The organism is Xanthomonas sp. NCPPB 3959, from assembly GCF_056675575.1.
Genome location: NZ_JBWWVR010000005.1, coordinates 57,672 through 112,847, shown reverse-complemented (window position 1 = coordinate 112,847; position 55,176 = coordinate 57,672). Strand labels below are relative to the sequence as shown.

The 55,176-nt window shown below is 64.5% G+C and carries 57 protein-coding genes and 2 tRNA genes (2 of these 59 running past the window's edge); 31 read left to right on the top strand and 28 right to left on the bottom strand.

The features are described 5' to 3' along the window. From AC1KVG_RS07920 to sctU, 12 genes are all read right to left on the bottom strand, one after another. Positions 1-758, bottom strand: partial view of a pectate lyase gene (locus AC1KVG_RS07920; protein WP_481094112.1) — the 5' portion only. The gene continues 268 nt to the left of window position 1, outside the view; 758 of the gene's 1,026 nt are visible here — the first part of the coding sequence; it begins with the start codon at positions 756-758; the stop codon falls past the left edge of the window. Positions 759-1,028: 270 nt separating this feature from the next. Next, the gene (locus AC1KVG_RS07915) at positions 1,029-1,499 is read right to left on the bottom strand and encodes a CesT family type III secretion system chaperone (protein WP_115037430.1); all 471 of its coding nucleotides are present in this window, start codon (positions 1,497-1,499) and stop codon (positions 1,029-1,031) included. Positions 1,500-1,567: 68 nt separating this feature from the next. Continuing rightward, positions 1,568-1,834: a hypothetical protein gene (locus AC1KVG_RS07910; protein ID WP_102583247.1), complete on the bottom strand. Its 267-nt coding sequence runs from the start codon at positions 1,832-1,834 to the stop codon at positions 1,568-1,570. Positions 1,835-1,907: 73 nt separating this feature from the next. Continuing rightward, a complete protein-coding gene (hrpD6, locus tag AC1KVG_RS07905) occupies positions 1,908-2,150 on the bottom strand; it encodes an HrpD6 family protein (RefSeq protein ID WP_104646823.1) in 243 nt (80 codons plus the stop codon). Between the two features lie 22 nt (positions 2,151-2,172). Next, a complete protein-coding gene (gene hrpD5 / locus AC1KVG_RS07900) occupies positions 2,173-3,108 on the bottom strand; it encodes an HrpD5 family protein (protein ID WP_481094028.1) in 936 nt (311 codons plus the stop codon). Continuing rightward, positions 3,105-3,920 (bottom strand): 4-hydroxyphenylacetate catabolism regulator HpaA, encoded by an 816-nt coding sequence (locus AC1KVG_RS07895; RefSeq protein ID WP_481094027.1) that lies wholly within the window; start codon positions 3,918-3,920, stop codon positions 3,105-3,107. The genes hrpD5 and AC1KVG_RS07895 overlap by 4 nt, the downstream gene beginning before the upstream one ends. Further along, complete coding sequence (gene sctS, locus AC1KVG_RS07890; RefSeq protein WP_005994479.1) at positions 3,917-4,177, bottom strand: type III secretion system export apparatus subunit SctS; 261 nt, start codon at positions 4,175-4,177, stop codon at positions 3,917-3,919. The genes AC1KVG_RS07895 and sctS overlap by 4 nt, the downstream gene beginning before the upstream one ends. 4 nt (positions 4,178-4,181) lie before the next feature. Next, positions 4,182-4,826: a type III secretion system export apparatus subunit SctR gene (gene sctR, locus AC1KVG_RS07885; protein WP_006451038.1), complete on the bottom strand. Its 645-nt coding sequence runs from the start codon at positions 4,824-4,826 to the stop codon at positions 4,182-4,184. Further along, positions 4,813-5,766, bottom strand: coding sequence for a type III secretion system cytoplasmic ring protein SctQ (sctQ, locus tag AC1KVG_RS07880; RefSeq protein WP_481094111.1), 954 nt, complete (start codon positions 5,764-5,766; stop codon positions 4,813-4,815). Before sctQ ends, sctR begins: the two co-directional genes overlap by 14 nt. Before the next feature lie 93 nt (positions 5,767-5,859). Continuing rightward, on the bottom strand, positions 5,860-6,495 hold the full coding sequence (gene sctP, locus AC1KVG_RS07875; RefSeq protein ID WP_481094026.1) for a type III secretion system protein SctP: 636 nt from the start codon (positions 6,493-6,495) through the stop codon (positions 5,860-5,862). After that, positions 6,495-8,417 carry an FHIPEP family type III secretion protein gene (locus AC1KVG_RS07870; protein ID WP_481094025.1) on the bottom strand — a complete coding sequence of 641 codons (1,923 nt, stop codon included), beginning with the start codon at positions 8,415-8,417 and terminating at the stop codon, positions 6,495-6,497. The genes sctP and AC1KVG_RS07870 overlap by 1 nt, the downstream gene beginning before the upstream one ends. Positions 8,418-8,425: 8 nt before the next feature. Then, entirely contained in the window at positions 8,426-9,499 is a 1,074-nt protein-coding gene (gene sctU / locus AC1KVG_RS07865) for a type III secretion system export apparatus subunit SctU (RefSeq protein WP_176340740.1), read from the bottom strand. A 212-nt stretch (positions 9,500-9,711) separates the two neighbouring features. On the opposite strand from sctU, the gene AC1KVG_RS07860 reads away from it, so the two are divergent. From AC1KVG_RS07860 to sctC, 9 genes are all read left to right on the top strand, one after another. After that, on the top strand, positions 9,712-10,167 hold the full coding sequence (locus AC1KVG_RS07860) for an HrpB1 family type III secretion system apparatus protein (RefSeq protein ID WP_104625900.1): 456 nt from the start codon (positions 9,712-9,714) through the stop codon (positions 10,165-10,167). A gap of 31 nt (positions 10,168-10,198) precedes the next feature. Continuing rightward, complete coding sequence (locus AC1KVG_RS07855; protein ID WP_104625899.1) at positions 10,199-10,591, top strand: type III secretion protein HrpB2; 393 nt, start codon at positions 10,199-10,201, stop codon at positions 10,589-10,591. A 1-nt stretch (position 10,592) separates the two neighbouring features. After that, positions 10,593-11,357, top strand: a complete 765-nt coding sequence (sctJ, locus tag AC1KVG_RS07850; RefSeq protein ID WP_176340742.1) for a type III secretion system inner membrane ring lipoprotein SctJ — start codon at positions 10,593-10,595, stop codon at positions 11,355-11,357. Between the two features lie 9 nt (positions 11,358-11,366). Next, positions 11,367-11,996: a type III secretion protein HrpB4 gene (locus AC1KVG_RS07845; protein ID WP_481094024.1), complete on the top strand. Its 630-nt coding sequence runs from the start codon at positions 11,367-11,369 to the stop codon at positions 11,994-11,996. After that, a complete protein-coding gene (gene sctL / locus AC1KVG_RS07840) occupies positions 11,981-12,682 on the top strand; it encodes a type III secretion system stator protein SctL (protein ID WP_481094023.1) in 702 nt (233 codons plus the stop codon). Before AC1KVG_RS07845 ends, sctL begins: the two co-directional genes overlap by 16 nt. Then, a complete protein-coding gene (sctN, locus tag AC1KVG_RS07835; RefSeq protein ID WP_043909227.1) occupies positions 12,672-14,000 on the top strand; it encodes a type III secretion system ATPase SctN in 1,329 nt (442 codons plus the stop codon). The genes sctL and sctN overlap by 11 nt, the downstream gene beginning before the upstream one ends. Further along, entirely contained in the window at positions 13,993-14,502 is a 510-nt protein-coding gene (locus AC1KVG_RS07830) for a type III secretion protein HrpB7 (protein WP_481094022.1), read from the top strand. The genes sctN and AC1KVG_RS07830 overlap by 8 nt, the downstream gene beginning before the upstream one ends. Further along, a complete protein-coding gene (gene sctT / locus AC1KVG_RS07825) occupies positions 14,499-15,329 on the top strand; it encodes a type III secretion system export apparatus subunit SctT (RefSeq protein ID WP_481094021.1) in 831 nt (276 codons plus the stop codon). The genes AC1KVG_RS07830 and sctT overlap by 4 nt, the downstream gene beginning before the upstream one ends. Before the next feature lie 180 nt (positions 15,330-15,509). Further along, a complete protein-coding gene (gene sctC / locus AC1KVG_RS07820; RefSeq protein WP_481094020.1) occupies positions 15,510-17,330 on the top strand; it encodes a type III secretion system outer membrane ring subunit SctC in 1,821 nt (606 codons plus the stop codon). A gap of 78 nt (positions 17,331-17,408) precedes the next feature. Here the strand turns inward: sctC and xopA are convergent, their stop codons facing one another. Next, complete coding sequence (gene xopA, locus AC1KVG_RS07815) at positions 17,409-17,801, bottom strand: XopA/Hpa1 family type III secretion system protein (RefSeq protein ID WP_176340749.1); 393 nt, start codon at positions 17,799-17,801, stop codon at positions 17,409-17,411. 15 nt (positions 17,802-17,816) lie between these two features. Here xopA and AC1KVG_RS07810 point away from each other — a divergent pair, with 15 nt between their 5' ends. Beyond that, positions 17,817-18,044 (top strand): hypothetical protein, encoded by a 228-nt coding sequence (locus AC1KVG_RS07810; protein WP_481094019.1) that lies wholly within the window; start codon positions 17,817-17,819, stop codon positions 18,042-18,044. 223 nt (positions 18,045-18,267) lie between these two features. Beyond that, entirely contained in the window at positions 18,268-18,750 is a 483-nt protein-coding gene (locus AC1KVG_RS07805) for a lytic transglycosylase domain-containing protein (protein WP_225970192.1), read from the top strand. Positions 18,751-18,846: 96 nt separating this feature from the next. On the opposite strand, the gene AC1KVG_RS07800 is transcribed toward AC1KVG_RS07805, so the two are convergent. Next, positions 18,847-20,448 (bottom strand): hypothetical protein, encoded by a 1,602-nt coding sequence (locus tag AC1KVG_RS07800; protein WP_481094110.1) that lies wholly within the window; start codon positions 20,446-20,448, stop codon positions 18,847-18,849. Between the two features lie 627 nt (positions 20,449-21,075). Next, on the bottom strand, positions 21,076-22,656 hold the full coding sequence (locus AC1KVG_RS07795) for a thioredoxin family protein (protein ID WP_481094018.1): 1,581 nt from the start codon (positions 22,654-22,656) through the stop codon (positions 21,076-21,078). Between the two features lie 427 nt (positions 22,657-23,083). On the opposite strand from AC1KVG_RS07795, the gene AC1KVG_RS07790 reads away from it, so the two are divergent. From AC1KVG_RS07790 to AC1KVG_RS07765, 6 genes are all read left to right on the top strand, one after another. Further along, positions 23,084-24,877 (top strand): methyl-accepting chemotaxis protein, encoded by a 1,794-nt coding sequence (locus tag AC1KVG_RS07790; protein ID WP_481094017.1) that lies wholly within the window; start codon positions 23,084-23,086, stop codon positions 24,875-24,877. Between the two features lie 338 nt (positions 24,878-25,215). Then, positions 25,216-25,794, top strand: coding sequence for an anthranilate synthase component II (locus AC1KVG_RS07785; protein WP_074058404.1), 579 nt, complete (start codon positions 25,216-25,218; stop codon positions 25,792-25,794). Between the two features lie 169 nt (positions 25,795-25,963). Beyond that, a complete protein-coding gene (locus AC1KVG_RS07780) occupies positions 25,964-26,596 on the top strand; it encodes a flavin reductase family protein (protein WP_481094016.1) in 633 nt (210 codons plus the stop codon). Positions 26,597-26,712: 116 nt separating this feature from the next. Then, positions 26,713-27,750, top strand: coding sequence for an anthranilate phosphoribosyltransferase (gene trpD, locus AC1KVG_RS07775; protein WP_023902390.1), 1,038 nt, complete (start codon positions 26,713-26,715; stop codon positions 27,748-27,750). A gap of 181 nt (positions 27,751-27,931) precedes the next feature. Continuing rightward, positions 27,932-28,729 carry an indole-3-glycerol phosphate synthase TrpC gene (gene trpC, locus AC1KVG_RS07770; protein ID WP_176340756.1) on the top strand — a complete coding sequence of 266 codons (798 nt, stop codon included), beginning with the start codon at positions 27,932-27,934 and terminating at the stop codon, positions 28,727-28,729. Then, a complete protein-coding gene (locus AC1KVG_RS07765) occupies positions 28,722-29,438 on the top strand; it encodes a haloacid dehalogenase-like hydrolase (protein ID WP_104549709.1) in 717 nt (238 codons plus the stop codon). Before trpC ends, AC1KVG_RS07765 begins: the two co-directional genes overlap by 8 nt. A 120-nt stretch (positions 29,439-29,558) precedes the next feature. Here AC1KVG_RS07765 and crp read toward each other — a convergent pair whose 3' ends face one another. Further along, positions 29,559-30,251, bottom strand: coding sequence for a cAMP-activated global transcriptional regulator CRP (gene crp, locus AC1KVG_RS07760; protein ID WP_055828153.1), 693 nt, complete (start codon positions 30,249-30,251; stop codon positions 29,559-29,561). A 137-nt stretch (positions 30,252-30,388) separates the two neighbouring features. On the opposite strand from crp, the gene speD reads away from it, so the two are divergent. Together speD and AC1KVG_RS07750 are read left to right on the top strand one after the other, a co-directional pair. Then, positions 30,389-31,183 carry an adenosylmethionine decarboxylase gene (gene speD / locus AC1KVG_RS07755; RefSeq protein ID WP_006451012.1) on the top strand — a complete coding sequence of 265 codons (795 nt, stop codon included), beginning with the start codon at positions 30,389-30,391 and terminating at the stop codon, positions 31,181-31,183. Between the two features lie 163 nt (positions 31,184-31,346). Continuing rightward, positions 31,347-31,658, top strand: a complete 312-nt coding sequence (locus AC1KVG_RS07750) for a DMT family transporter (protein WP_023902394.1) — start codon at positions 31,347-31,349, stop codon at positions 31,656-31,658. A gap of 10 nt (positions 31,659-31,668) precedes the next feature. On the opposite strand, the gene coq7 is transcribed toward AC1KVG_RS07750, so the two are convergent. After that, positions 31,669-32,322: a 2-polyprenyl-3-methyl-6-methoxy-1,4-benzoquinone monooxygenase gene (gene coq7, locus AC1KVG_RS07745; protein ID WP_481094015.1), complete on the bottom strand. Its 654-nt coding sequence runs from the start codon at positions 32,320-32,322 to the stop codon at positions 31,669-31,671. Positions 32,323-32,503: 181 nt separating this feature from the next. Between coq7 and rplM the strand changes: the two genes are divergently transcribed. Both rplM and rpsI read left to right on the top strand, forming a co-directional pair. Then, positions 32,504-32,932, top strand: a complete 429-nt coding sequence (gene rplM / locus AC1KVG_RS07740; RefSeq protein WP_006451009.1) for a 50S ribosomal protein L13 — start codon at positions 32,504-32,506, stop codon at positions 32,930-32,932. A 2-nt stretch (positions 32,933-32,934) separates the two neighbouring features. Continuing rightward, positions 32,935-33,327 (top strand): 30S ribosomal protein S9, encoded by a 393-nt coding sequence (gene rpsI / locus AC1KVG_RS07735; RefSeq protein WP_006451008.1) that lies wholly within the window; start codon positions 32,935-32,937, stop codon positions 33,325-33,327. A 155-nt stretch (positions 33,328-33,482) separates the two neighbouring features. On the opposite strand, the gene AC1KVG_RS07730 is transcribed toward rpsI, so the two are convergent. Together AC1KVG_RS07730 and AC1KVG_RS07725 are read right to left on the bottom strand one after the other, a co-directional pair. Further along, positions 33,483-33,556: transfer RNA gene (locus AC1KVG_RS07730), tRNA-Gln, on the bottom strand. Between the two features lie 52 nt (positions 33,557-33,608). Next, positions 33,609-33,685 (bottom strand) — tRNA-Met (locus AC1KVG_RS07725). 118 nt (positions 33,686-33,803) lie between these two features. Between AC1KVG_RS07725 and AC1KVG_RS07720 the strand changes: the two genes are divergently transcribed. From AC1KVG_RS07720 to bfr, 3 genes are all read left to right on the top strand, one after another. After that, entirely contained in the window at positions 33,804-34,421 is a 618-nt protein-coding gene (locus AC1KVG_RS07720; RefSeq protein WP_006451007.1) for an RNA pyrophosphohydrolase, read from the top strand. A gap of 80 nt (positions 34,422-34,501) precedes the next feature. Next, entirely contained in the window at positions 34,502-34,711 is a 210-nt protein-coding gene (locus AC1KVG_RS07715; RefSeq protein ID WP_006451006.1) for a (2Fe-2S)-binding protein, read from the top strand. A 246-nt stretch (positions 34,712-34,957) separates the two neighbouring features. Then, the gene (gene bfr, locus AC1KVG_RS07710; protein ID WP_005990707.1) at positions 34,958-35,428 is read left to right on the top strand and encodes a bacterioferritin; all 471 of its coding nucleotides are present in this window, start codon (positions 34,958-34,960) and stop codon (positions 35,426-35,428) included. Positions 35,429-35,513: 85 nt separating this feature from the next. Here the strand turns inward: bfr and AC1KVG_RS07705 are convergent, their stop codons facing one another. Genes AC1KVG_RS07705 through AC1KVG_RS07695 form a run of 3 tightly spaced genes read right to left on the bottom strand, consistent with a single transcriptional unit; the run spans position 35,514 to position 40,427 of the window. Beyond that, positions 35,514-37,781 carry an ATP-binding protein gene (locus tag AC1KVG_RS07705; RefSeq protein ID WP_481094109.1) on the bottom strand — a complete coding sequence of 756 codons (2,268 nt, stop codon included), beginning with the start codon at positions 37,779-37,781 and terminating at the stop codon, positions 35,514-35,516. A 40-nt stretch (positions 37,782-37,821) separates the two neighbouring features. Further along, entirely contained in the window at positions 37,822-39,762 is a 1,941-nt protein-coding gene (locus AC1KVG_RS07700) for an EAL domain-containing protein (protein WP_481094014.1), read from the bottom strand. Positions 39,763-39,800: 38 nt separating this feature from the next. Next, a complete protein-coding gene (locus tag AC1KVG_RS07695) occupies positions 39,801-40,427 on the bottom strand; it encodes a DUF4126 domain-containing protein (RefSeq protein WP_043888886.1) in 627 nt (208 codons plus the stop codon). Positions 40,428-40,581: 154 nt separating this feature from the next. On the opposite strand from AC1KVG_RS07695, the gene AC1KVG_RS07690 reads away from it, so the two are divergent. From AC1KVG_RS07690 to AC1KVG_RS07665, 6 genes are all read left to right on the top strand, one after another. Next, positions 40,582-41,319 carry a DUF6776 family protein gene (locus AC1KVG_RS07690; RefSeq protein WP_168958086.1) on the top strand — a complete coding sequence of 246 codons (738 nt, stop codon included), beginning with the start codon at positions 40,582-40,584 and terminating at the stop codon, positions 41,317-41,319. Positions 41,320-41,323: 4 nt separating this feature from the next. After that, the gene (locus tag AC1KVG_RS07685; RefSeq protein WP_154844370.1) at positions 41,324-41,773 is read left to right on the top strand and encodes a bactofilin family protein; all 450 of its coding nucleotides are present in this window, start codon (positions 41,324-41,326) and stop codon (positions 41,771-41,773) included. 83 nt (positions 41,774-41,856) lie between these two features. Beyond that, a complete protein-coding gene (erpA, locus tag AC1KVG_RS07680; RefSeq protein ID WP_006451000.1) occupies positions 41,857-42,243 on the top strand; it encodes an iron-sulfur cluster insertion protein ErpA in 387 nt (128 codons plus the stop codon). Between the two features lie 466 nt (positions 42,244-42,709). Continuing rightward, positions 42,710-43,972: a lipase family protein gene (locus AC1KVG_RS07675; RefSeq protein WP_481094013.1), complete on the top strand. Its 1,263-nt coding sequence runs from the start codon at positions 42,710-42,712 to the stop codon at positions 43,970-43,972. A 325-nt stretch (positions 43,973-44,297) separates the two neighbouring features. Next, on the top strand, positions 44,298-45,188 hold the full coding sequence (gene nudC / locus AC1KVG_RS07670) for an NAD(+) diphosphatase (RefSeq protein WP_481094012.1): 891 nt from the start codon (positions 44,298-44,300) through the stop codon (positions 45,186-45,188). Between the two features lie 79 nt (positions 45,189-45,267). Next, complete coding sequence (locus AC1KVG_RS07665; RefSeq protein WP_006450997.1) at positions 45,268-46,161, top strand: membrane protein; 894 nt, start codon at positions 45,268-45,270, stop codon at positions 46,159-46,161. 42 nt (positions 46,162-46,203) lie between these two features. Here AC1KVG_RS07665 and AC1KVG_RS07660 read toward each other — a convergent pair whose 3' ends face one another. The 4 genes from AC1KVG_RS07660 to AC1KVG_RS07645 form a co-directional block, all read right to left on the bottom strand. Continuing rightward, positions 46,204-46,614: a DUF2752 domain-containing protein gene (locus AC1KVG_RS07660; protein ID WP_481094011.1), complete on the bottom strand. Its 411-nt coding sequence runs from the start codon at positions 46,612-46,614 to the stop codon at positions 46,204-46,206. After that, positions 46,614-46,958 (bottom strand): CD225/dispanin family protein, encoded by a 345-nt coding sequence (locus tag AC1KVG_RS07655; RefSeq protein WP_006450995.1) that lies wholly within the window; start codon positions 46,956-46,958, stop codon positions 46,614-46,616. The genes AC1KVG_RS07660 and AC1KVG_RS07655 overlap by 1 nt, the downstream gene beginning before the upstream one ends. 315 nt (positions 46,959-47,273) lie before the next feature. After that, positions 47,274-49,196, bottom strand: coding sequence for an MFS transporter (locus AC1KVG_RS07650; protein WP_481094010.1), 1,923 nt, complete (start codon positions 49,194-49,196; stop codon positions 47,274-47,276). 68 nt (positions 49,197-49,264) lie between these two features. Continuing rightward, entirely contained in the window at positions 49,265-50,167 is a 903-nt protein-coding gene (locus AC1KVG_RS07645; RefSeq protein ID WP_481094009.1) for a LysR family transcriptional regulator, read from the bottom strand. Between the two features lie 97 nt (positions 50,168-50,264). Between AC1KVG_RS07645 and AC1KVG_RS07640 the strand changes: the two genes are divergently transcribed. Beyond that, on the top strand, positions 50,265-51,455 hold the full coding sequence (locus AC1KVG_RS07640) for an MFS transporter (RefSeq protein WP_481094008.1): 1,191 nt from the start codon (positions 50,265-50,267) through the stop codon (positions 51,453-51,455). 133 nt (positions 51,456-51,588) lie between these two features. Here AC1KVG_RS07640 and yccS read toward each other — a convergent pair whose 3' ends face one another. After that, positions 51,589-53,802 carry a YccS family putative transporter gene (gene yccS, locus AC1KVG_RS07635; RefSeq protein WP_481094007.1) on the bottom strand — a complete coding sequence of 738 codons (2,214 nt, stop codon included), beginning with the start codon at positions 53,800-53,802 and terminating at the stop codon, positions 51,589-51,591. Between the two features lie 244 nt (positions 53,803-54,046). Next, on the bottom strand, positions 54,047-55,176 hold the 3' portion of the coding sequence (purD, locus tag AC1KVG_RS07630; RefSeq protein ID WP_481094006.1) for a phosphoribosylamine--glycine ligase. The gene runs 166 nt beyond the window's last position; only the last 1,130 of its 1,296 coding nucleotides appear in the window; its start codon lies beyond the right edge, outside the window — the gene reads right to left on this strand; it ends in the stop codon at positions 54,047-54,049.

Here is a 55,176-nt window from a genome sequence, read left to right as displayed (position 1 = left end):
GCGCCGTTGTCCTGCACAACCTTGTCTGCGGCGTTCTTGAACGTGCAATTGATGATTTCGACCTTCGGCCTGCCGCTGACCTCCGGGCTGCAACCGGCAATCCCCGCATCATGCTCACGGTTGCCCTGCCCATCGATGGTGACGGCATCCTCGCTGACATCCTCGTTGACGCAGTTGACCATCTTGCCGCTGGCCATGAAATGCACACCGTCGCCGCCGCCAGTCATGTGGACATTACAGAGACTGCCGCCGTCCTCGACGATGAACAGCGGCTGCTGGTGCTCGTCCTGATCGCCTTTGCCCAGGCAAGGGCCGCCGACGTATAGCTGGCCCTTGCCGTCGAACACCTCGCCCTTGTGCACCACGATGGGCTTGTTCTGGATGCCGGGTGGCGCGGTGACGACCTTGCCGGGAGGCAGTGGCGCTTGCGTGCCGGTCGGGCCTGGCGTGCCGTGAGCACCGTCGGTGGGCGTGGGTGTCGCCGAGTGACCCGGGTTGGTGGGCGATGCGCCGTTGCCGGTTCCCGTTCCCGTTCCGGATGTGTTGCTGCCGTTGCCACCGTTGTTGCCATTGCCATTGCCATTGCCGGCACCACTGCCGCTGCCGTGTTGCCCGCCGGGGTTGGTGGAACACGGCGGGTTCGATGGCGGCATAGACGGTGTCGGATTGGGGGTGGTCGTTGGTTGACCATCACTGGACGGCTGATCCTGTGGCTGCATCATGTCGCTGAGCAGGCGTTGCATGCAGTACGCCAGCATGCTCATGATCACCGCGGTGAGGGCTTGCTGCTCCGAAGGGGAGAATGAGGACGGCTGTAAGCTCGCAGTGGTATGTGAGGGAATGGCGAGATTCATTGGCGAGTGTCCTTGCAAGAGATGAATGGCGGACGAAATCCTGCGGTGGGGAAATAACCGCGCGGCAGCGTAGCGATGCGATACAGCGCAGCGGATGCGCAAGGCGCCGGCAGCGTGCTGCGCAGTCGTGCATGTCTGGCTAACACCATCGGCATGCAGGCAAAGCCGGGCACCTCACGCGCGTAGCCACAGATAGTTTCCCGTTGCGATTCCTTCGAACATTTCGTCGTGTGCAATGAAGATGTTGTTGTTCCAGTAACGGCCATGCTCGGCGTAATGGGCGAGCAGATCGCAGATCCAGGCGCCGTCGACGTCGTCGTCCAGCGGAACGCGCACGACCAGCACGATCACGCCGGCATCGTTCAATCCGAGTTGCGCCTGGTCCTGTGCATATACCGACAGGTTGGCTTCCAGCAGCAGCCGGAAGACCGTCAGGGTGCGTCCCGCAGGAGCAAGGCCGTAGGAGATGCGTAGGTAAAGCGCTTCTTCCTGCGCTTCCTCCTCGGACTGTGGCTCCGGCATGTGCAGATAGACCTCGAATCCGTCTATCTGGATCGTGCGGTGCTCGAGCAGCTCCTGCACATCCGGCAGGCCAAGCACATCGCACAGTTCCGCAGCCAGGGTTTCGAATCGTGCCGAAGCCATTGCCTAACCGCTGTCGGTTGCGCAGACCCGTCTGGGCGGGCCTGCGCAGGTGATGAACCATTTTTGTCTTAACGTGTCGCGTCTTTCATCGTCTCCCCGAACTTTCTGATTACATTGTTCAACGAGGCATTCAAGTTCAATGCATTCATCTCGCGGCTGACATAGTTATTGCTTTTGATGGTCGTTGAGACTGAGTCGCCTACACCGCCCATGAAGGAGTTTGCCTGGCTGGACTGACCCATGCTGCTTATTTCACTATCAAACTTGTCCTTGAACGTGTTGCTCAGAAGGTCCTTGGCTGATCCGCCTCTGTTGATGCCTTCAAGAAGTGACATGTTGATCTCCTATTTCTTTTGAGAAGCGCCGTTGGCGCGGGAAACCCTGCTTGCTTCACTAGCAGGGATTGGGTCAGGCAGCCGCCGCGATGTGCGAGACCAGCGCATGGGCGGCATTGAAGCCTTCGTGCAGTGTCGAAAGCCGGGTGCGATCTGCAGCGTCGGTTGCGGCCATCCACTGCACCTGCACCTGCTGTCTTGTGTTATCCAGCGCATCGACAATCCTTGCCAGGCGCTCGCCGCTGGCATCTTCGGATTTGACCTTGATCAAGGCACCCATGTCATGGGCGATGCTTTCAGTGATGGATTCAAACATGACCGATCCTCGTTGGATTAACTCAGTAAGTGGTGGAGGTCAAGTGCTTGGTGCCGTCCGGGGTCTCCACGTAATGCAGTCCGTCGACGAGCAACGCGGCATCGTAGTTGGCGGGCGTTTTCACGGACGGGTCCTGCTGGGCGATATCCACGTGCAGCTTGCGGATTTCCGGGCCCAGATCGCTGCGCAGATCGGCGATCCGCCGGATCGCGCGCTCTGCGTTGTCGCTGCTGCCGGCAATGGAGAAAACGCCCTGGCCGTCGTAACGCACGCTCAGGTCGCGGTCGGCCAAGGTATCGCGCAGGGTTGCCAATACCTCATCCACCACCACCACATCGACGGTGACCGCATGTTGATAGCGATGCAGTTGTGCGCGCAGGCGTGCCGCATCCGCGCTGCTTGTCACCAGGCCCTCGACCCGCACGCGCGAGCCGACCTGCTCCACGCGCGCTTCGCGCAAGCCCAGCTGTTTGAGCACGAATCGCACCTGATTGAGCTGGTTGTCCTGGCTGCGTGGGGGAGCCGCATCGGAGAGAAACGCCGGGAGCAGGGAGGGCAACAGTGCCGCGGCGGCCAGCGCTAGCATGGCGCCCACCACTGCACGCAGTGCGTTGCGCCTGGACCTGCGTGGCGAAGGCGCTGCGGGCGTCGCGGCGGGCGACAGTAGCTGCTCCAGCAGCGCAACATCGTCCGGCCAATCGGCCGCAGCCTCGCCGATGCAGAGCACCAACGGACCAAAGCGCACCGGATGCAGCGCAACAAACGCTGTCGTCGGCAACGCGTCGCTGCGATAACGCACTTGACCATCTGCATCCACCTCGATGATGAGCGAACAATCAGGCCAATCTTCGATCCGGATTTCGGCTTGGGGATCGGCGCCCAACGTATAGCTGCCTGGCTGCAAATCTAATCGTGCGCCGGCATGGATTCCCGTCAGCACGCGAAGTTGCATGGTCATGCGCGAATCTCCTGAGCGGTCCGCTCCTGATGCTCAATCAGCAGTGTGTTCAAACGTGTGATGGCGCCGGCACGATCAAGGCGTTTACGTGGTTTTTCCGCGTTGAGCAGCACCAACGGAAGCAGTAGATGGAAATTGCGCAGCGCTGGCGATGGCTCCGGTTGCGCCGCCACCAGCTCCACCAGAAGCTTCCGTAACGCCTGCAGGTTTTCCGCAGCGGTGCTCGCGGTGCCGGAGCGCAGATGCTCGCGCATCAACCTCCAGACCATGGTCGTCAACTGTGCTGCGGCAGGATGGGCAATGCCGATAGCGCGCAGTTCGACAAGCGCAACGGCAAGCGCGCGTCGCCTGACCGTCGGGTCGGCGGCGCGTGTCGTCGCGTAGCGGTCGAGAACGCCGTCGACACTCGCACGCACACTGTCGTCCAGATGCACCGGCGAAGCGCTTTGCCCTCTCCCCGCCTGCGGATCGCCGGCCTGCGCATTGCCGCCCTCGCCATGCTGATCATCCTGGCGTTGCCCCTGGCCCTGTGGCTGAGCGATTGCGATGCTGACCCGGCCGCGTAGCGCCGAGACGCGTGCCGCTTCGGCTTCTTCCAGTTCGGTGGCGTCGCGTTCGTCGTCCATGCCATCCAGCGAGCGCATGCCGCGTCGCCGCTTGCGCGGCGGAGCGGGGCGCAGACGGGGGGGATGATGTGCCGAGTCCGCCGGCGACTGCACGCCAGCTTGCGGCGCATCGGCGTGGTGGTGCGATGCGCCGGGCGCGCTCGGCAGCGACGGCGGTACAGCGCCTGGCGAAATGCGCCGGATCATGGAAAGGCCGCCTGCATCAGCGCCTGACCGAACTGCATGATCGCCGAGGCGCCCCAGGGCGCAGTGACTGCAATGGCAGCCACCACCACCACCAGCTTGAGCGCGAACGAAATCGAGGCATCCTGCAGCGACATCACTGCCTGGATGAAGGCGATCAGCAGCCCGGCCACTGCGGCCACGCCGACCACCGGCAACGACACCTTGAGGCACAGCAACAAGGCTTCGGAAGTGAATCGCACCAGATCGTCATGGTCCATGGCGTCACCGATAACTCAGGACCAGGCCGTGGATCAGCATGGACCAGCCATCCAGCGCCACGAACAACAGCAGTTTGAATGGAATGGCCACGTTGGTCGGCGTCACCTGCGAAAGGCCCATCGCCATCAACGCATTGGCCACCACCAGATCGATCACGATGAAGACCAGATACAGCAGGAATCCGATGCGGAACGCCTCGGTCAGCTCGCTCAGCGTGAATGCCGGTGCCAGCACGAGGAGGTCGTCCGGCTTGAGCGTATCGGCCTTGTCCTTGGGCCAGATCTGCTGCGCCGAGCGAATGAAAAAGGCTTTCTCGCGCTCGCGGGTGTGCTTGAGCAGGAACTGCCGAAACGGTTCGCGGCAGGCATCGAGCAATACCACCACACGGCTGTTGTCGGCACCGGGACTGTAATTCTGCGCGGCCTTGAACGCTTCCATGCCCACCGGCGCCATCACAAAGCACGACACCAGCAACGCGACGCCGTTGAGCACCATGTTCGGCGGCACCTGCTGCACGCCGATGGCATTGCGCAGCAAGCCGAGCACGACCACGATCTTGGTGTAGGAGGTGACCACCATCGCTGCGAAGGGCAGCAGCCCCAGCATGATGACCACCAGCAGCAGCGAGCCGACATCAGGCATCTGCATGCGCAGTCTCCGACATGCTGAGGATCTGCACGCCGAGATGTTCGCCCACCGCCAGCAACCTGCCGATGCCGATGGTCTGGCCGTAGACGACCAGGCGGATGTCGGCCTGATCCACCGGCACCGACAGCTCGAGGATCTGGCCGGGCTGCAAGCCCGACAGCACCGACAGAGACAGCGCAAGCTGGTCCACTTCCAGCTGTACGGGCAGTTCCAGTGCCGCCACATCGGTGGCGGACGATGAGGAGTCGGACGCGGGCATATCGTGCTGCATGGTGGGGGCGGTCTCCAGAATCATCTGTTGCAGGGTCAGGCGTACCGGAGCGCGCAACACCGCGCCTCCAGGGATGCCCCAGAGCAGCTCGCCGCTGCGCACGGGAGCCGTGGCAAGCACGTGCAGCAGGACATCGCCTGGGCGTAGCGATTCCAGCAACGCCGCCGCTGCCGTGCGCTGGCCGATACGCAGGCGCGTGGTCACCCGCAGTGCGCTCAGCCAGGCCGGCAGTGGCGATGGCTGGGCCAGCGCAGCGCTTGCCGTTTGCAGCGCGGCAAGCAGCAGCGGGCTGGCGGTTTCTGCGATTGCGTCGATGCCGCCCAGCGTGATGCCGATATCGAGGCGATCGACTGCATCCGCACAGCGCTCGAAGGTGACGACCTCGGCAGCGCCTAGTCCCAGTGGTTCCAGGGCACGCAGATCATCACTCAACAGCACACCGGCGATCGCCACACGCAGTGCGTCATCGGCTTCGTTCAACAGCAGCGCCAGGCCGTCGCGTGCCGCGATCCGCAACTCCAGGTTGCCGCTGTCGAATTGCAACTGCAGGCGCGCGGCATCCGCAGCCCGGATGCCGCGGCGTTGCGCGGTGTAGCCGCAACGCTGTGCGGCACGCGGATCGCACAGCACTCTGCCCAGCTGCGCACGCACGGCGGGCACGTGGGTCAGCGCCTGCGACAAGTCGCGTGCCGGCGACGTCAGGCTCGGCTCTGTTGACAACACGGCGTCCCTCGCTATGGCTGGTCTGCTGCAGATGCAGCGCTAGACGACCTCGATGCTGATCTGAAGCGTGTCGCTGAGCGCAGCCTTCAATGCAGTATCCAAATGTTTTCTTCCATTCAAAAGTACCTCGCGCGTCTCCGGCGAGCCGCTGTCGAAGCGAAGCGATAGCTGGTCTGGCGAAAGGCGCAAGAACAGCGTGGTCTGCGGCAGGATGTCGTGGTTGATCTCCAGCCAAGCTTCCCAGATACCTGCGCCGCGTACCGGCGTGGCGTTGCAAAACTCGGCCACCCGCAGCGCGATGTGGTTGATGGCCAGCTGCGCGCGTTGGGTGCGGATCCACTCGGTGGCGATCTGCCGACCCAGTGCGTCGCCGTCATCGCCTCGGGCGATCTGTCGACGATTGCCGTCATCCAGGCAGGGCGTTGCGCTTGGCAGCGCTGCGGGTCCGTGATCGTCGCTGGCAGCATCCACCACTTCCGGCAGCGTCGGATCGTCGTCGCCATCCTCCGGCAAGACCGTGTCCGGCAATCCGGCCAGCACGCTGCTCAGGCGTCGGCGCAGTTGCAGGAAGCTGACACGTTGCGTGGCACGCGCCGGCGCTGCCGCTGCGTGCGGCTGCAGCGGTGCGCCGGCAATCGGCAGGATGCGCACGTGGCGGACCGGTGGCTTGCGCATCAGGCCACCACTCTGCCGATCGGCTGCAGCTGCACCTCTGCGCCCAGTTCCTGGAACGAATACACCTCCAGCCAGTTCAGGCGTGCCTCGATCATGCGGCGCACATAACGCCGCACGTCCATCGAGGCGACCACTGCCAGTGGATGCCGCGCCTGATCTCCGACGATGCGTTCCACCTGCTCGACGAGCTGATTGGCCTGCTCCGGTGGCAGCGCCAGGAAATTGCCGGCCGGTGTGGCGCGAATCGACTGCCGGATCAACTGTTCCACCGCGTGGTCGAGCATCACCGCAGGTAGCTGTCCGGTGCCTGCGGTCGCGGTGTGCGCAAGATAGCGGCCGAGATCGCAGCGCACATACTCGGTCAGCATCAGCAGATCCTTTTCCTTCGGTCCCCACACCACCAGGCTCTCCAGGATGCTCTTGATGTTGCGCACCGGGATGCGTTCTTCCAGCAGCCGCCGCAACACATCGGCGATGCGCTGGGCGGGCATGGCCTTGTTGACCTCTGCAACCAGCCCGGGATAGTCCGCGCCCACCTGTTCCAGCATCCACTGCGTTTCCTGGATGCCGACGAACAGATGCGCGCGTGCATGCAGCGGCGCGATGGCTTGCTGGGCCAGCGCTTTCGGCATGTCCGCCGTATCGCTCAACGCGCTGCGGGTTTCCGGCACATCGTGGATCAACACTTCGTATTGCATGTCCTGCAGTGATTCGCTCTGCCAGATCGCAATGCCCGGAAACGGCAGGCCCAACAGCTCCACCAATTGCCGGCGCTCGCTTTCGATCGCCTGATCCAGCAGCGCCGGGTCGAGCCGCGCGGCCAGTTGCGGCGACAGCCGCATCGACAGGGGCGAGGCGAAATCCGGCGCGCTCTTGCGGATATGCGGCGCATCGCCCTTGGCGCCCTTGCGGCTGGTCGATGGCAGCGTGGGCTGATCGGTACCGCTGACATCGCGCTGCTTGCGCCAGATCGTATAGCCGCCAGCGCCCACGGCCGCCGCCAGCAACAGGAACAGCAGTGCCGGAAATCCCGGAACGAACGCAAAGCAGGCCAGCAGGACGCTGGCTGCCAGCAAGGCGCGGGCATTGCTGGTGAGCTGGCGGCCGATGTCGAGCCCGAGCGAGCTGATCTTGGCCTCGTTCTCGTTGGCCACGCGGGTGATCATGACGCCGGCCGCCACCGAGATCAGCAGCGAGGCGATCTGCGACACCATTGCATCGCCGACCGACAGGATCGCAAAGCGGTTGGCCGCCTCGCCTGCGCTCATGCCGTGGTAGGTCACGCCCACCACGATGCCGGCCAGGATGTTCACCATGGTGATCACCAGGCCGGCGATGGCGTCGCCCTTGACGAATTTCATGGCGCCATCCATGCCGCCGTGCAGTTGACTCTCGATGGCCAGCCGCGCGCGTTTGCGGCGTGCTTCGTCCGCGGTCAGGTTGCCGCCACGCAGGTCGGCATCGATGCTCATCTGCTTGCCGGGCATCGCATCCAGGGTGAAGCGCGCACCGACTTCCGCCACGCGCTCGGAGCCCTTGGCGATCACGATGAACTGCACCGTGGTGATGATCAGAAACACCACCAGGCCCACCACCAGGTTGCCGCCGACCACCAGCTCGCCGAAGCTCTCGATGATGTGGCCAGCCTCGGCATGCAGCAGGATCGATTTTGTCGATGCGATGTTCAACGACAGCCGCAGCAGTGTGGTGAACAGCAGCAACGAGGGAAACGACGACAGCGAGATCGAGTCGGGCACATACATCGTGACCATCAGCAGCACCACGCTCAAGGTGATGTTGATGCCCAGCAGCGTATCGATGAGCGGGGTGGGCAGCGGCAGGATCATCAAGCCGATGACCGCCACCACCAAGGCGGCGATCGCCACCTCACCGGTGTATGAGAAATACCGTGTCAGGCGCATGCCATCTCCTAGCAGGGCAGCGGACCGCTGCCGTCATCGTTGTCGCGGCCCAGCTCATCGACCCAGCGCAGCACCACCGCTACCGTTTCGAACAGCGATTCGGGAACCGCCTCGCCCAGTTCGACCGCATGCAGCGCACGCGCCAACGGCGGGTTCGCCACGATCGGAATGCCCTGGTTGTGCGCATAGGCACGCAGTTCCAGCGCACCGTCGTCCACGCCCTTGGCAACCACCTGCGGCAGACCGAAGCCGTCCGGTTCGTAGGCGAGCGCGACGGCGTAATGGGTCGGGTTGACGACCATTACCTTGGCCTTGGCAACACGCTCGCGCGGGTCGCCGAAGACCAGTTCCTTGGCGAATTCCTTGCGTTTTCCCTTTACTTCCGGGTCGCCTTCGCTCTCTTTGTGTTCGCGCTTCTGCTCGTCCTTGCTCATGCGCTTGTCGCGAATGAACAGCCAATGCTGCACGCTCCAATCCGCCGCGCCGACCAGCACGAACACCAGCACCGCCAGGGCGCATAGAATGCCCAGTGCGCGCCAGCCGATCTGGGCGATGTCGGCCGTTGGCTGGTAGGCGAGCCCGATGATGGTCGGCATGAGTGCACGAAGGCCATACCACAGCACCACGCCGATCACGGCCGCCTTGATGCCCAGCTTCAGAAGGTTGATGAGACTGCGTAACGAAAAGAGTTTTTTGACGCCGTTGACGGGGTTGAGCGAATCGAACTTGGGCGTGACCGGTTTGAGCGAGGCATTGAGCCCGGTCTGCACAAAGGTGCCGATCAATCCCGCGGCCAGGCAGGCCGCCACGAAGGGCAGCGTCAGCAACACGCCCTGGATGCCGATGCGACCGAGCGCACGGTGCAAGGCGGTGGCATCGCGCGTATTGGCGGTGAAATCGAAACCGATCGACATCAATGCACGCAGGTGTTCGACAAAATAGCTGCCTGCCAGTTTCAGCACCAACAGCGCGGCCAGCAGCACCGCAGCGGCAGTGACATCCGGGCTGATCGGGACTTCCCCATCCCTGCGCGCATCCTGCAGTTTCTTTTCGGTCGGCTTCTCGGTCTTTTCATCCGACATGGCGATCTCCGGCCGCTGTTGCTGCACGCCGATTCTGGGCGAGCCGTTGCCGGACGATCCGCTTCCAAGGCGAACGTGTGCATGGGTGTACGAAGCACGATGTGTTTGTTCGCGATGGTATTCCGATGTTCGCTTCTGAAAAGTCTTCGTTGGCGCCGACGCGTACGTTACGCACGCATGCTGTCCACAGCCATTGAATGACGAGGTGCGGTATGGAAAAGATTGAATGTTCCGGTTCGGTTGTGAGTGGGCTGATCAACCTGATCACGGTTGGGCTGACCCACGAAAAACTCGAAGAGGCCGCAGCGGTACTGGCCGCCGTGCGGGTGCTGCGGCCGGAGCTGAAGGCGCTGGATACCTTCGATGCCTGGATTGCGATCAAGCGCGGCAGTTATCTGGAGGGCGCGCGCCTGCTGCGTGAGCTGGAGGCCGATGCGGGCTCCAAGCCGTTGTGCAAGGCCTTGTACGCGTGTTGCCTGTTTGCGGTGGGCGACCCGTCGTGGCATGGCATTGCAGACGGTCTGATCGAAGAGAACGCCGATGCCGACGCCGTTGGCCTGGTCAAGGCGCTGTCAGGACGCTACACCCCGGCACCCGCGCCGCTGGAAGCGGCGGCCGAATCCGCCGCGCCGATGGAAGTTCCCAACGCCCAGTATCTGCGCGCCTGACCCCGACAAAACCCAGCCTGCGGAACATGTCATGACGCTCATTCCTCCTGTCGCACCGATCACTGCCAGTACCGGCCTGACCACGCCAGCGGCGTCGCCGACGGCGGCGCCGAACCAGGCGCTTGTCAATCGCTTCCAGGCGCTGATGCAGTCCTCCAGCCCGCTGCCGCCTGCCATGCAGCGTGTCGGCGAGCCGAGCATGATGAGCCGGATGGTCGACGTGCAGAACGATGGCGTGCGCAGCATGACCGAGCATATCGATGCCTTCAGCACGCAGGCGCCGACCATGGGGCTGAATGACCTGGTTGCGCAACAGATGAAGTTGATGAATGAGGTGACGATGGTCGGCTTCAACCTCAATGTCAGCGTTGGGGTAGCGGAGTCGGGCAAGAACGCCGTGCAGACACTGTTCAAGAACCAATAGCATGCGAAAGCTCAGATATCTGGTGGTGTTGCTGCTCGCACTGCTGCTGTCTGGCTGCGACCAGCAGCTCTATTCCGGGCTGACCGAGAACGACGCCAACGACATGCTGGCCGTGCTGCTGACGGCCGGTGTGGATGCAGAAAAGCTCACGCCCGACGACGGCAAGACCTGGGCGGTCAACGCGCCGCACGATCAGGTGGCGTACGCATTGAACGTGCTGCGCACGCATGGCATGCCGCGTGAGCGGCACGCCAATCTCGGCGAGATGTTCAAGAAAGACGGCCTGATCTCCACACCCACCGAAGAACGCGTGCGCTTCATCTACGGGGTGTCGCAGCAGCTGTCGCAGACCTTGTCGAATATCGATGGCGTGATTGCGGCCGATGTGCAGATCGTGCTTCCCAACAACGACCCACTATCCACCTCGGTCAAACCCTCCAGCGCTGCGGTGTTCATCAAGTTCCGCGTCGGCAGCGATCTGACCAGCCTGGTGCCCAGCATCAAGACCCTGGTGATGCACAGCGTGGAAGGACTGACCTACGAAAACGTCAGCGTCACGCTGGTGCCGGGCGGGGCGGAGAGCGATGCGCAGCTTTCTGTATCCGCGCCTCCGCGCGCATGGCCGTGGCCGTGGCTGGCCGGATGCGCATTGGCGCTGTGTGTGGCGATTGCTGCGGCAGCGCTGTATTGGTGGCCGAGCGCCGATGCACGCCGCTGGGGCGGCTGGCAGCGCCTGCGCGCGTTGTCCAGAAAACATGCTGGGTGAGGCCGGCGGATGGACAAGGCACGCATCGACAACGCAGCACTGTGGCTTCAGCGATGGACGGCGGCCGTGTGCGTGCTGGCGCAATCGCTGGATGCAGAGCGGGTGGCGCACTGGCTGGGTCCGGTCGCTGCGTTGGGTTGGGAACGGGCACCGGCGCAGCGCCGTGTGCGCGTGATCCAGGCCTGGTCGGGATGCTCGCGCATGCAGGTTTCGGCGCTGGATCCGCTGGCCAATCGGTTGGTCGTGCTCGCGCCGGATCTGCTCGCCAAGGTGTTGATGAGCCGCGCAGTGTTTTCGCGCGCACTGGCGCTGCGCCGCTGTATCGAACGCGAGCGCCTGACCTGGTTCGAGCAGTGGGTGGGGCCGGCGGTGCTTGAGCATGTGCGCCATCGCGCAGTCACCGGCATGACAGTGCCGCTGTTGCCGCGCGATGCCGAGCACGCGGCATGGATCGGCGATGGCTGGCGTCGAATGGAGGCCGATGGTGCCTGGCCAGACCCCTGCATCGCCAAGGTGCTGGCGCTGTCCTTGCCGTTGGGTGCTGCCAAGGTGGCGCCCATCGCGGCAGATGGCGCGAGCGATGCGTTTCTGCAGGCGCTGCCTACCTTGTTGCCGGAGCTGCCATGCGTCTTTGGCTGAGGTCCACACCGGAGGCAGTCGGCCTGGACTGCGAGGTCATCCCACGCGAGGCACTGGCCTGTGTGCTGGAACTGGACGCAGCGACTGCACAGGTGCACGCGCGGTGCGCGCAGACGCTGGCGGACGCCCAGACGCGGGCGCAGGCGCTGATCGACGACGCCCAACGACAGGCCGAGACGATCCTCCAGGATGCCCAGGACAAGGCCGAGCGCAGTGCACGCCTGGGCTATGCCGCCGGGCTGCGCCGTCAGCTCGACGCGTGGAACGAGCACGGCGTGCGGCATGCCTTCGCGGCCGAGGACGCCGCGCAGCGCGCCCGCGCGCGTCTGGCCGAGATCGTCGCGCACGCTTGCGAACAGGTCCTCTACGGGCACGACCCCGCTGCGCTGTACGCGCGCGCCGCACAGGCGCTGGACGGCGCCCTGGACGAGGCGAAAGCCCTGCGGGTGAGCGTGCATCCCGATGCGCTGGACGACGCACGGCGCGCCTTCGATGCGGCTGCCGCGGCCGCAGGCTGGGCCATGCCGGTGGAACTGTGCGGCGATGCGACGCTAGCCTTGGGTGCCTGCGTGTGCGAATGGGATACCGGCGTGTTCGAGACCGATCTGCGCGATCAGCTGCGCAGCCTCCAGCGGGTCATCCGCCGCGTGCTGGCCGCGCCGCAGGCGGTGCCGGATGTCTGCTGAGATGCCGGTGCTGGAGGCAACGCTCGAGCGCGAACTGGCTGCGCTGGCCTTCGGCCGTCGCTACGGCAAGGTGGTCGAGGTGATCGGCACCATGCTCAAGGTCGCCGGGGTGCAGGTCAGCCTGGGCGAGGTGTGCGAGTTGCGCCAGCGCGACGGCACGCTGTTGCAACGTGCCGAGGTGGTTGGCTTCAGCCGCCATCTCGCCTTGCTGGCGCCGTTTGGCGAGCTGGTGGGCTTGTCGCGCGAGACGCGCGTGATCGGATCTGGGCGCCCCCTGGCGGTGCCGGTCGGGGAGGCGCTGCTGGGGCGCGTACTCGATGGCCTGGGTGAGCCGGCGGACGGCCAGGGGCCGGTCGCCGGCGACGGCTGGGTGCAGATCCAGGCACAGGCGCCGGATCCGATGCGCCGGCGCCTGATCGAACAGCCGCTACCGACCGGTGTGCGCATCGTCGATGGCCTGATGACGCTGGGCGAAGGCCAGCGCATGGGCATTTTCGCCGCAGCCGGCGTGGGCAAGAGCACCTTGATGGGGATGTTCGCGCGCGGCACGCAGTGCGACGTCAACGTGATCGTGCTGATCGGCGAGCGCGGGCGCGAAGTGCGTGAATTCATCGAGATGATTCTCGGCCCAGACGGTCTGGCGCGCAGCGTGGTGGTGTGCGCCACCTCCGATCGCTCCTCGATCGAGCGCGCCAAGGCCGCCTATGTCGGCACCGCCATCGCCGAATATTTTCGCGATCAGGGCATGCGCGTTCTGCTGATGATGGACTCGCTGACACGCTTTGCCCGCGCGCAACGCGAGATCGGCCTGGCCGCCGGCGAGCCTCCCACACGGCGCGGCTTTCCACCGTCGGTGTTCGCCGAGCTGCCACGCCTGCTCGAACGTGCCGGCATGGGCGAGACGGGCTCGATCACCGCGTTTTACACCGTGCTGGCCGAAGACGACACCGGCAGCGATCCGATCGCCGAAGAAGTGCGCGGCATCCTGGATGGCCATCTGATTCTGTCGCGTGAGATCGCCGCCAAAAACCAGTACCCGGCCATCGATGTGCTGGGAAGCCTGAGCCGGGTGATGAGCCAGATCGTGTCTGCCGAGCAACGCCAGTACGCCGGCCAGCTGCGGCGCCTGCTGGCCAAGTACAACGAAGTGGAGACCTTGCTGCAGGTCGGCGAGTACCGCCAGGGCAGCGATGCGGTCGCCGACGAGGCGATCGCCAGGATCGATGCGATTCGCGACTTCCTCAGCCAGTCCACCGATCAGCTCAGCGACTATGACGCCACCCTGGAGCAGCTTGCCGGCGTGATCGACGATGCGTGAGCGTGCCGACACCTGGGCGACGTTGCAGCAACTGAAGACGCGCCGTCATGAGCGGATGCAGGAGCACCTGAGCGACTGCAAACGGGCGCTCGAGCAGTGCGACCGCGAGCGCGCCAGTTGCAGTCATGAGGCCAACGCCTGCACCACGCGCCTGGACGCGTTCGATACCACGCTGGCCGACAAGGCCGGCGCGGGTGAGCCGATCGGCATCGAGGCGATCCTGCAGCACCAGCGCTTCCGCACCGTGCTGGAAGAGCGCTGCCGCGCCGCAGAGCAGGCGCTGGTCGCAGCGACGAAGGCGTTGCAGAGCGCACGCGATGAGGCCGCAACAGTGCAACAGACAGTGAGCAAGCTGCAGGCGCAGGCGGATGTGTACGCGGAAAACGCCGCCCGCGCGCAGCGTGCCTGGCAAGCCCAGCGCGAAGCGGCCGAAGAGGAAGACGCGATCGACGCCTTGCTCGGGCTGCGCTTGCATCGTGCCGCGCGCGGAGTGGGGCAATGAACGACACCGCCACCGCACTGCTGGCGCTGTCATCCCAGGGCGTGTCGCTGCTGACCCTGCTGGCGCTGTGCGGGGTGCGCGTGTTCGTGATGTTTTTCGTGCTGCCGGCAACGGCGCAGGACAGCCTTCCCGGAATGGCGCGCAACGGTGTGGTGTATGTGCTCAGTTCGTTCATCGCCTACGGACAACCGGCCGATGCGCTGGCCAGAATCGAAGCGACCGGCCTGGTCGGGCTGGTATTCAAGGAAGCCTTCCTCGGCCTGCTGATCGGGTTTGCCGCATCCACGGTGTTCTGGGTTGCCGAGAGTGTGGGCCTGCTCATCGACGATGTGTCCGGCTACAACAACGTGCAGATGACCAACCCGCTGAGCGGTGAGCAGAGCACGCCGGTCTCCACGGTGTTGATGCAGTTGGCGATCGTGTCTTTCTACGCGCTGGGCGGCATGCTGATGCTGCTCGGTGCGCTGTTCGAATCGTTTCGCTGGTGGCCGCTGAGCCAGCTCACGCCGGACATGGGCGCGGTCGCCGAGTCCTTCGTCATCCAGCAGACCGACGGCATGATGGCCGCAATCGTCAAGCTGGCCGCGCCGTTGATGCTGGTGCTGGTGCTGGTGGATCTGGCCATCGGCTTTGTGGCGCGCGCCGCCGACAAGCTGGAACCTTCGAATCTGAGTCAACCGATCCGTGGGGTATTGGCGCTGCTGCTGTTGGCATTGCTGACCAGCGTGTTCATCGCGCAATCCGGTGACGCTCTCGGCTTCCTCCATTTCCAGCAGCAGTTGCACGATGCCGCGAACGTTGGCGGCAAGGGGGGCGCAGCGAATTGATCATTGTTGAGACATCGCCTGCCGTGCGCTGCCTACACTGAACCGCACGCGCCCTCGATGTGCTGCTCGACGCTGCAGTACGCAGCACGGCGCTGCATCCGGCACGCAATCCCCGGCTGACGCCTGCCCGCCAGACGCAGCCCTATCGACTTCTTTCACTTGCCTCGCAGAGGGAACGCCATGGCATACGCCTGTCCTCCAGTTCACCGCCATCGACGTGCGCCATTGGCCGCCGCGTTGCTATTGAGCCTGCTGCCGCTGCTGCCGCCGCATGCCGATGCTGCGCAGGTGCCGTGGCATTCGCGCAGCTTCAAATACGTCGCCGACCACAAGGATCTCAAGGAAGTGCTGCGCGACCTGTCCGCCAGCCAATCCATCACCACCTGGATTTCACCGGAAGTGACCGGCACGCTCAGTGGCAAGTTCGAGGCCAGCCCGCAGAAATTCCTTGACGATCTGTCTGCGACATTCGGCTTCGTCTGGTATTACGACGGTGCCGTGCTCAGGATCTGGGGCGCCAACGAAACCAAGAATGCAACCTTGAATCTGGGCGCCGCGTCGACCAGTGCGCTGCGCGATGCGCTTGCGCGCATGCGGCTGGACGATCCGCGTTTTCCGGTCCGTTACGACGAGGCGGCGCACGTGGCGGTGGTGTCCGGCCCGCCGGGTTATGTGGATACCGTCACCGCAATCGCCAAGCAGGTCGAGCAGGGCGCACGCCAACGCGACGCCACCGAAGTGCAGGTATTTCAGCTGCATTACGCGCAGGCGGCCGATCACAGCACCCGCATCGGTGGGCAGGATGTCCAGGTGCCGGGCATGGCCAGCCTGTTGCGCAGCATGTACGGCGTGCGTGGCGCGCCCACGGCGGCGCTGCCCGGGCCGGGTGCGAATTTCGGGCGGGTGCAACCGATCGGCGGTGGCTCGTCCAACACCTTCGGCAACAGTGGCCAGGGTCAGAATGGCGGTGGCGGCAACACCGGCATTCTCGGATTGCCTGCGTCGTGGTTCGGCGGTGCCTCGCCGTCCGATCGCGTGCCGGTCAGCCCGCCGTTGCCGGGCAGTGGCGCCAATGCGCCGGCCAGCGTGTGGCCGGAGATGAGCCAGGCCCGCCGCGATGCGCCGCTGGCGGTGGACGCCGGCAGCGGCGGCGAGCAGGCTTCCGACGCGCCGGTGATCGAAGCCGACCCGCGCACCAATGCCATTCTCATCCGCGACCGCCCCGAGCGCATGGCCGCCTATGGCACCTTGATCCAGCAGCTCGACAACCGCCCCAAGCTGCTGCAGATCGATGCCACCATCATCGAGATCCGCGACGGTGCCATGCAGGATCTCGGCGTGGACTGGCGGTTCCACAGCCGGCGTGTGGATGTGCAGACCGGCGACGGGCGTGGTGGCCAGCTTGGCTACGATGGCAGCTTGAGCGGTGCAGCAGCGGCGGGTGCAACCGCGCCGTTGGGCGGGACGTTGACCGCTGTCCTTGGCGATGCGGGGCGTTACCTGATGACGCGCGTCTCGGCGCTCGAGCAGACCGACAAGGCCAAGATCGTGTCCACCCCGCAAGTGGCGACGCTGGACAACGTGGAAGCGGTGATGGATCACAAGCAGCAGGCATTCGTGCGTGTCAGCGGTTACGCAGCCGCAGACCTCTACAACCTGTCCGCAGGTGTGTCGCTACGCGTATTGCCGAGTGTGGTGCCGGGCTCGCCAAACGGACAGATGCGGCTGGATGTGCGTATCGAAGACGGGCAGTTGGGCACCAATACCGTCGATGGCATTCCCGTCATCACCTCCAGCGAGATCACCACGCAGGCATTCGTCAACGAGGGCCAGAGCCTGCTGATCGCCGGGTATGCCCAGGATACCGATCAGACCGATCTGAACAAGGTTCCCGGGCTGTCCAAGATTCCCCTGGTCGGCAACCTGTTCAAGCATCGCCAAAAGAACGGCTCGCGGCTGCAGCGGTTGTTCTTGCTGACCCCGCATATCGTCTCGCCCTGAGCAGCGCTTCGGGGTGTAGCCGATGCTGTGACAACGTGCAGGCTGCCGCGTGGCGCAGCAGCCTGCACGCATTGCCAATCAGGCTTGGCCGGTAATGCTCGACAGGTTGGCGTTGAAACCGCCACCCACACTGTTGCCGCCCAGGCTGCTGTTGACCGAACCGCCACCGCCCATGCCGGCGCCGCCCTGGTTCTGCATCAGCTGCATCACGATCTGCATCAGCATCTGCGTCAACGGACTCAGGCCTTCCTGTTGACCGTTCTGCGGTTGTTCGTTGCCACACTCCTGATTGGCATCGCTGCCCTGGCTCTGTTGCAGCATCATCATGATGAACATGGCGAGCAACTGATCCAGCTGCTGTTCGGAGCCAGCCGAAGGCGAGTGCTGACTGGAGTCCTCGTGTTGCTGAGGCCCGATGCCCATCGTCTGCAGATTGCTGATATTCGAAAAGTTGTTCCCGATAGAGTCCATGGTGATTCCCGTCTCATGTGGTTGAACTGGATACATCGCGGATTGCCGGAAAGCTGCAACGGCAAGATCGCAACGGGGACGCTGCGCTGCCCCGAGCGCAAAGTAGAAGAGGCAACGGCGGTGCATCTGCCAGGACGCGAAGGTGCGCTTTTGCTTGCGAACGTGACTGCGGAAAACGCAGGGAAACCCATGGAAAACAGCTGTGTTGCAACGCTGCGTGTTGTGATTTCGTTTACGTCATAGATGCTTCGTCCAGCGTGTGCATGCGGATGCACAGCACCGTTATGGTGTCGCGATCGAGCGGAGCGTCGGACCAGCCGGGGGTGTGCGTCCACTCCGCTACGTTGCTGGAATGAACGACGATCAGGTGACAGACATGAAAGAGACCGATACGCCGACCACGTGTGCGTCTGTGCACGGCACGGATGTCTGGCGTCAACTGTGTTGTGCCACGCTCTCGAGAAACATGCGCGTAGGCGCGCGATGGTGCGCGCTCCAGCCCAGGCATGCTGCCGCCCCTCGGCGACGCGTGTTGATTGCGGCGGCGTTGCTGTGCGCCGCGCCGCTCGCACGCGCAGACTGTTTTGAAGAAGCCGCCGGCTATCAACATGTCAATCCGTGGGTGCTGCGTGCCATTGCGTGGCAGGAATCACGTGGCCGTGCCGACGCGATCCATCGCAACAACAACGGCACGATCGATTATGGAAAGATGCAGATCAATTCGATCCATCTGCGGCGCCTTTCCAGTTACGGCATCTCCAGGGACGCGTTGATGCAGCCGTGCGTCAGCGTGTATGTCGCCGCCTGGCGGCTGCGCGAGATGACCAATAAATATGGAAATACCTGGGCCGCCGTGGGCGCCTATCATTCCGAAACGCCCGCCGAGCGCGATAAATATGCGCATGCCATCCATGCGATTCTGACCAAGCGCGGCGTGGTTGCCGAGTAACCCTGCTGCGATCGCGGGAGCGCGTGTGGTGTAGCACATGGCATCAAGCCAGCCGCGCCCGCCTGGTGGCGGGCGCGGTGGTTTTGATCGCTGTGCTTACTCAACCTGCGAGCGAGGCGCCTCGGCTGCGCGAACGGCCGCCTCGGCTTGCCAGGTGGCGCCGATGGTCTTGTATTGCATTCCGGCGACCACGCCGGACACCGTATTGGAGAGCAATCCGCTGCGTGTGGGCGACAACCCGAGCCACGCGCCAATCATGTTGATGGCGGTACCAAGCGCGATATTGGAATTGATGGCGGCCGTGCGTGCGACCGAATGATCCATGACCCGCTCATAATCCTCGCGCTTGCCCTTCCACTCGGGTTCCCAGATCTGCTGCGTCCCGGCTTCGTCGGCTTCGTGCTGGGTGACGTTGATCCAGTCCAGCGTCTCCAGGCCGACATTCAAGGCGGTGTTTACCGCCGATTGACGCAAGATGACGCTGGTCGCCTCGCCTTGGGTGAAAGGCGAGTGCAGGCCGGCCCAGCGCTGCCGGGCCGCTGCAAAGTCCGGCGATGCCAGCTCGTTGGATGCCAGATTGGTCAGGACGTTGGCCATGCCGTAGAACCTGCCGGCGCTGGTGATATGCGGATCGCTGATGCCGCCATTGGAGCGGTTGGGGTCGCGCATTCCCACCATCTTGAAGGTTGCCTGGATGGTGTCGCGCGCTGCGGCATAAGCGGCGATCTTCAGATCGCTGGCCAGCAGCCTGGCCGCCGTCTCCGGTTGGCCCGCTGACTTACCGGCCGCACCCACGGCGATGTTGCTCACGATGCCGGCCAGCGCGAGCCGGGTGACCAGATCCGAATAATGTTGTTGCTCGGCTTTCTTGTGAGTGCGTTCGTCGTCGGACAATGCATGCCACTGTTCGAGACTGAGATTGTGGAAGCCTCGCGCAGCCGCGTCGGGATTGCGGTTTTCGCGGTTGCTTCGCAGCGTATGCAGCGCCATCTGCAGCGTGCCGGAGACTGCCTGCATGGCGACGACCGCTTCGGGCGGAAGCTGGCGAAGAACGGCAAACAACCCTTCGCCCAGCAACTCACGCGCGAAGGTGGTCGGTCCCACCGAGCTTGCCTGGTGCACCAGATGTCCCAGCGCAGCGCCCAGGTATTGCTTGTCGACACTGATCGGCAGGACGCCGCGCGCTGCAGCCGCCACCGCGGCGGCGGTCGGTCCAAGGACGGTGCGTACGCCACGCGCCGCGCCGGTTCCGATCGATGCAGCCAGCGCGCCCAGCCGCTCGGCGGTTGTGCTTGCGCTGGCTGCTGCCGCAGGTGCGGTGGTCGTTGCAGATGTGTGCACCGGCGGGGCCGGTTGTTCGTGAAAGATTGGAGGTGTATCGAACGGTTCCAGGAAGTTTCTGGTGCTCTGGAAGTGCTCGCTGCTGCTCTGCTCGTCGTGCAGGATCGACGCGTCTGTGGCATGCAGTAACGGGCTCTCACCGGTGTGCTGGTTTCTGTCGGCAGCGCCGCCAGACCCTGTGTTGCGTTTCGGGTTGTCGCGTCGTCGGGACGGTCTGGGAGCCAGGCGCGACAGTGCAGGGTTTGCTGGCGGCGTCGGCGCCGCACTGTGCTGTTGTGGCTGCGGTATGTCGATCACGACGTCTGCATTCGTCGATCGCGCTGGCTGGGAAGCACTGGCTGAAGGTGTCTTCATCACGGCATGTCCTCGCTGTGGTGGGAAAGGCGGCGTGCTGCCGCCCGGGCTTGCAGGGCTGCTGACGTGCGGCGTTGACGGCCGGCACATCGTTCGACGGACGCATGGCGTTGCCAGCCTCGATTGCAGCGCCGGGGTCGCTGGTGGCCGGGCGACGCGTCGATCGACGCGACAACGCGCTCCACGTGGGCACGCAGACACGGTCTGGCGCACGTGCCGTCATCAACGGTCCGGGCTAATACAGTGCGAATTACTCAGCGTGCAATCGAAGTGCTCAGGCGTGCCCTGGCATTCATGGCCACCTTGTGTGGCATACGTTGTCGTCGTCAGTGACTTGAAAATGCCATCAAGCCCCAGATCCGGGACGCTTCAATTGCGAAATGATCATTCCCCAACGGAATATGTCAGTCGTTGTGCGGATGAAATGTGTCTGCTGTTGGGCGTGTCTTCGTCTACCCGAAGACAGCGTCGTGCGCGCAGCGACGACCACACTTGAGACGCGGCCTGGTTCGGGCAAGCAGCCCAGCCAGCTCAAGCAGCGATTTGGGGATGAGGTCGTGAAGCTGGTCGGTTGAGGTCCAATCGATGCACACGGCATAACGCCCGGCCATTCGGCCGGGCGTTTTCCTTTCAGCTCAGCCAGCTGCTGCACCCGCTGGTGTTCTTGCTGTCGCAACTGGCCTGCATTTTCTGCTGCAGCCGCGCCAGCACCGCGCTGCCTTCCCGATGATGCTGCGTGCTCCAGGTCTTGAGCGAGGTGCCAAGCGCCTTGAGGTTTTGAAGGTTACGCCGACCGTATCGATCCGGCTGGCCTGCCAACTCGCCGATCACCTGTGCAGTGGCAGATTCGATAGCAGCGGTGTCCTGGGGGCTGAGCCGGATCACCCCATTGGCATACCGCAGCGCCGACTCCACGCGCAGGACGGGGCCTTGGGAACCTTCGTAGGACTTTTTCAACCACGTCAGCGCTGTCTTGGGGTCGTTGCGTTCTTCGGCCAGATCGGCGAGGAACTGCATGTAGTGATTGGGCGTCTTGCTACGCGTCAGCTCGCCCAGCAGCAGTTGTTCTGCACCGGCGGTATCACCTGTATCGTCCAGTAGTCCCGCGGCTCCGGTGATGACGGACTGTCGTTCTTCATCGGTCTTGGCCGTCTGCACGGCCCATTGCACGCGCTGGCGAACGGTGTCGAGCACCGCTGCCGGCAGCGGTGGTTGCGGCTTCTTTGGCTCGCTACCCGGGGTTTGACCCTGTGCCAGGCGAGCGAGATCGATCTGCGTGGAGGCGGTGATCATCCGGTCCACGATCGGCAGGGTGGCGTCGGCATAAACCTTGTCCAGCGCCTGATTCAGCGCCAAGGACAGCGCCGCGCGCTCGCCTGGGTCGCTGGTGGATGCCATCACCAGGCGTGGGGCAAAACGACTCAGCTCGGTGCGGTTTGCGCGCACCTCCGACGGATCGGCCAGAACGGCCTTCAGCAACGCCAGGTGCGCCGGGCTGGCAACCGGTGGCGTTGTTGCGATGGACAACTCCAGCAGCGCGAATCTGCGCTGCAGCGCAGGCTGCGGTGCCGAGGCGGCCAACTGCGCAAGCACATCGCTTGCACTGCGCGTTTTCGACGGCTCGCGCGCCATGCCCCACCACTCGTAGCCGGCCAGCAAGGTCCAGTCGTCTGCGCGCAATTCCTTCGGGGTCTTCAACGCCCGGTCGAGCAACTGCTCCGAGGTCATGGTCTGCGTGGCAGCCACCTGCAACGCGTCGGCCAGGCGGGCATTGTCGCTGTAGCCGGCCAGGCGCGTGATCAGGCTGCGATCCGGGCGCAGCACGATGATGGTTGGATACCCCTTGACGTTGAATTGATCGCCCCACTTCTGGGCATCTGCAAGGTCCACGTCCAGATGCACCGCCACGAATTTGCGCGTCAATTCAATAAAGGCGGGATCCTTGAACAAGGTGGCCTGAAGCTGGTTGCACGGTGGGCACCAGACGGCGCCCCAATACAGCATGAGCGGCTTGCCGCTTGCCTTGGCCTCGGCGAAGGCGCCATCAACATCGCCCTCGCGCCAGGCAATGCCGGCGCTGGCAGGAGTGGCTGCCGATTTGGTCTGTACAGGCGGCGCTGGTGTGTCCGGCTTGCCGCAGCCGGTCAGGGTTGCCAGCACGGCCAACAGCGCGATCGAGGACGACGCAGGGCGTTGGAACGACAGCTTCATGGGAATCACCGGACAAGAGCAGAGGAAGATCGAATGACCGAACGCGCGGCGTTGCGCCGACGGCGGATGACGTCAAGCTCTTTGTAGCCCTGCCGCCAACCTGGCAGCATCGTTGGATGCGAAATGGTGTTGGCACCAGCGCAGCGGCACGAATCAACGTCTCGATGTCGCCGATGAGCGGCAGCGCAAGATCGGATGGCTTCAACGCATTCCCTGGCCAAGACAGGCGTTGTACCTGGTGAGTAAGGCTTCTCCATGGAACGGCCCACGCAATCTTTCGCTTATGGCGTGATAGCGATGCGCTACACGGACCTTGGTGATTTACCTGAACGGCACAGCAGCCGCATCGCCCTTACCTAATTCTGGCCTCAAGAAATGCCGATCACTGCCGTTAGCGCCAATTCCTAACCAAACGGCAGAGGTCGCCATGTTTTTCTCCGACGGTCACAAGGTCGAGGCGTTGACCAAGGCGATTGAATCCACATTGCAGGGGGGCACCGCGCAGTGGCCGAGCAACGGCCCCGCCCTGCTTCTCAAGAAGATGGCAGAGCGCTTGTGTGCCGCCCAACAGGAGCGTGACCTGGCGAAAGTCCAGGCGGCTGATGCGGCGGCTGCACTGCGTCAACTGGAAGGACGCTTTGAACTGGTTGCCAACAGCACCACAGACGGCCTTTGGGATATCGGCGTCATCGATGGAGACCCCACGCATCCTGACAGCCCGGTGTGGTGGTCGCCCCAGATGCGCGCTCTGTTGGGCTTCTCCTCCGAGCAGGAGTTCCCCAATGTGCTGGACAGCTGGGTTGCCTGCCTGCACCCGGATGACAAGCAGCCGACGCTGGACGCCTTCGCGGCGCATCTTGCGGACAGCAGTGGCCGGACCCCCTATGACGTCGAGAACCGTCTGCGTCTGAAGTCGGGCCAATACCGCTGGTTCCGTGCATTCGGCACCACCGAGCGCGACGCGCAAGGCTTGCCGCTTCGGGTGGCGGGTGCGCTCACCGACATCACCGAGCGCCGTGACCGAGAGCAGTTTCTCGACATTACACTGACGCGCTTTGAGCTCGGCTCGCAGATGCTGAGCGATGGCTTGTGGGACATGAGTGTCATCGCCGGTGACCCGATCAATCCCAGCAACGAGTTCTGGTGGTCACAGCAGTTCCGCCACTTGCTGGGCTTTGAGTCCGAGCAAGAATTTCCCAATGTATTGGACAGCTGGGCGTCGCGGCTTCATCCGGAAGACAGAACGCGGTCGTTGAACGCCTTCGCGGCGCATTTGAACGACCGCAGTGGCCGCACCAACTTCGATATCGAGTACCGCCTGCAGCTCAAGAACGGCCAGTATCGGTGGTTCCGGGCACGCGGCCTGACCAAACGTGCGGCAGACGGCACCCCGCTGCGCGCGGTGGGCGCATTGATGGATGTGGAGGCCGGACGTCAGCTGGGCGAAGTGGCAAACACACTCAGCAACGCGGCAGGAGACATCGTGCGCAGCAACGATGACCTGTCGCGGCGCACCGAGCAGCAGGCAGCCGCGCTCGAGGAGACTGCAAGCTCCATGGAAGAAATGACCAGCATCGTGCGCAAGAATGCTGACGGCGCGCGCCAGGCCAATGCGCTTGCCAGTAGCGCCGCAGAGACGGCCCTGCGTGGTGGGCAATTGGTCAATGGCGTCGTCAGCACGATGTCAGCGATCCAGACATCGTCGCGGAAGATTGGGGAAATCATCACCGTCATCGACGGTATCGCGTTCCAGACCAATATCCTCGCCTTGAATGCAGCCGTGGAAGCGGCGCGTGCGGGAGAACAGGGGCGTGGGTTTGCGGTGGTGGCCTCCGAAGTGCGCAGCCTCGCTCAGCGCTGCACCACGGCCGCAAAGGAAATTCGCGATCTGATCGCCGATTCCGGCGCGAAGGTGGGGCAGGGGGCGGAGCAGGTCAACGTGGCGGGCAAAGCCATGGAGGAGTTGCTGGCGTCGGTAAAGCAAGTCAACGACATCATGGGTGAGATCGCGGCGGCCAGCCACGAGCAAAGTGCCGGGATCGAGCAGATCAATCAAACCATTGCCCAGATGGATGCAGCAACGCAGCAGAATTCAGTGCTGGTTGACACCATGGCATCGTCCGCCCGTGCACTCGAAGATCAAGCAACCGCATTGGTGGAGAGTGTTGAGAGCAGTTCACGCAGCATCAATGGAAAACCAGCGCTCGCATTGGTGGCCTGACGCCTTGTGTCGCCCCAGCGCCGCCCTGCGACGTGGTGGTTTCACGAAGCAGGGCGGTGCATTGGGAGGCGGGCGTCAGACGGCGCTCGAGTGACGATCTGGTCTGCATCGGCGTATCAAGGCCGACTGCCTGCCGCGCTGCGCGCGTGGCGGGAACTCACCTATAAGCGGGGAAGCGAATCGCTCGGGAACGCAGCAGCGAGCCCGTGCGAAGATATGCTTTGGCGTTGCTCGCTTCCCAGTCGCTTGGGTATCACACAGGTTCGAGGGTGTCAGGGCGGGTATCAATGGACGGTTTCGGGGTATATCCCGTTTAAAAACAATCAGATAGGCCTGACATGTTGCTCATGCTCGATAACTACGACAGCTTCACTTACAACCTCGTGCAGTACCTGCAGGCCCTGGGCGCGGAGGTCACGGTGGTGCGCAACGATGCGATGAGCGTCGATCAGATCGCCGCGCTCAAGCCGGAGCGCATCGTGATCTCGCCCGGTCCGCGCACGCCCAACGAGGCCGGTGTCTCGCTGCAGCTGATCGAGCAACTGGGCCAGACCACGCCGATCCTGGGCGTCTGTCTGGGCCACCAGAGCATCGGTCAGGTCTATGGCGGCGATGTGATCCGCGCCGGCAACATCATGCATGGCAAGACCTCGCCGATCCGCCACCAGGGTAAGGGCGTGTTCGCCGGCCTGCCGGACAGCTACGAGGCCACGCGCTACCACTCGCTGGTGGTGGACAAGACCACCTTGCCCGAAGCGCTGGAAGTCACCGCCTGGACCGAGAATCCGGATGGCTCGGTGGAAGAGATCATGGGCCTGCGCCATCGCCAGTTTCCGGTCGAAGGCGTGCAGTTCCATCCCGAATCGATCCTGACCCAGCACGGTCATACCTTGCTGAAAAACTTCCTGGAGCGCTGACCGAAATGCGCACCGCGCACGTCGCCCGTGTCTATACAGCAGTTGTCGATGCAGGCTTCAGCAACGTCGATGCACCAGCTGCCCATGCGTACGATGCCCGCAATCATCTGTCCTGCATGGCAGAGAGGGTTCGCCGTTTCGTTTCTTCAACGTCTGCATCCGGATCACGATGAGCACCACTGGCGACAACGTCCACTTCTACGAACCAAGCCAGGGCCACGGGCTACCGCACGATCCGTTCAATGCCATCGTCGGTCCGCGACCGATCGGCTGGATCGGGTCGCGCAGCGCCGACGGCATCGCCAATCTGGCGCCTTACAGCTTCTTCAACGCCTTCAACTACGTGCCGCCGATCGTCGGCTTTGCCAGCATCGGCCGCAAGGACAGCCTGCGCAACATCGAAGCCACCGGCGAATTCACCTGGAACCTGGCCACGCGTCCGTTGGCCGAGGCCATGAATGCCAGCGCGGCGATGGTGTCCTCGGAGGTGGATGAGTTCGCACTGGCCGGCTTGCAGATGGCAGCTTCGCGCCTGATTGATGCGCCGCGTGTGGCGGCAAGCCCGGTGAGTTTCGAATGTCGGCTCAGCCAGTTGCTGCCGCTGCAGAGCGCAAGCGGGCAGGCCATCGAAACCTGGCTGGTACTGGGTGAAGTGGTGGGTGTGCATCTGGCGCACGCGGCGTTGCAGGACGGCATTTACGATCCCGCTGCCGTGCAGACGATCCTGCGCGCCGGCGGTGCCGCCGATTATTTCGAAGTGCAGGCCCAAGCGCGTTTCCGCATGCGGCGTCCCGGTCAATGAGCGTCGCCTGCAACGTCGCTGCATGGCATTGCACCGACGCTGGCATGTCTCTCCACGCCTGATCGATCCACAGTCCTCTCGCACTTCTCCCACGTTTTTTCACGGTCCTCTCGCCCATGCCCATCACCCCGCAAGAAGCCCTGCAGCGCACTATCGAACACCGCGAAATCTTTCACGACGAAATGGTCGAGTTGATGCGGCAGATCATGCGCGGCGAGGTCTCCGACATGATGGTTGCCGCCATCCTTACCGGGCTGCGGGTCAAGAAGGAGACCATCGGCGAAATCGCCGGTGCAGCCACGGTGATGCGCGAGTTCTCGCGCCGCGTGGAAGTAAGCGACCGCCAGCACATGGTGGATATCGTCGGCACCGGCGGCGATGGCTCGCACACCTTCAACATCTCCACCTGCGCGATGTTCGTGGCTGCCGCCGGTGGTGCCAAGGTCGCCAAGCACGGCAACCGCAGCGTCTCGTCCAAGTCCGGCAGTGCCGACGCGCTAGAAGCATTGGGCGCAGTGATCGAACTGCAGCCCGAGCAGGTCGCCGCCTCGCTGGCGCAGACCGGCATCGGCTTCATGTACGCGCCGGTGCATCACCCGGCGATGAAAATGGTGGCGCCGGTACGTCGCGAAATGGGCGTGCGCACCATCTTCAACATCCTCGGCCCGCTCACCAACCCGGCGGGTTCGCCGAACATCCTGATGGGCGTGTTCCATCCGGATCTGGTCGGCATCCAGGCGCGCGTGCTGCAGGAGCTCGGCGCCGAGCGCGCGCTGGTGGTGTGGGGCCGCGATGGCATGGACGAACTCTCGCTCGGTGCCGGCACCTTGGTCGGCGAGCTGCGTGATGGCCAGGTGCGCGAATACGAAGTGCATCCGGAAGATTTCGGCATCGCCATGTCGGCCAGCCGCAATCTCAAGGTGGCCGATGCCGCGCAATCGCGCACGATGCTGTTGCAGGTGCTGGACAACGTGCCCGGCCCGGCGCTGGACATCGTGGCGCTCAACGCCGGCGCGGCCCTGTATGTTGCCGGTGTGACCGACAGCATCGCCGCCGGCGTGGTGCGTGCGCGTGCGGTACTGGCCGATGGCTCGGCGCGCGCCAAACTGGATGCCTATGTCGCCTTCACCCGTCAGGCTGCTGCGCAGTCCTGATCCATGCAGTGTCCGCACTCCGCACGTCTGCGATGTCACCACGCCGGTGTTCCTGCCCCGAGAAAGCGGCAACCGCTGGCCGGCATCGTCACGGTGCCGCTGGCATGCTGTGCACTGGCGTGCGGCCAGCTCAGTTGCGGCCGTCTTGACCGATAATGCCCGCCCGCCAGGACCCGATACGATGAGCGATATCCTCAACACCATCCTTGCCCGCAAGGCCGAAGAAATCGCCGAGCGCAGTGCACGCGTGCCGCAGGCCGAGCTGGTCGCGCGCTGCGCCGACCTGCCGCTCACACGCGGCTTTGCTGCCGCCATGCAGGCCAGCATCGCCGCCGGCGACCCGGCCGTGATCGCCGAAGTGAAGAAGGCCAGCCCGTCCAAAGGCGTGATCCGGCCAGACTTTCATCCGGCCGACATCGCCGTCAGTTACGAGTTCGGTGGCGCCAGTTGCCTGTCGGTACTCACCGATGTGGATTTCTTCCAGGGCGCCGATGCGTATCTTCAGCAAGCGCGCGAGGCCTGCACGCTGCCGGTGCTGCGCAAGGATTTCACTGTCGACCCCTATCAGGTCTACGAAGCGCGCGTGCTCGGTGCCGACTGCATCCTGCTGATCGTTTCGGCGCTGGAAGACGCGCAACTGGCCGATCTCTCCGGCCTGGCCATGCAACTCGGTCTGGACGTGCTGGTAGAAGTACACGACATCGACGAGCTCGAGCGCGCCGTGCAGGTGCCGGTGCCGCTGGTGGGTATCAACAACCGCAACCTGCGCACCTTCGAGGTCTCATTGCAGACCACGCTGGACATGCGCGCCGCCGTGCCGCGCGATCGCATCCTGGTCACCGAGAGCGGCATCGTCACTCCGGCCGATGTGCAGTTGATGCGCAGCCACGATGTGAACGCGTTTCTGGTCGGCGAGACCTTCATGCGCGCGCCCGAACCCGGCGAGTCGCTGCGTCAGCTATTCTTTGCGCATGACTGAGTCGTATCCCGCACCGCGCGACGACGCCCCGCTGGTGGTCTTCGATTTCGACCACACGCTGTACGACGGCGATTCCGGCAGCCATCTGTTTGCCTGGCTGATCAAACGCAACCCGTTGCGTCTGCTGGTGGCCTTGTTGGCTTCGCCAATTCTCGGCCCGATGGTGGCGATGCTGCCGACCCGCAGGCGCGGTGTCTCCGGCTATGTGTGGATCGCCACCTTCGGCCTGCATCGCACGCGCGAATTCAATCGCTTCATCGATGCGTACGTGCTCAAGCATGAAGCGCAGATCCGGCAGCGCTTGCTGCCGCATGCGTTGAAAGTGTTTACCGACCATCGCGCCGCCGGCGATCGGGTCGTGGTCGCCACCGGCGCACCGCCGGAACTGGCGCGTGCGATTCTCGGCTTCGTCGCGCATCAGGACGTGCCGGTGATCGGCAGCCTGGTCGGCCCACGCCTGGGTGCGGTCACCGCGCGGCGCCACTGCCACAACGAAGAAAAGATGCGCATGCTGCGCGAGCGCGGCTATGCCGACATCGCCATCGCCTATTCGGACAGCACGGCCGATCTGCCGTTGTTGAAGGCCGCGCGCGCACCGGTGGTGGTCAACCCCAAAGCCAATCGCGAAGCACTGTTCCGTCAGGTGCTGCCTGCAGGCACACCGATCCTCAACTGGGGTTGCCGCGACCGCGGCGGCAAGGCGCTGTAGCGCCTGACACGCCCGGCAATCGATAGCGGAAAGCGCCTGACTGCATCAGTCCGCATGCCTTGCGACATGCGGCTCAAACGGCGGTCGGTGCGATGTTGCACCAACCGCGACCACAACCGCTTAGCGCGTGCCGTACAGCACGACGGTCTTGCCGCGTGCATGCAACAGGCCATCGGCTTGCAGTTTCTTGAGCACGCGCCCGGCCATTTCGCGCGAGCAACCGACAAGGCGTGCCAACTCCTGCCGTGAAACGCGCAGCTGGGTGCCCTGCGGATGGCTCATCGCTTCAGGCTCCTTGGACAGATCGTGCAGCGTACGCACGATACGGTCGGTCACGTCCAGGAATGCCAGGCGGCTGGCTTTCCTTGTGGTATCGAGCAATCGCTTTGAGAGCTGAACGCCAATCGCGTACAGGATGCGGGGCGCATCCGGTGACAGACTGGTCTGGAACAGTTGCTGCAGCCGCTCGTAGCTGATTTCGGCCAGTTCGCATTGGGTGCGGGTGCGCAAGATCACCTCGCGCGTATCGGATTCGATGAACAACCCCATCTCGCCGACGAACTCGCCACTGCCGAAGTAGCCCAGCACCAACTCACGATCGTCATCTTCCTCGGCGATGATGCTGACCGAGCCGCTGACAACGTAATAGAGGGTGCCGGCCGGGTCTCCTGGCCGGAACACATCGGTCCGGGTCGGATAGCGCCTGCGGTGGCTGTGCGCCAGAAAACGCTCAATCGTGCCAGCGTCCAGTGCCAGATAAGGGGTAGCGTTACGTACCGTCGTGGTGACAACCGTCGTGTTTCCTGGGCTCATGGTAGTTCCGCGTGTAATTCCTGAAGCTTAACGGCATGAGTCATGCAAGGTAAACCATTCTCAACGTCGGCATTTCGTTGCTGGGATCTTTGGCTCATAATTGACTCCTTTCCCGCCTTCCATAAGGACAGACCGACGTGGTCAAGCCGTTGCCTCGCCTGAGGCTACAGGGGTTCAACAACCTCACCAAGGCGTTGAGCTTCAACATCTACGACGTCTGTTATGCGCGTACTGAAGAGGAGCGTCAGCGCTACATCGAGTATATCGATGAGCAGTACGACGCGGACCGTCTGACGCAGATCCTGACCGACGTGGCCGAGATCATTGGCGCCAACATCCTCAATATCGCACGTCAGGACTACGATCCGCAGGGCGCGTCGGTGACGATCCTCATCTCGGAAGAGCCCGTCATCGACAAGAAGCAGGCCGGCAAGGAGTTGATTCCTGAAGCCGTGGTTGCTCATATGGACAAGAGTCATATCACTGTCCATACATATCCCGAGACGCATCCGCAGGAAGGCATCGCGACATTCCGCGCCGATATCGACGTCGCCACGTGCGGTGTGATCTCGCCGTTGAAGGCGCTGAACTACCTGATCGAGAGTCTGGAATCGGACATCGTGATCATGGACTACCGTGTCCGTGGCTTCACCCGCGATGTAAAGGGCAAGAAGCACTACATCGACCACAAGATCAACTCGATCCAGCACTTCATGGCCAAGAACGTGAAGTCGCGTTACGAGATGTTCGACGTCAATGTCTATCAGGAAAATATCTTCCACACGAAGATGCACCTGAAGGACTTCGACCTCGATCAGTACCTGTTCGAAGAGCGCGCCAAGAACCTCTCGTTCAAGGAGCGCATGAAGATCGAAACGCTGTTGAAGCGCGAAATCGAAGAGCTGTTCCACGGGCGTAACCTGAGCGAATAAGCGCAGGATTCGACCTGTTGCGTGCTTGTTTGCAAGCGCGCGCAAGATGCAAGGCGGGACGGCCCGCCACGCGATGACCTCGCGTTCCACAGCCGACGGCGGCCCAGTGTGCAAACACTGGGTCGCTTTTTTTTTGTGCGTTTTTCAAGTGAGGAGTGATGCGATGCCCTGGATCTATCTGTTGTTGGCCGGCCTGTTCGAAATCGGCTTTGCCATGGGCCTGAAGTACAGCGACGGTTTTACGCGCCTGTGGCCGACCGTGCTGACGGTCGGCCTGGCAGCCATCAGCCTGTGGTTGTTGACGCAGGCACTGAAGACCATCCCGGTGGGAACCGGTTACGCGATCTGGACCGGCATTGGCGCAGTGGGCGTCACCATCGCTGGCATCGCGTTGTTCGGCGACAGCGCGTCGTGGCCGCGCCTGGCGTGCATCGGCCTGATCGTTGCCGGTGTGATTGGCTTGAAGCTCGCCTAAAACCAACCGCCTAAAAGCGGTAGGCGATGGTCTTCATGAGCTTGGAGGCCAGGGCCATGGCGCTGGGAATCGGCGGCGGCAGGATGCGGGCGCCAGCCTGTTCGGCCTGATCGGCGTGGCGTGCTTCGTCAATCTTCATCACGCGCAGGATGGCGCGACTGCGCTGGTCGATCGCGGGCAGGGTCTCCAGGTGCTCGTCCAGATGGGCTTCGACCTGGCGCTCGGTCTCGACCACGAAGCCCAGGCTCCAGTCGTCGCCGCGCAATCCGGCCAGTGCGCCGAGGGCGTAGCTGCCGGCGTACCAGAGCGGGTTGAACAGGCTGGGGCGGCTGTCCAGTTCGTGCAGACGGTCGGCGCACCAGGCCAGGTGGTCGGTTTCTTCCTGCGCCGCTTCCAGCAAGTGTTGCTGGGTGTGGGCATCGCGGGCGACCGCCGCCTGGCCGAAATACAGGCCTTGCGCGCAGACCTCGCCGACATGGTTGATGCGCATCAGCCCGGCGGCATGCCGGCGTTGGTTTGGTTCAAGCGCGATGTCGGGCGTGTCGGCGGCTGGATTGGGTCGCTCGGCAGGCGGATTGCCGAATACCGTGTCCAGCGCGCGCTGGGCTTCGACCAGGAGCCGGTCGAGCGGGCTATGCAGTCGGAATGAAGAGGTCTGGGTCATCCGGCGATTCTGGCCCCCGGCCGGCGCGCTGCCAACCGCCCAGCGCCGGCCGGTGGGGCGACTTGCGCCGCCGCGGGGCGTCCCGTACAATCCCGCCTCTTCTGTTTCGCCTTCACAACGCGTGGCAAAGTTCCAGCGGTCATTACCGCTGCAATCCGCCCGACTACTCAAGAGCTTCCTCATGACTACGTTCACCGCCAAGTCCGAGACCGTCCAGCGCGACTGGTATCTCGTTGACGCCGCCGGCAAGACGCTTGGCCGTCTCTGCACCGAACTGGCTAGCCGCCTGCGCGGTAAGCACAAGCCGATCTATACCCCTCACGTCGATACTGGCGATTACCTCGTGGTGATCAATGCCGAAAAGATCGTGGTCACGGGCAACAAGCTGAAAGACAAGAAGTATCACCGCTTCACCGGCTACATCGGTAACTTGAAGACCGAGAGCCTGGAGCAGGCGCTGCAGCGCCACCCGGAGCGCGTGATCGAAATCGCCGTCAAGGGCATGCTGCCGAAGGGTCCCCTGGGCCGCACCATGTACCGCAAGCTCAAGGTCTATTCGGGTGCCGAGCATCCGCACGCCGCTCAGCAGCCGCAAGTTCTGGATATCTAATCATGGCTATCACGCAAAACTACGGCACCGGTCGCCGCAAGTCCTCCACCGCTCGCGTGTTCCTGCGCAAGGGTACCGGCAACATCTCGGTCAACGGCCTGCCGTTGGACAAGTTCTTCGGTCGCGAAACTGCGCGCATGATCGTGCGTCAGCCGCTTGAGCTGACCAAGAACACCGAAAGCTTCGACATCCTGGTCACCGCTTCTGGCGGCGGCACTACCGGCCAGGCCGGTGCGATCCGCCTGGGCATCGCCCGTGCGCTGGTCGAATACGACGAAACCCTGAAGTCCGAGCTGCGCAAGGCTGGCTTCATGACCCGTGACGCCCGCGAAGTCGAGCGTAAGAAGGTCGGTCTGCACAAGGCCCGTCGCGCTACCCAGTTCTCCAAGCGCTGATCCATCGCGTTTGCTGCGTCCCGGTTCGCCGGGACGCCTGCTTCAAAAGCCCGGCCACGCCGGGCTTTTGTCGTTTTGGGGTGTGTAAATTTCGCTTGCCTGAAAGTCATCAGGCAACAAAAAAGGCCCGATCTTTCGATCGGACCTTCTGTGTTTGGCTGCCCCGGATGGATTCGAACCACCGATGCCTGAGTCAGAGTCAGGTGCCTTACCGCTTGGCGACGGGGCAATAAAACGTGTTGGTCCAAGATTATCGCATGCCAATGTGCGCATGAATACCTTGGTGGCTATGGGTGGACTCGAACCACCGACCCCAGCATTATGAGTGCTGTGCTCTAACCGGCTGAGCTACATAGCCTAGGGAGCCGGCAATTCTTACCAAGCGTCCGTGTGTTGTCAAGCATTTCGTTTTCAGCTTGTGAGCTGGCCGTCGCCGTGGCAGAGTCGGTGACAGTAGATTTTCAGGAGTCCGCATCGTGATCGATCCGGACGGCTTCCGGCCAAACGTTGGCATCGTGCTGATGCGGCAAGACGGTCAGGTGTTCTGGGCACGACGTGTGCGCAGGGACGGCTGGCAGTTCCCGCAAGGTGGCATGAATACCGACGAGACACCCGTCGAAGCCATGTACCGCGAGTTGCGCGAAGAAACCGGGTTGTTGCCCGAGCATGTGTCCGTGCTCGGCGCCACCCCTGGATGGCTACGCTATCGCCTGCCCAGCCGGGCGGTGCGTCGCAACGAGCGCCAGGTATGCATCGGCCAGAAGCAGGTCTGGTTCCTGTTGCAATTCACTGGCGAAGAATCCCATCTCAAGCTCGACCATACCGATACTCCGGAGTTCGACCACTGGCGCTGGGTGGATTTCTGGTATCCGGTCGAGCATGTGGTGATGTTCAAACGCGGCGTCTACGCGCGTGCGCTACGCCATCTGGCGCCACTGGCGCAGAACCTGGCGGGGCCGGCCGCTGTCGGTGTGATGCCCGAGCGTGCGCTGGAGGCGTGGTTGCCGGGCAGCAGCGCAGCGGGGCACGACAGCCCACGCAAGCGTCCGCGTAAGCGCAGCGGGGCTCGTACGGTGCGGATTAATAATGATTAACGTTTGGAATTGACACCTATTCTCGTTTGCGGTGCAATCAGTCCCGGTCCTCTCCGGATCGCCAGCACCCGACCGATACCGTGTACGTCTGCATCTGTAATGGGGTCACCGACCACCAGATCCGCGAAGCGGCCCAGAGTGGCTGCGCCAGCCTGGCCGAGCTGACCATGCGCACCGGCTGCGGTTCCAACTGCGGTTCGTGCCTGGAGATGGCCAGCGACCTGCTGAGCCAGGCGCACGCGACCCGCGCGCTGCCGTTGCCCATGCTGGGACTGGCGAGCGCAGCCTGAGGCGTTTGCCGTCGCGCGCTGTGACGGCCGGTAGCTCCGACCAGCGTCTCTCGAACATCTCTCCAGGATTGCGCCGTCCACGGTTTTCCTTCGAGATCGAGCGCGAGGTCGTCCCAGGCTAAGGCCGGTACGGCGCTCCACACAGCGGTCGACCCACGCGTCCCGCAACTGATCACGATTCGCGTTCCTTCATGCGCCGCGCCAACGCGTTAGAGTGCGGCCGGCTCACTGTCTCGGAGACATCGCATGAAGGGCGATACCAAAGTCATCGAGTACCTCAACAAGGTGCTCTACAACGAACTCACTGCGATCAACCAGTACTTCTTGCACGCCAAGATGCTGAAGAACTGGGGCCTGAAAGAACTGGCCGAGCATGAGTACAAGGAATCCATCGACGAGATGAAGCATGCGGACAAGCTGTCCGACCGCATTCTGTTCCTCGAGGGGCTTCCCAATTTTCAGGCACTGGGCAAGCTGCGTATCGGTGAGAACCCGACCGAGATGTTCCGTTGCGATCTGGCGCTTGAGCGCGAAGCGGTGGCGGTGCTGCGCGAGGCGGTGGCGTATGCGGAGACCGTCAACGACTATGTGAGCCGTCAGCTGCTGGTGGACATCCTGGAGTCGGAAGAAGAGCACATCGACTGGCTGGAGACGCAGCTGGATCTGGTGGCGCGGATTGGCGAGCCGAATTATTTGCTGACCAAGCTGGACGATTGAGGTCTGCTAAGGGAGCTGTGGGGTTGTTCTTGGGCGGCGCGTTTTATTGGCTGGCTGGTATGACTCGGCACAGGCTCCTGATCGCTCAGCTGGCGGCGTGGGTCTTGGCTTGCAGGCGGGCGACCTGGCCTAACAGTGCCAGGCGGGCGCGCGCGTATTCGGCGATGACCAGCGCCACCATGACCGATGGGCGTTCGACGGTGCCGGTGCGTGCGGCCAGTTCGATGCGGCGTGCTGCGTTGGAGACCGCCTGGGCGCCGACGTTGGCGCTGGACGACTTGAGCGTGTGGGCCAAGTCGCGCAGCTGCATGCTGTCGCGATTGGCTGCTGCGGTTTCCAGTCGTTCAATGATGCCCGGCGCATCTTCCAGGAACAGCTGCAGGATGGTGATGGTGTCTGCGCCCGCCACCTCGTACAACTCGTCGATGACGCTGTTGTCCAGGATCGGCAGCGCACGCGCCTGAGCGGCGTTGCTGGCGCTTTCGGACTCCACACTGGCTGCGCCACCACTGGTCGGACCGGGCAGCGCAGGCTGGCGTGGCAGCCAGCGCTGCAGGCAGGCATCCAGTTGTTCGCGCGCGACCGGCTTGGACAGATAGTCGTCCATGCCGGCGGCCAGGCAGCGTTCGCGATCGCCGGCCATGGCGTTGGCAGTCATCGCCACGATCGGGATCGGGCGGCCGCCACTTTCGGTTTCCATCGCGCGCCAGCGCCGGGTGGCGGCATAGCCGTCCAGTACCGGCATCTGGCAATCCATGAAGACCATGTCGTAGCGGGTGGATTCCATGCTGCTTAGCGCGGCTTCGCCATCGGTGGCGGTGTCGGCGTCGAAGCCGAGCACCGCCAGCAGCTTCTGCGCGACCAGCAAATTCACCGGGTTGTCTTCCACCAGCAGGATGCGCACCTCGCGTGCGTTGGTCAGCGGTGGCGCCAACGGCTCGGGGATCATCGCCGAGGCCAGCGTGAGCGATTGGGCCGGCTTCGGATCGGGCGGCAGCACCAGCGAGCGCAGGGTCTCGTCCGGACTCTGGCGCGGCACCAGGGTGGCGTGGTCCTGCAGTTCGGACGGCACCGGCTCGTCGCCGTAGAGCCAGATCAGGCGCGAGCCGCCGAGGTCTGCGGGCTGGGCCAATGCGCGATGCACGGCGCGGGCGCTGTAGCGCAGCGTGTCGTGGTCGGCGATAACGCAGCGGAAACCTTCGGTATCGCTGTGGCGGCGCACGCGCTCCAGCGCTTCCTGGGTGGTTTCCATCAGCACACTCGACACGCCCCAGCTGTCGAGCAGGCGCTTGAGGCGCTGCGACAGGCGCGTGTCGGAACTGATCACCATGACGCGTGCGGCATCGGCGCCGGTGTTCTGCTGCAGGTCGCCAATGACCTTGAGCAGCGGGATCTCGAACCAGAAGGTGGCGCCGCGCCCGGGCTCGGACTCCACCCCGATGCGGCCGCCCATCAGGTCGATGATGCGCTTGCAGATCGCCAGCCCCAGCCCGGTGCCGCCGTACAGGCGGGTGGTGGAGGCGTCGGCCTGGGCGAAGGAGCGGAACAGACGCGCCTGCTGGTCCTGCGCAATGCCGATCCCGGTGTCGCGGATCTGGAAGCGCAGCAGATGCTGAGCGCGGGTTTCGCCAAGACGACGCAGCTGGATATCCACGCTGCCACGTTCGGTGAACTTGATTGCATTGCCGATCAGGTTGCCCAGCACCTGGCGCAGGCGGATCGGGTCGCCGCGCACCAGCAGGCGCACCGATGGCTCGATCTCCAGACCGATGCGCAACTGGCGGCCTTCGGCGGTGCGCTGCAACAGCTGCACGACGCCGTCGAGCAGTTCGCGCAGGTTGAAGGTGGTGATCTCCAGTTCGAGCTTGTTGGCTTCGAGTTTGGAGTAGTCGAGGATGTCGTCGACGATGCGCAGCAGCTGCAGCGAACTGCCGGTGGCGGTCTGCAGCATGTCGCGCTGATCCAGGCTGAGCTGGCCGCTGGAGATCAGTTCCAGCATCGGAATGATGCCGTTGAGCGGGGTGCGGATCTCATGGCTCATGGTGGCCAGGAATTCGCCCTTGGCCAGCGTGGCGGCCTCGGCGGCCTGCTTGGCGCGCAGCAGTTCCTGTTCGAGTTCGCCCTGGCGTTGCAGCTCCTGCTGCAGGCGCTCGCGGGCGACCTCGGCTTCTTCCAGGCGTTGTGCCAACGCATGCTGCGCGCGTGCACTGCGATACGCAGCGATGGCAGCGCACACGCCCAATACCACCGCGAGCGCTGCAGATGTTGCCGTCAACGCCAGCCAGGGACCATCGATGGCAGACCACTGCAGGCCTGCCCCCAGCGCTGCGGCAAGGGCGGCCAGCGTGGCCAGGCTGCTCCAGGCGCGAAGGGCTCCTGCCCGCGCTGTCACTTCACAGCACCGCGTTCGTGAAGTCGAAGTCCAGTTCCTTGCCGACCGTCTGCACCAGGTTGCCCTGGATGAAGTCCACGCCGCTCATCCACATCGCCGCAGCCGCCTGCGGATCTTCGATGCGCTGGCCGATGATCAGCAAACCGCGCTGATGGGCGATATCGATCACGCTGCGCAGTTGATCGCGCACTGTGGCATTGCCGTGGGCGTCGGCAAAGCGGTTGGCCATGCGCACGAAACTCAGCGGCAATTGGCTCAACAGCGCGTTGGCTTCGTCGCCGGGCTCGAACTGGCTGAGGCAGAACTGCACGCCGGCCGGCATCAGCTTGGCGCAGAACTGCTGCACGGTGACCGCGTGGATCAAGGCATCGTCCAGGCGCAGATCCACGATCAGCGATTGCCCGGCCACGCCGCGTTCGACCAGCGCCGCGAGCAGCCAGTCGGCGAAGGCATCGCGCGCCAGTGTGCGCGGGGATTGCGAGACGAACAGGCGCAGCGGCGGATGGGCATGCTGGTACAGATGCAGCAGGCCGAGCGCGTGGTCCATGACCTGCTGGTCCAAATCGGCGATGCGTCCGGCCGCTTCGGCGGCGGGAATCACCTGGCCGGCCGACAGCAGCGTGCCATCGGCCTGGCGCAGCCGCAGCAGCACCTGGTACTGCGCGGTGTCGCCGCCGGCCACCGCCACGATGGGCTGATAGGCCAGTTCGAGCTGGCCTTCGACCAGGCGCAGTTGTTCCTGTTGCTCGGCCTGGCTGGGGGCCAGGTAGACCTGCACGCCGTCGCTGCGCAGGCGTGCCTGCAGGGCGGTGCGTTCGACCGCTTCCAGCGCGCTGCCGGTGTCGTCGAAGCCAAGTCCCAGCGGTGCGACGCCAATGGCGCAGCGCACGTGCACGGATTCTTCTTCGCGCACCGAGAAGGCATTGGCGGACAACCGCTGGCGGATCTCCAGCGCATGCTGTTCCAGACTGTTTTCCGGCATGTCCACGCCCAGCAGCAAAAAGCTGTTGTCGTTCAAACGCGCCAGCGGATACGGGTGCGCAGCACTAGCCAGGCGATGGCCGGCCTGGGTCATCAAGCGCTCGTAGGCAGCGTAGCCATAGCGCTCACGCAAGCCGAGTGCGCTGGCGATTTCGATGAAGAACAAGCCGCCGGACTGCTTGCGCGCCAGCGCCTCGGCGAGCAGTCCCATCACATGGTTGCGCGTCGGCAAGCCGGTTTCCGGATTGCTGCGCACGCTGACCTGTTCGCCGGTCTGTTGCAGCGCCTGTTGGCGCGCGCGGCGAATGCGGTTGGACACTGCGGCGATCAAGTGGCGCGGGCGGATCGGCTTGGTCAGGAAATCGTCGGCGCCGCTGTCGAGCACTTCGAACTGGCGCTCCGGATCCGGGTCGCCGGTCAGGAACACGATCGGCAGCAACTGCTGGCCGGGTTGTTGGCGGATCAAGGTGGTCAGGCGGATGCCGTCCAGCTCGGGCATGTGCAGATCCATCAGGATCAGATCCGGGTGGTAGTCCTGGATCGCCTGCGGCACGCTGGCGGCGGTCATTTCCACCTGCGCATGCATGCCGGCACCGTGCAACACGCTTTGTGCGAACAAGGCTTGCGAGCGGTCGTCTTCGACGATCAGCACGCGATATGGCGCATCTGCCGCCACGCTGCCGTCGCCTTCGCGGGTTGCCGCCTGCGTTGCGGATGGCGGTGCTGCCGGCGTGGCGCGCGCAGCGCTGATCGAGGTCACCGTTTGCGCCTGAGCTCCCGGCGCGGCCACGCCCGCAGGTGCGGGAATGATTGCCGCACTCACCGGCGCAGCGCTGTCGGAAGCAGCCGTCTCGTCGCCCCAACGGCGCCAATAGTCGGCCGGCGGCGTCTCTGCGCGCAGCAGACGATTGCGCGTGGCGGTGTCGTCACGGGTGAAAGGAACCGGATCTCGGGCGGCCATCGATACTCCCTGCAGTCGCGATGATTATGCGATGAACTTCACGATAGCGGGGACCTGCGTGCAGCCGGCGTGGTGGCTGCACGCGTGGGCGCAACCAGCCGACGCATGCCCCGCCACAGCAGGCGCCATACCCACCACACCACCAGCGCGGCGAGCACGCTGGAGCCCACTGCAACACTCAGTGCCAGCCACGGATGCGCCAGTGCCAGCGCCAGTGCGGTGGTGGCGACGGCGTCTTCGGTGAGCGATGCGATCCAGTTGCTGGCCGGCTCCGGCGAGGTGTTGAGCAAGGCGCGGGTGCCGGCCTTGAGCGTGTGGCTGGTCAGCGCCACGCCTGCGCCGGCCGCCAGTGCGCCCGTGCCCAGATCGCCATCGGGCGAGAGCGTGGCTGCAGCCAGAAACGCACCGGCCGGCACGCGGGCCAGCGTCTGCAGCAGGTCCCAGCCCGAATCCACGCCGGGGATCTTGTCGGCGAAGAATTCGGCCACGGCCAGTGCGCCCGAGGTGCCCAGTACCCACCAGGACTGTGCCGGGTGCAGGGCGGGCGGCAGTTCGATCCAGCCGAGCAGGCCGGCCAGGCCGACGCCGAACACGGTGAGATAGACACGGATGCCGGCCAGCCAGGCCAGCAGGATGCCGATCACGAACAGGTGGGCTTCGCTCATGGCGTCGTCAGTCTCTGCAAACAATTGCAGAACTATCGCAGAATTTTGGCAGAACTTTGGGCTAACCGCCGGTCCAGCGCCAGCACGACGGTCGGTGGCGCTCTGGCACACTACGCCGCCCATGACTGCGCCGGCCTGTCCGGACCCGATGCCCATGCGACCAGCCGCACGCGTTCAGATCGTCCAACGTGACTCGGGTGGTGGCCGTTCCAGCGGCCGCTGGCTGTGGTTGGTGATCGTCCTGGTGTGGCTGGCATCGCTGGGCGGGGTGTGGTGGATGGCCAGCCGCACCGCCGCGCCGCGTCTGGTCGAGGCCGAGGCGGCGTTGCAGCAGGCGCAGCGTAGCCAGGCCCAGCAACGACGGCTGATCGAGCAACTACAGCAGCGCCAGGTCAATCTGGCGATGTCCGACAAGATCAGCCGCGCCGCCAATACCGAGGTGCAGGCCTCGCTGGCAGAGCGCGACGAACAGATCGCCGCACTACGCGCCGATGTGGCGTTCTACGAGCGGCTGGTGGGCTCCACCGCGCAGCGCAAGGGGCTCAATGCGCATTCGGTGCAGTTCACCGCCGAGGCCGGCGGCACCTGGAATTACAGCGTGGTGCTGACCCAGAACCTCAACCGCGGCGCGATCAGCCAGGGGCAGCTGCGCTTTGCGGTGGAAGGCGTGCGCGCCGGCAAGCTGGTGACGGTGAGCTGGAACGAGCTGCACCAGAAACCCGACGCCGCCGGGCAGCCGTATTCGTTCCGCTATTTTCAGCAATTGGACGGCAGCGTGATCCTGCCGAAGGATTTCACTCCGCAACGTGTCAAAATCTCCCTGAGCGGCGATGGGGCGCCGGTCAATCAGACATTCGACTGGAAAGTCGCCGGCAATGGCGCGGGGGAGTAGCTCTATGTTCGGAAACAAGTCCAACCGTGGTGCGCAGACCGTGGTCGACACCTTGATCGGGCCGCAAGTGATCATTCGCGGCGACCTGATGTTCAGCGGCGGGCTGTATGTGGAAGGCCGCATCCTGGGCAAGGTCATTGCCGAAGACGGCGCCAGCGCCATCCTGACGGTGGCCGAGCAGGGCAGTATCGAGGGTGAAGTGCGCGCGCCGGTGGTGATCATCAACGGCCAGCTGACCGGCGATGTGCATGCCGCCGAGCGGGTCGAACTGGCCGCCAACGCGCGCGTGGAGGGCAATGTGCATTACCAGGTGGTGGAGATGAGCGCCGGTGCGCAGCTCACCGGACGGTTGATCCACGCCGCCAGTGCAGGCGCAACTGCCGCGTTGCCGGCGCCGGACGCCAGCCGCGCCGAGCCGGTCAAGGCCCTGCAAGCCGAAACCGCCGACGCCTGAATGCCTTGTGCGCGGCTGAAGCGCGGCACGGGGTTCGGCAGCCACCGCTTGAAGTGGGGCCGCCTGGCCCCCATGCTGACGCCATGAGCACGCTCGTTTCGCTTCCCACCGCCGCCCCGGCACCGGACTATCAGTCCATCGACCGGCCACTGAACTTTTCCGTGGCCGCCGCCGCCAAGGTGCGCGAGCTGATCCAGGAAGAAGGCAATGCCGAGCTGGCGTTGCGTGTGTACATCCAGGGCGGCGGCTGTTCCGGCTTCCAGTACGGCTTCGAGTTCGATGAGAACCGTGCCGAAGACGACCTGTCCGTGGCCACCGATGGCGTGACGCTGTTGGTCGACCCGCTGAGCCTGCAATACCTGATGGGTGCCGAAGTGGACTACACCGAAAGCCTGACCGGTGCGCAGTTCGTGATCCGCAATCCCAATGCCAAGACCACCTGCGGGTGCGGTAGCAGCTTCAGCGTCTAAACCAGGCGCGGTTGCTTCGGCCTGCGCGTGTCGTCGATGCGGTGGTCGATTTTTTAAGCGCCGGGTGATGGGATCCACGCACTGCGCGGATGATCGCCAAGGTGTCGGTGGTGCGCGATGCGCCACCAGAGCGCATGTCTAACGCGTTGCAAACATTTCCGTGCTGCGGGTTTCGCCGGGCGCGCGCAAGCTTCGTGCGCGCGAGGTGGCGCGCGCGTGGCGGCGGCCATACTGCCCGCATGCTCAATGCCGGTGCTACGACATGCTCGCCTCATCCCTGCATCGTGTCTCGACCTGACGCGCGCTGGCGGCACTTGCCATTGCACCGAGCGAGCGTGCCGCACACAGCACCCATCCCATGCCATGGCGTCGCGACCACATTGCCAGCTCCCGCGTTGATCGGACAGCTAGATGCCGATCCTGCGTGACGTGCCCGTTCCGTTCCTTCACCAGAGAACATCTCATCATGTTGCAACTCACATCCCGATCGGCGTTCGGCCTGTTGACCATGCTTGGCATCGCCGGCGCGGTGTTTGCTCCTAGCGCCCAGGCATCGCCTGCACGTGGCACCTTGCTCAACAGCAATTTTCTGACCAGCTACACCCGGGATGCGATTGCCGTATCGCTTGCCTCCGAGCCAGCGGCCGAACAGCCCAAATGCAACGTGCGCGTGGCTGAGTTCACCTATGCAACGATCGGCGTCAATGGCGAACCGGCCACCGCATCGGGCGTGGTGCTGATTCCAGGTGGCGAGCGCTGCAGCGGGCCCTATCCGCTGCTGGGCTGGGGCCGGTCGACCGCGACCATTCGCAATGAGGAGCAGGCCAAGGACATTCGTGACGCCAAGGGTGACGACCCGCTAGTCACGCGTCTGGCCAGCCAAGGCTATGTGGTGGTCAGCAGCGATTATCTGGGACTTGGCAAATCCAACTACGGCTTCCATCCCTACCTGCATAGCGCGTCCGAGGCGAGTGCGACGGTCGATGCGCTACGCGCGGCGCGCAGCGTTCTGCAGCGGTTGAACACGCCGCTGTCCGGCAAGGTGATGCTGTCGGGGTATTCGCAAGGCGGCCATGCCGCACTGGCCACCCAGCGGGAGATCGAGGCGCATCTGTCCAAGGAATTTCAGTTGGTTGCCAGCGCGCCGATCTCCGGGCCCTACGCGCTGGAGCAGACCTTTGTGGACAGCTGGAGCGGAAGCAACGCGGTAGGCGAAAGCAGTTTCGGCATCATTTTGGGCAGCTACGCCATCGTCGCGATGCAGCACACGTATCGCAATATCTATCTGGCCGCTGGGCAGGTGTTTCAGGATCCGTGGGCGGCCAGGGTCGAGGCGCTGTTCCCCGGCAAGCTGGGCCTGACCGATCTGGTCCTTGGCGATACGCTGCCTGGGATCGATCAGCTCAAGGCGTATTTCCAGCCCGGGTTCTACCGTGATGTTGCCAGCAACCCCAACAGCCCGTTCCGTAAGGATCTGGCGCGCAACGATCTGCTGGACTGGAAACCGAAGACGCCAACGCTGCTGTGCGGTTCGTCCAACGACGCGACCATCCCGCTCAAGAACGCGGTGACTGCGATCGCCGGCTTCAAACGTCGCGGCAGCACCCAGGTAGCGCTGGTCGACATCGGCAGTGGCGACCCCAACGACAACTCGGCATTCGTCCATCTGACGACCAATGAACCGTGCATCGTCGCCGTGCGGCATCAGTTGCTGGACAAGCAGCGCTGACGCGACGCTCATCGGCTCGATTCGATCTGCGGGATGCGGATGATCTGCAGGCCAGGGATCTGTCGCAAGCCTGCCCAGTGACGCCGCCGTGCCGATGCGAGCGGCGAGGCTGAGGAATGACGGCCGAGTCGGACATCGTTGTCTGAGTGCTGTGACAACTGCGCGCGCTGCCTCGCGATCCTGGCAGCGCGCGCCTTGCTGTCACCACGCGGCAATCAACCGGCTGGCGCTGCTGGCATCCACGTCTGAACAGGCGCCGGTAGTGAGGCCGTCAGAGCGTGTGCGACGGTTGCAGGCGATGCCGATTATCGGCAGGCTTGCGCCGATGTCCGAGTCTCTCTTTTCAACCTCCGAATGTGCCTTCACTCACGCGCCGCTTGATCGTGGCGATCTGTTGCGTGACGATCCCGACGCATTGGCGCGTCTGTGGCCACGGGGCCGCGTCTTGTTGCTCGATGCCAAGGGCGCTGCGCTCGCCGACGCGCAGGGCCAGCCCTTGCTGATGGAGGGCGCGGCGCTTGGCGACGGGCCGGAGGCGGCGATTTTTCTGGGCCTGCGCGATGACGTCGGCTGGTTTTGCTTGCCGGCCGATCAGAGCGGCGTGCAGGCGCCGCAAAGCATCGATCTGCGGCAGGCCGCTGCCGATTGGCCGGCCGACATCGCCACAGCCTTCGCCTATGCGCGTGCGATGTTGCATTGGCAGTCGCGCACGCGGTTTTGCGGCGTGTGTGGCGGGGCGATCGCCTTCCGGCGTGCCGGCTTCATCGCGCATTGCACGCAGTGTCAGACCGAGCATTACCCGCGCGTGGATCCGGCCATCATCGTGGCGGTCAGCGATGGCGCGCGCGTGTTGTTGGGGCGGCAGGCAAGTTGGGCGCCGGGGCGGTATTCGGTGATTGCCGGCTTCGTCGAACCCGGCGAATCGCTGGAGCAGACGGTGGCGCGCGAGGTGTTCGAGGAAACCCGCGTGCTTGTGCAGGACTGCCGCTATCTGGGCGCGCAACCGTGGCCTTTCCCGGGTGCGTTGATGCTGGGCTTTACCGCGCGTGCTGCAGCCACCGAGGTGCCGCAGGTGACCGGCGAGCTGGAAGACGCGCGTTGGGTCACGCATGCCGAGGTCACCGCTGCATTGGCGGGCGAGGGCAGCATCGGCTTGCCGCCACGTATTTCCATCGCGCGCGCGCTGATCGAGCACTGGCACCGCACGCATGGTTGAGCCTGGCCGATCACTGCAACGCGGGCAGATCAGGTGTGCTGTCGTCGGCTCGGCTAGACTCGGCTGAGGAGGCCCACCCATGTTCACCACCCTGGTTGCTGTCGTCGTCGCACTCGCACTGGGGCACCTGGTGCCTGCTCACGTGGTGCGGCTGCGACGTTTTGAATGGTTCGCCCACTGGTTGCGCCGGCTGGACAGTCATGCGGCCGGGCGCGGTGCGTGGCAGGGGCGCTATGGCGTGCTGCTGGCGCTGTTGCCTGCCTTGCTGGTTGTCCTGCTGCTGCAATGGCTGCTGGACGATGTGTGGCGCGGGTTTTTGGCCTTGCTGTTCGGTGTGGCGGTGCTGGCCTGGACCTGGGGGCCGCGCGATCTGGATCGCGATGTGGAAGCGGTGATCGATGCCGACGAGCCCGGCGCACGTCGCGATGCGATTGCGCAGTTGCAGGCAGCCGGCGGCAGCGTGCACGAAGATGCGCCGTCGTTGGTGGAAGCGGTGGTGGTTAACGGCCTGCGGCGCTGGTTCGCAGTGTTGTGGTGGTTTTTGCTGCTGGGGCCGTTCGGGGCTGTGCTGTATCGGCTCACGGCGTTGGCGGTGGAAAGCCCGCTGTCGGTGCTGCTGCCGCCCCGCAATCTGGCCGGCGCGCGTTGGCTGCTGGCCGCGCTGGAATGGCCGGTGGCGCAGTTGATCACCGTCTCGATGGCGCTGGTGGGCAATTTCGACACGGTGTTCCGCGCCTGGCGGCAAGCGCACGGCAATCGCTGGTCGTTGGAGCCGCACTTCTTGGGTGCGGTGGCGCGTGCCAGCGTCAGTGCCGAATTACGCGAGGAAGCGCACGACTACACCGATTCGGGATTGGTGCCGGTGTGGCGCCGCCTGCCGGAAGTGCGCGATGCGATGAGCCTGGTCTGGCGCGTGCTGCTGCTGTGGATGGTGGTGCTGGCGCTGCTGGTGATTGCCGGGTGGGTGCGGTAGCCGCGCAGCCTTCATTTCGATCGAGCGGCTGTTCGCGACCTGCTAACCCGGTGCCAGCAAGGTAAACGGGTACCAAGGCAAATTCCTGGCAACCCAATACGTGGGCAGCGCCCATAACCAGAACTTCGGCTCGGACATCACTGCCACGATGGGTGCGAACCAGCGCGCGCGCCACCCGGCTTTCCAGGCGATCAGGCCGGGCAGGGTGAACAGGCCGAGCACGGCGGCGGGGTTCATGGCGAAGGCGCCGGGGAGATCGAAGTGCACCAGCGCGTACAGCGCGCGGGTCATGCCGCAACCGGGGCAATAGCAGCCGGTCACGGCACGGAACACGCAGGGCGGGAACGGGCTGTTGCTCGCGTTCGGATCGAAGCGATACAACAAGCTCACGCCGAAGGCGGCCACGCTGGTGGCCGCCCCGAGTCCAAGCCAATGGCGTGGACGCAGTTCCATTACTGCATGTGCTGCAACTGCTGCATGTAGTCCATGTAGCCCTGCATGCCGCCGGTGGCGACCATGCCGATGTTGATCAGCAGGCCGATGACGGCCAGCACGCTGGTCACGATGCACCAGGTCTTGGCGGTGTTGGAGGCGCGACGTGCGCCGTCGATGTCGCCCTGGTTGAGCAGGCCGTTGACCTTGCTGGAGAACACGATCGCCACGATGCCGCTGATCAGGGCCGGGCAGCACAGGCAGAAGCCGAGCACGGTGGAGACGATCGCCCAGATCAGGTGGTTGGGGACCGGGCCGGGTGCGGCGCTGGACGAGGGGTGGATCGGCGGTGGGATGGCACTCATGGTGAAGCTCCTTGGGTGGTAAACGACTGCGAACTGATGGGTGAGTGGGGAGGGTTATCGGGTGCGTGCCGCAGCACTGGCGACGGTCGTAGGCACGGGTACACAACGGCCGCACATGGCTACCGGCGCGATCGCCGGCCTCTGCAATGAGCAGCAGCCGATCGCGGCAGATGCCTCAGGCGCGATGATGTTGAGCACGACGACTTCCCCCAAGACGACCTGTCGCGTTCGCCAGGCGAGCGCGGCGGCAAAACGTGTGATGGCGCACAGGCTACTCGCGGCGCGCGACGGACGCAAAGCCCGCGCTCGCCGCACTTATGGCTGATCCTGACGCAGCGCCCGCACCTGCTGTTCGAGCAGCGCGGCGGTCGCCTCGTTGCCGGGAACCGCTGCCGCGGCGGCCACTTCGATATGCGCGCGCATCCTGCGCGGCACGCGCATGCGGCCCAGACGGGTGTCGCGGCGGCTCCACATGCTCGACCACATGCCGCGCAGCGCCATCGGAATCACCGGCACCTGGCGGCGCTCGAGGATCTTTTCCACGCCAGATTTGAACGGCGCAATCTCGCCATCCTTGGTCAATGCGCCCTCGGGGAAGATGCACACCAGCTCGCCGTCGGCCAGCGCCGCATCGATGCGGTCGAAGGCCTGCTGCATCAGCGCGGGGTCTTCGCGCGCGCCGGCGATCGGAATCGCCTTGGCGGTGCGGAAGATCCAGCGCATCACCGGGATACGGAAGATCTTGTAGTACATGACAAAGCGTACCGGGCGCGGAATCACCGCCGACAGGATCAGCGCGTCCATGTAGCTGACGTGGTTGCAGACCAGCAGCGCGGCGCCTTCATCCGGCACGTGGCGCTCGATGCCGTGCAGGCGCAGCCGATACAGCACGCTCACCAGCACCCAGCTGAGAAAGCGCATCAGGAACTCGGGCACCAGGGTGAAGATCCACAGCGCCACCAGCGTATTGGCCAGCGCCAACGCCAGAAACACCTGCGGAATGCTCAGGCCCGGCAGCGGAATGCGCACCCCGAACAGCACCAGCTGCGGCAACTGCAGCGCGATGCCGATGATGGCCGCGGTGACGATGAACAACGAGTTCTGGATGTTGAGCCCGGCAATCACCCGCGAGAGTTCGGCCTTGGGCGTGCGGCTCTGGATCAGCGCGAACAACGGCACCACAAACAAACCGGTGAACAGGCCGATGCCGACCAGATCCACGATCAAACGCACGCTGCCGGGCTGCTGCACGAACTGGCTGATCGACAGATTGCTGGCGGGCGCAGCGCCCGGGCGCGCGAAATAAAGATCCAGCAAAAACGCGCTGATGCCGAACGCACCCAGCGGCACCAACCCGATTTCCACGGTGCGCCCGGACAGCCGTTCGCACAGCAACGACCCCACGCCGGTGCCGATCGAAAACAGCGCCAGCGCGAAGACGTACAGATCCTGCTGGCCGCCTAGATTGACCTGCGCGTAAGTGGGCAACTGGGCGGTCAGCACGGTGCCGACGAACCAGAACCACGACACCCCGAGCACCGCGTTGCGCACTGCCGGCGTGCGCCGGGTCAGGCGCATGATGGCGCGCGATTCGGGAATGGGGTTCCAGTTGATGGTCAGCTCGGGCGCGCCGGCATCGACCTTGGGCACCAGCCGCGCGACCAGGTTGCCGGTGACGGCAATGGCAATGACTGCGGTGGCCGCGGCGACCGGTCCGTGGCTGCCGGCGATCTGGAAGATCAGCCCGCCGAAGATCATGCCGCACAGGATCGAGATCGAGGTGCCCATCTCGACCAGGCCATTGCCGCCAGTGAGTTCCTCGGGTTTGAGCACCGAGGGCAGGATCGAATATTTCACCGGCCCGAACAGCGTGGACTGCAGGCCGGTGCAGAACAACGCGATCAGCAATATCACCATGTTCTCTGTGAGAAAGCCGACCGCGGCCAGCGACATGATCGCGATCTCCATCGTGGTGGTGATCACGATGAGTTTCTGCTTCTCCAGCTTCTCGGCGATCTGCCCGGCCAGCGCGGAGAACAGGAAGTACGGCAGGATGAACAGTGCCGGCGCCAGATTGGTGTAGAGCGTGCGCTGCGCCGCATCGATGCCCAGGTAGAACAACAGGCCGATGATTGCCTGCCGATAGACATTGTCGTTGAACGCGCCCAACGCCTGCACGGCGAAGAACGGCAAGAAGCGGCGCTGCCTGAGCAGGGCGAACTGACTGTGACCGGACATGCAGTTTCCTTTGCGAACGCGCGCAGCCTAGCAGGCTTCCACGGCGGGCTGGTGCATGGCCGATGCGCTCAGCGCGGCGCGCGTGCCGATGGCGCACGTCGCGTGGCCTGGGCGCGCAGCAGCGCCATGAAGGCACGCGCGGCCGGGGTGGGATCGGGCCGCCACACCGCATAGGTCAAAAAGCCGAAGCGCTCCTTCAGCGCGACTGTCACCACCCCGCGCATGGCCGCAGCCATGGTCTGCGGCACGATGCCTACGCCCAGGTCGGCGGCAACCAGTTCGCGCACCAGATCGGCATGGGTGACCTCGTATTGCTGGCGCTGCCGCAAACCGGCCTGCGCGAAGGCCGCATCGACGATGCCGCGCACGCCGGCGCCGGCGATCAGCCCGGCCATCGGTTCGTCGTCCAGCTCGGCCAGCGCCACCCGCTTGCGCGTGGCGAAGCGATGGGTGGGCGCCACGATCAAGGACAGGGCTTCCTCATGCAGCAGCAGGCGCTGTTCCGGCACCGCGAGCTGCGGGCCGACGCCGACCAGGGCTACATCCAGCCGGCCTTCACTCAGGTCGTGCAGCAGGGCCTCGCTCATCGCGGTGCGCAGGTGCACGTCCACCCGCGCATGCGCGCTGCGAAACGCGCGCAGCAGCGTCGGCAGCTGCACGGTGGTGAGCGAGGAGATCTGCCCCAGCGTGAGCCGGCCGCGCACCGTGCCCAGGGCCTGTGCCATTTCCTCGTGCAGGCGCTCGGCCGCGCGCAAGGTTTCGCGGGCGTTATGCAGGAATACCTCGCCGGCTGCGGTGGGCCGCACCTGGCGGGTGCCGCGTTCGAACAGGCGCGCGCCGAGGGTTTCCTCGATCTTGGCGACCTGGTGGCTGAGCGCCGATTGCACGGTGTTGCAACGGCGTGCGGCAGCGGTAAAGCCGCCTTCCTCGGCCACGGCCACGGCAAATTCCAGTTGGCGCAGGGTCAGCATGCGATCTCAAAACGCGATGGACACGGTGAAAACAATACATTGGAAAGATGCGGCGTCGCTGCCCACACTGCGCCCATTCCTTCAGCAGGCACCTGCCATGACCGTCGAACCGATTGCCCACCCGCCATTGCCGCGCCGGCTGGTGCTGCTGATGGCCGCCGCCACCGGGCTGGCGGTGGCGAGCAACTACTACGCGCAGCCGTTGCTGGAGACGTTGGCACAGGCATTCGGGATCCAGGTGCGCAGTGCCGGGGCGGTGGTGACCGCTGCGCAGCTGGCCTATGCGGCGGGGTTGCTGTTGCTGGTGCCGCTGGGCGACCGGCTGGAGCGGCGCGGGCTGATCGTCGGGCTGTTCGTACTCAGCGCGCTCGGCCTGCTGGTGAGCGCGGCCTCGCACAGCTTCGGCATGTTGCTGGCGGGCACCATCGTGACCGGTGCCAGCTCGGTGGCGGCGCAGATTCTGGTGCCGTTTGCGGCGACCCTGGCCGCGCCCAAGGAGCGCGGGCGGGTGATCGGCACGGTGATGAGCGGGTTATTGCTGGGCATCCTGCTGGCGCGGACGGCCGCCGGGGTGCTGGCCGGTGTTGGCGGCTGGCATACGGTGTACTGGATCGCATCAGGTTCATTGCTGGTCACCGCCTGGCTGCTGTGGCGCGGGCTGCCGCGGCATCCGGGCAATGCGCAGCTGTCGTATCCGCAGTTGGTGGGATCGGTGCTGACGCTGTTGCGCGACGATGCGGTGCTGCGTTCGCGCGCGGTGCTGGGCGGGATGATCTTTGCCGGCTTCAGCATGTTCTGGACCACGCTGGCGTTTTTGCTGTCCGGGCCACGTTATGGCTATGGCACGGCGGTGATCGGGCTGTTCGGTTTGATCGGTGCGGCTGGTGCGCTGGCCGCCAATCGCTCCGGGCATTGGTCCGATCACGGGCATGGCGATCGGGTCAGTTGGGGCGGTCTGGTGATGTTGCTGCTGTCGTGGGGATTGCTGGCGTTTGCGCCGCAATCGATCGGCTTGCTGATCGTCGGCGTGCTGCTGCTGGATATCGCGGTGCAAGGCGTGCATATCGCCAACCAGAGCGTGATCTATCAGCGCAATCCCAATGCGCGCAATCGCATCACCTCGGCCTACATCACCTGCTACTTCATCGGCGGCGCGGTGGGTTCGACATTGGGCACGGCGGCGTATGCGCAGGCCGGCTGGAACGGCGTGGTGATCGGTGGCGCAGTGCTGGCCGTGGCGGCGTTGGGGTGGGTGTGGCTGAGCGTGGCGCGCAAGCAGTGGAAGTAAGTGCGGCTGACAGAGCGACGACGCGGCTATCGGATGGACGTGGCCTGTGCTCGCATCGCATCGCCCGTTATCCGGCTGTCCACGTGGATGCTGCATTGGTTGCGCGGCATCCGTGCCCACAGACAAGGACGCGTTAGGCCTTGTTGATCGCCAAATGCGTTGTGTTCTCTACTGGCGCGGTGGTAACCGCCAACGCTGCAGCACGCAGCTTGGGCAACAAACGTAAGGTCAGTGCCAACTGGTCGCGCACCAGGCGCTGCTTGGGCGGTAGTTGCACGGCATGTTGTTCCAGCGCTTCGGCGGTGGCCACTTCTTCGGTCTCGTCGTGCACCGGCAACGGTTGGCGTTCGCGCAAGGCGGTGGCGATTTCGCCCAGCGCGCGCTGCAGGTAGTCGCCGGCCTGCGCGATGCTGGGGTCGTGTTCGCCATCGAGTGCGGCGCGGTGCGCGCCCAGTGCGGACAGATAGCCAAGCAAGGTGTTGGACAGCGCCAGGAAGCGGAAGCCCGCGTCTAGATTGCGCCGATAGCGGCCCGGTTCGCGCAGCATGTTGGACAAGGCCACCGACAATGCGGCATCGGCGTTGTGCATGTCGCGGCGCGCGATGCGGTAGGGCAGGTCGTCGCGCATACCGCTGGCGTATTGCTCCAGTACCTGGGTCAGATAGCGCGCGCAGCTGGCCAGCACGGTGGCCATCACCTGGTTGAGGCGGCGGCCCTGCCAGTCCGGCAGGATCAGGAACGAGGCGGCCGCGGCAATCGCGCAACCGATCAGCGTGTCGATCAGGCGCGGCCAGATCAGCACGAAACCATCGCCGAGCAAATTGAAGCAGAACAGCGCCATCACCGTGATGCCGGCGGTGGCCAGCATGTAGCGATCGGTGCGGGTGATGAAGAAGATCAGTGCGGCGGCCAGTGCCAGCAGCAATTGCACTTCGGTGCCGGGAAACAGCTGCATCAGCGCCCAGGTGGCGACCAGGCCGATCAAGGTGCCTGCGATGCGTTGCACCAGCCGCAGGCGTGTGGCGCCGTAGTTGGGCCGGCACACGAAGGCGGTGGTGAGCAGGATCCAGTAGCCGTTGTCGGCATGGATGGATTGCATGATGGCGTAGCCGACCACCAGCGCGATGGCCATGCGCAGGCCATGGCGGAACAGCACCGAGCCGGGCGTGAGTTGCTGGCCCAGGCGTGCGGCCATTTCGCGCAAGGTGTGCGGCGAGGAGTCGCGCAGACGGGTGTCGAGATTGTCGCTGGTGGAATCAGATTGCGCCGCCTCCGACAGCTTGCGTTCGATGCTCTGCAGGTTGGTGACCAGCAATTCCAGCGCGCCGAGCAAACGTGCGAGTGCCGGGTCGGCACGCGCGTGCAGGTAGTCCAGCGATTGCCGCAGGTCTTCGGTGGCCAGACGGCTGTTGTCGCCATAATCGAACGGGTGGCGCAGCCGGATCGCCTCGCCCAACGCCGCGCAGGCCTTGCCTTGCAACGCGAGCAGGCGCTGGCAGCGATACAGCACATCGCTATGGAAGAACGCATCGGTCAGCGCTTCGTAGGGATAGTGCGAGGAACTGGCGCGCTCGTGGAATTCCTGCGCCATGTAATACAGCCGGAAATACAGGCCCGATTGCACGCCCGGCCGCCCCGAGCGGCCGAAGCGGCTCATGATCGCGGTCTTGGCGGCGTTAAGCGCGCCGACCACCTTGGCGTTCTGCTCGGCCAGCGCCAGCCGGCGCGCATGCAGGTCGCTTTGCCGCACCGGTTCGAACAGATCTGCCTTGAGCTTGAGATAGCGGCCCAGTTCGAAGAACAGCCGCGACAGCCGCTCGCGTACCGGGCGGTTGGCGAACAGCAGGGTCCACAGGATCGACAGCACCCCGTACCAGGTGGCGCCGATCAGCAGCAGCGCCGCACCGTGCCAGGCGATCAGCGGATCGTGGCTGCCGTGCTGGTCCATGCCGATCATGGCGTAGATCGACAAGGCCACGGTGGCCTGCGCGATCGAGGCATAGCGCTCGCCCAGTGCGCCGAGCAGGGTCAGCGAAAACGTCGCCACCGCCATGCCGATCACGAATGCCAGCGGATACGGAAACAGCAGCACCACCGAGGCCGCAGCGGCGGCGAAACACAGCAGCGAGAGCAGCACCGATTTGATGCGGCCCAGCCAGTTGTCGTCGGTCTCGGCGATGGCGCTGGCAATGGCGCCAAGAAACAGCGCCGGCACCGCGGTGAGTTGCTGCCAGTGCCAGCACACGCCCATCGCCACTGCCAGCGCAATGAACACACGCAGGCCATAGCTGGCCTTTTCATGGGCCCACAAGCGGCTCAGGCGGGTTTCGAAGGAAGAAGTGGCCACAGTCTCTGCAAGGCAAGGTGCCTGGGCATTATTGCCGCAGGCACGCGCCATCGGTGTGGAGGGCGGCTAATTCTTTGTCAGTAGTGCCCGGCATTTGTGCGGATTGGAGCCGATTGCGCGACGACGGTGCCTGCAGCGCAGCCAAGCCGCACGTGCCTGCGCGCAGCTGTGTGAGCTGCGCGTCCGGCCAACTGCACGGGCATGTATCGCGCTTGACGACCTTGCAAGGTGTGGTTGCGAGTGCTCAGCCCTGTGCGTCGCGCTCGCGGGCGATCGCACGCCAGCCGATATCGCTGCGCTGGAAGGCGTTGGGCCAGTGGATCGGCTGCAGGCCGGCATACGCGGTGCGCTGTGCGTCCTGCACGCTGTCGCCCAAGGCGGCCACGCACAGCACGCGGCCACCGGCGCTGATCACCTGCCCGTCGGCATTCAACGCGGTGCCGGCGTGGAAGACCTTGGCGCTGGTCGGCACCTGGTCCAGGCCGGTGATGACCTCGCCGGTGATCGGGGTTTCCGGATAGGGCTTGGCCGCGATCACCACGCCCAGCGAGGGGCGCGGGTCCCACTTTGCTTGCGCGCTGTCGAGCTTGCCATCGATGGCCGCTTCGAGCAGATCGACCAGATCCGATTGCAGGCGCAGCATCACCGGCTGGGTTTCGGGGTCGCCGAAGCGCACGTTGAATTCGATCACCTTCGGTGCGCCATGCGCATCCATCATCAGCCCGGCGTACAGAAACCCGGTGAACGGCACGCCGTCGGCGATCATGCCTTGCACGGTGGGCTCGACCACCTCGCGCATCACCCGCGCGTGCACCTCGGGCGTGACCACCGGTGCCGGCGAGTACGCGCCCATGCCGCCGGTGTTGGGGCCGGTGTCGCCATCGCCGACGCGCTTGTGGTCCTGGCTGGTGGCCATCGGCAAGGCGTATTTGCCGTCGACCATCGAGATGAAGCTGGCTTCTTCGCCATCGAGAAATTCCTCGATCACCACGCGCGCGCCTGCATCGCCGAAGGCGTTGCCCGAGAGCATGTCGCGCACCGCGTCTTCGGCTTCGCTCAGCGTCATCGCCACGATCACGCCCTTGCCGGCGGCCAGACCGTCGGCCTTGACCACGATCGGTGCGCCTTTCTCGCGCACATAGGCAAGTGCTGCGTCCACTTCCGTGTGCACCGCGTAATACGCAGTCGGGATGCCATGACGCGCGAGAAAATCCTTGGCGAAGGCCTTGCTGCCTTCCAGCTGCGCGGCCTTGGCGGTCGGCCCGAAGATGCGCAGGCCGGCCGCGTGGAAGCGGTCGACCACGCCCAGCACCAGTGGCACTTCCGGGCCGACCACGGTCAGCGCGACGTCTTCGCGCTGCGCCAGTGCGAGCA

Coding starts and splice junctions, on each gene's coding strand:
- AC1KVG_RS07915 (WP_115037430.1), bottom strand. CDS start 1,499: ATGGCTTCGGCACGATTCGAAACCCTGGCTGCGGAACTGTGCGATGTG.
- AC1KVG_RS07910 (WP_102583247.1), bottom strand. CDS start 1,834: ATGTCACTTCTTGAAGGCATCAACAGAGGCGGATCAGCCAAGGACCTT.
- hrpD6 (WP_104646823.1), bottom strand. CDS start 2,150: ATGTTTGAATCCATCACTGAAAGCATCGCCCATGACATGGGTGCCTTG.
- hrpD5 (WP_481094028.1), bottom strand. CDS start 3,108: ATGACCATGCAACTTCGCGTGCTGACGGGAATCCATGCCGGCGCACGA.
- AC1KVG_RS07895 (WP_481094027.1), bottom strand. CDS start 3,920: ATGATCCGGCGCATTTCGCCAGGCGCTGTACCGCCGTCGCTGCCGAGC.
- sctS (WP_005994479.1), bottom strand. CDS start 4,177: ATGGACCATGACGATCTGGTGCGATTCACTTCCGAAGCCTTGTTGCTG.
- sctR (WP_006451038.1), bottom strand. CDS start 4,826: ATGCAGATGCCTGATGTCGGCTCGCTGCTGCTGGTGGTCATCATGCTG.
- sctP (WP_481094026.1), bottom strand. CDS start 6,495: ATGCGCAAGCCACCGGTCCGCCACGTGCGCATCCTGCCGATTGCCGGC.
- AC1KVG_RS07870 (WP_481094025.1), bottom strand. CDS start 8,417: ATGCGCCTGACACGGTATTTCTCATACACCGGTGAGGTGGCGATCGCC.
- sctU (WP_176340740.1), bottom strand. CDS start 9,499: ATGTCGGATGAAAAGACCGAGAAGCCGACCGAAAAGAAACTGCAGGAT.
- AC1KVG_RS07860 (WP_104625900.1), top strand. CDS start 9,712: ATGGAAAAGATTGAATGTTCCGGTTCGGTTGTGAGTGGGCTGATCAAC.
- AC1KVG_RS07855 (WP_104625899.1), top strand. CDS start 10,199: ATGACGCTCATTCCTCCTGTCGCACCGATCACTGCCAGTACCGGCCTG.
- sctJ (WP_176340742.1), top strand. CDS start 10,593: ATGCGAAAGCTCAGATATCTGGTGGTGTTGCTGCTCGCACTGCTGCTG.
- AC1KVG_RS07845 (WP_481094024.1), top strand. CDS start 11,367: ATGGACAAGGCACGCATCGACAACGCAGCACTGTGGCTTCAGCGATGG.
- sctL (WP_481094023.1), top strand. CDS start 11,981: ATGCGTCTTTGGCTGAGGTCCACACCGGAGGCAGTCGGCCTGGACTGC.
- sctN (WP_043909227.1), top strand. CDS start 12,672: ATGTCTGCTGAGATGCCGGTGCTGGAGGCAACGCTCGAGCGCGAACTG.
- AC1KVG_RS07830 (WP_481094022.1), top strand. CDS start 13,993: ATGCGTGAGCGTGCCGACACCTGGGCGACGTTGCAGCAACTGAAGACG.
- sctT (WP_481094021.1), top strand. CDS start 14,499: ATGAACGACACCGCCACCGCACTGCTGGCGCTGTCATCCCAGGGCGTG.
- sctC (WP_481094020.1), top strand. CDS start 15,510: ATGGCATACGCCTGTCCTCCAGTTCACCGCCATCGACGTGCGCCATTG.
- xopA (WP_176340749.1), bottom strand. CDS start 17,801: ATGGACTCTATCGGGAACAACTTTTCGAATATCAGCAATCTGCAGACG.
- AC1KVG_RS07810 (WP_481094019.1), top strand. CDS start 17,817: ATGTGGTTGAACTGGATACATCGCGGATTGCCGGAAAGCTGCAACGGC.
- AC1KVG_RS07805 (WP_225970192.1), top strand. CDS start 18,268: ATGCGCGTAGGCGCGCGATGGTGCGCGCTCCAGCCCAGGCATGCTGCC.
- AC1KVG_RS07795 (WP_481094018.1), bottom strand. CDS start 22,656: ATGAAGCTGTCGTTCCAACGCCCTGCGTCGTCCTCGATCGCGCTGTTG.
- AC1KVG_RS07790 (WP_481094017.1), top strand. CDS start 23,084: ATGTTTTTCTCCGACGGTCACAAGGTCGAGGCGTTGACCAAGGCGATT.
- AC1KVG_RS07785 (WP_074058404.1), top strand. CDS start 25,216: ATGTTGCTCATGCTCGATAACTACGACAGCTTCACTTACAACCTCGTG.
- AC1KVG_RS07780 (WP_481094016.1), top strand. CDS start 25,964: ATGAGCACCACTGGCGACAACGTCCACTTCTACGAACCAAGCCAGGGC.
- trpD (WP_023902390.1), top strand. CDS start 26,713: ATGCCCATCACCCCGCAAGAAGCCCTGCAGCGCACTATCGAACACCGC.
- trpC (WP_176340756.1), top strand. CDS start 27,932: ATGAGCGATATCCTCAACACCATCCTTGCCCGCAAGGCCGAAGAAATC.
- AC1KVG_RS07765 (WP_104549709.1), top strand. CDS start 28,722: ATGACTGAGTCGTATCCCGCACCGCGCGACGACGCCCCGCTGGTGGTC.
- crp (WP_055828153.1), bottom strand. CDS start 30,251: ATGAGCCCAGGAAACACGACGGTTGTCACCACGACGGTACGTAACGCT.
- AC1KVG_RS07750 (WP_023902394.1), top strand. CDS start 31,347: ATGCCCTGGATCTATCTGTTGTTGGCCGGCCTGTTCGAAATCGGCTTT.
- coq7 (WP_481094015.1), bottom strand. CDS start 32,322: ATGACCCAGACCTCTTCATTCCGACTGCATAGCCCGCTCGACCGGCTC.
- rplM (WP_006451009.1), top strand. CDS start 32,504: ATGACTACGTTCACCGCCAAGTCCGAGACCGTCCAGCGCGACTGGTAT.
- rpsI (WP_006451008.1), top strand. CDS start 32,935: ATGGCTATCACGCAAAACTACGGCACCGGTCGCCGCAAGTCCTCCACC.
- bfr (WP_005990707.1), top strand. CDS start 34,958: ATGAAGGGCGATACCAAAGTCATCGAGTACCTCAACAAGGTGCTCTAC.
- AC1KVG_RS07700 (WP_481094014.1), bottom strand. CDS start 39,762: ATGGCCGCCCGAGATCCGGTTCCTTTCACCCGTGACGACACCGCCACG.
- AC1KVG_RS07695 (WP_043888886.1), bottom strand. CDS start 40,427: ATGAGCGAAGCCCACCTGTTCGTGATCGGCATCCTGCTGGCCTGGCTG.
- AC1KVG_RS07690 (WP_168958086.1), top strand. CDS start 40,582: ATGCGACCAGCCGCACGCGTTCAGATCGTCCAACGTGACTCGGGTGGT.
- AC1KVG_RS07685 (WP_154844370.1), top strand. CDS start 41,324: ATGTTCGGAAACAAGTCCAACCGTGGTGCGCAGACCGTGGTCGACACC.
- erpA (WP_006451000.1), top strand. CDS start 41,857: ATGAGCACGCTCGTTTCGCTTCCCACCGCCGCCCCGGCACCGGACTAT.
- AC1KVG_RS07675 (WP_481094013.1), top strand. CDS start 42,710: ATGTTGCAACTCACATCCCGATCGGCGTTCGGCCTGTTGACCATGCTT.
- nudC (WP_481094012.1), top strand. CDS start 44,298: ATGTCCGAGTCTCTCTTTTCAACCTCCGAATGTGCCTTCACTCACGCG.
- AC1KVG_RS07665 (WP_006450997.1), top strand. CDS start 45,268: ATGTTCACCACCCTGGTTGCTGTCGTCGTCGCACTCGCACTGGGGCAC.
- AC1KVG_RS07660 (WP_481094011.1), bottom strand. CDS start 46,614: ATGGAACTGCGTCCACGCCATTGGCTTGGACTCGGGGCGGCCACCAGC.
- AC1KVG_RS07655 (WP_006450995.1), bottom strand. CDS start 46,958: ATGAGTGCCATCCCACCGCCGATCCACCCCTCGTCCAGCGCCGCACCC.
- AC1KVG_RS07650 (WP_481094010.1), bottom strand. CDS start 49,196: ATGTCCGGTCACAGTCAGTTCGCCCTGCTCAGGCAGCGCCGCTTCTTG.
- AC1KVG_RS07645 (WP_481094009.1), bottom strand. CDS start 50,167: ATGCTGACCCTGCGCCAACTGGAATTTGCCGTGGCCGTGGCCGAGGAA.
- AC1KVG_RS07640 (WP_481094008.1), top strand. CDS start 50,265: ATGACCGTCGAACCGATTGCCCACCCGCCATTGCCGCGCCGGCTGGTG.